General features: G+C 73.0%; 56 protein-coding genes (2 of these 56 cut by a window edge). 30 read left to right on the forward strand and 26 right to left on the reverse strand.

Annotation, left to right across the window (positions count from 1 at the left end; genetic code table 11):
* A protein-coding gene (locus ACYVKX_RS08610) for an MMPL family transporter (RefSeq protein WP_460830752.1) crosses the window boundary here: on the forward strand, positions 1 to 1590 show its 3' portion. It extends 576 nt beyond the left edge of the window; only the last 1590 of its 2166 coding nucleotides appear in the window; its start codon lies off the left edge, out of view; the stop codon is at positions 1588 to 1590.
* Here the strand turns inward: ACYVKX_RS08610 and tsaD are convergent.
* The 3 genes from tsaD to tsaB are packed head-to-tail and all read right to left on the reverse strand — an operon-like array spanning position 1564 to position 3727.
* A complete protein-coding gene (gene tsaD / locus ACYVKX_RS08615; RefSeq protein WP_460830754.1) occupies positions 1564 to 2619 on the reverse strand; it encodes a tRNA (adenosine(37)-N6)-threonylcarbamoyltransferase complex transferase subunit TsaD in 1056 nt (351 codons plus the stop codon). The two genes, ACYVKX_RS08610 and tsaD, sit on opposite strands and share 27 nt — an antisense overlap.
* A 5-nt stretch (positions 2620 to 2624) precedes the next feature.
* Positions 2625 to 3092 (reverse strand): ribosomal protein S18-alanine N-acetyltransferase, encoded by a 468-nt coding sequence (gene rimI / locus ACYVKX_RS08620; RefSeq protein WP_460830757.1) that lies wholly within the window; start codon positions 3090 to 3092, stop codon positions 2625 to 2627.
* The gene (tsaB, locus tag ACYVKX_RS08625) at positions 3089 to 3727 is read right to left on the reverse strand and encodes a tRNA (adenosine(37)-N6)-threonylcarbamoyltransferase complex dimerization subunit type 1 TsaB (protein ID WP_460830759.1); all 639 of its coding nucleotides are present in this window, start codon (positions 3725 to 3727) and stop codon (positions 3089 to 3091) included. Before tsaB ends, rimI begins: the two co-directional genes overlap by 4 nt.
* Positions 3728 to 4112: 385 nt before the next feature.
* Here tsaB and ACYVKX_RS08630 point away from each other — a divergent pair, with 385 nt between their 5' ends.
* The 3 genes from ACYVKX_RS08630 to ACYVKX_RS08640 are packed head-to-tail and all read left to right on the forward strand — an operon-like array spanning position 4113 to position 8743.
* The gene (locus ACYVKX_RS08630) at positions 4113 to 7202 is read left to right on the forward strand and encodes an SNF2-related protein (RefSeq protein WP_460830761.1); all 3090 of its coding nucleotides are present in this window, start codon (positions 4113 to 4115) and stop codon (positions 7200 to 7202) included.
* Positions 7195 to 8049, forward strand: a complete 855-nt coding sequence (locus ACYVKX_RS08635) for an SWIM zinc finger family protein (protein ID WP_460830764.1) — start codon at positions 7195 to 7197, stop codon at positions 8047 to 8049. The genes ACYVKX_RS08630 and ACYVKX_RS08635 overlap by 8 nt, the downstream gene beginning before the upstream one ends.
* 22 nt (positions 8050 to 8071) lie before the next feature.
* Positions 8072 to 8743 (forward strand): DUF2293 domain-containing protein, encoded by a 672-nt coding sequence (locus ACYVKX_RS08640; protein ID WP_460830767.1) that lies wholly within the window; start codon positions 8072 to 8074, stop codon positions 8741 to 8743.
* 4 nt (positions 8744 to 8747) lie between these two features.
* Here the strand turns inward: ACYVKX_RS08640 and ACYVKX_RS08645 are convergent, their stop codons facing one another.
* Positions 8748 to 9287, reverse strand: a complete 540-nt coding sequence (locus ACYVKX_RS08645) for a mycothiol transferase (protein ID WP_460830769.1) — start codon at positions 9285 to 9287, stop codon at positions 8748 to 8750.
* 121 nt (positions 9288 to 9408) lie between these two features.
* Here ACYVKX_RS08645 and ACYVKX_RS08650 point away from each other — a divergent pair, with 121 nt between their 5' ends.
* Together ACYVKX_RS08650 and ACYVKX_RS08655 are read left to right on the forward strand one after the other, a co-directional pair.
* Complete coding sequence (locus ACYVKX_RS08650) at positions 9409 to 9750, forward strand: DUF4160 domain-containing protein (RefSeq protein WP_460830771.1); 342 nt, start codon at positions 9409 to 9411, stop codon at positions 9748 to 9750.
* A gap of 44 nt (positions 9751 to 9794) precedes the next feature.
* On the forward strand, positions 9795 to 10037 hold the full coding sequence (locus ACYVKX_RS08655) for a DUF2442 domain-containing protein (protein WP_460830773.1): 243 nt from the start codon (positions 9795 to 9797) through the stop codon (positions 10035 to 10037).
* Between the two features lie 57 nt (positions 10038 to 10094).
* Here ACYVKX_RS08655 and ACYVKX_RS08660 read toward each other — a convergent pair whose 3' ends face one another.
* On the reverse strand, positions 10095 to 11177 hold the full coding sequence (locus ACYVKX_RS08660) for a DNA polymerase domain-containing protein (protein WP_460830776.1): 1083 nt from the start codon (positions 11175 to 11177) through the stop codon (positions 10095 to 10097).
* A gap of 22 nt (positions 11178 to 11199) precedes the next feature.
* On the opposite strand from ACYVKX_RS08660, the gene msrB reads away from it, so the two are divergent.
* A complete protein-coding gene (gene msrB / locus ACYVKX_RS08665) occupies positions 11200 to 11616 on the forward strand; it encodes a peptide-methionine (R)-S-oxide reductase MsrB (RefSeq protein ID WP_460830778.1) in 417 nt (138 codons plus the stop codon).
* Positions 11617 to 11690: 74 nt separating this feature from the next.
* On the opposite strand, the gene hemQ is transcribed toward msrB, so the two are convergent.
* Both hemQ and hemG read right to left on the reverse strand, forming a co-directional pair.
* Complete coding sequence (gene hemQ, locus ACYVKX_RS08670; protein ID WP_460830780.1) at positions 11691 to 12392, reverse strand: hydrogen peroxide-dependent heme synthase; 702 nt, start codon at positions 12390 to 12392, stop codon at positions 11691 to 11693.
* A 108-nt stretch (positions 12393 to 12500) separates the two neighbouring features.
* Positions 12501 to 13829, reverse strand: a complete 1329-nt coding sequence (gene hemG / locus ACYVKX_RS08675) for a protoporphyrinogen oxidase (protein WP_460830783.1) — start codon at positions 13827 to 13829, stop codon at positions 12501 to 12503.
* 184 nt (positions 13830 to 14013) lie between these two features.
* Here hemG and ACYVKX_RS08680 point away from each other — a divergent pair, with 184 nt between their 5' ends.
* The 3 genes from ACYVKX_RS08680 (at position 14014) to ACYVKX_RS08690 (ending at position 15848) form a co-directional block, all read left to right on the forward strand.
* Positions 14014 to 14205 carry a type II toxin-antitoxin system HicA family toxin gene (locus tag ACYVKX_RS08680; protein WP_460830785.1) on the forward strand — a complete coding sequence of 64 codons (192 nt, stop codon included), beginning with the start codon at positions 14014 to 14016 and terminating at the stop codon, positions 14203 to 14205.
* The gene (locus ACYVKX_RS08685; protein ID WP_460830787.1) at positions 14198 to 14839 is read left to right on the forward strand and encodes a hypothetical protein; all 642 of its coding nucleotides are present in this window, start codon (positions 14198 to 14200) and stop codon (positions 14837 to 14839) included. Before ACYVKX_RS08680 ends, ACYVKX_RS08685 begins: the two co-directional genes overlap by 8 nt.
* Positions 14840 to 14906: 67 nt before the next feature.
* A complete protein-coding gene (locus ACYVKX_RS08690; protein ID WP_460830789.1) occupies positions 14907 to 15848 on the forward strand; it encodes a DUF4349 domain-containing protein in 942 nt (313 codons plus the stop codon).
* On the opposite strand, the gene hemE is transcribed toward ACYVKX_RS08690, so the two are convergent.
* Positions 15802 to 16824: a uroporphyrinogen decarboxylase gene (hemE, locus tag ACYVKX_RS08695; RefSeq protein WP_460830791.1), complete on the reverse strand. Its 1023-nt coding sequence runs from the start codon at positions 16822 to 16824 to the stop codon at positions 15802 to 15804. The genes ACYVKX_RS08690 and hemE overlap by 47 nt on opposite strands.
* A 71-nt stretch (positions 16825 to 16895) precedes the next feature.
* On the opposite strand from hemE, the gene ACYVKX_RS08700 reads away from it, so the two are divergent.
* Positions 16896 to 17534 (forward strand): DUF3000 domain-containing protein, encoded by a 639-nt coding sequence (locus ACYVKX_RS08700; protein WP_460830794.1) that lies wholly within the window; start codon positions 16896 to 16898, stop codon positions 17532 to 17534.
* A gap of 1 nt (position 17535) precedes the next feature.
* Positions 17536 to 18798 carry an HRDC domain-containing protein gene (locus tag ACYVKX_RS08705; protein WP_460830796.1) on the forward strand — a complete coding sequence of 421 codons (1263 nt, stop codon included), beginning with the start codon at positions 17536 to 17538 and terminating at the stop codon, positions 18796 to 18798.
* Positions 18799 to 19039: 241 nt separating this feature from the next.
* Here ACYVKX_RS08705 and ACYVKX_RS08710 read toward each other — a convergent pair whose 3' ends face one another.
* Complete coding sequence (locus ACYVKX_RS08710) at positions 19040 to 20407, reverse strand: ABC transporter substrate-binding protein (protein WP_460830799.1); 1368 nt, start codon at positions 20405 to 20407, stop codon at positions 19040 to 19042.
* 106 nt (positions 20408 to 20513) lie between these two features.
* Here ACYVKX_RS08710 and ACYVKX_RS08715 point away from each other — a divergent pair, with 106 nt between their 5' ends.
* Positions 20514 to 21254 carry a hypothetical protein gene (locus tag ACYVKX_RS08715; protein WP_460830802.1) on the forward strand — a complete coding sequence of 247 codons (741 nt, stop codon included), beginning with the start codon at positions 20514 to 20516 and terminating at the stop codon, positions 21252 to 21254.
* A gap of 130 nt (positions 21255 to 21384) precedes the next feature.
* Here ACYVKX_RS08715 and ACYVKX_RS08720 read toward each other — a convergent pair whose 3' ends face one another.
* Both ACYVKX_RS08720 and hrpA read right to left on the reverse strand, forming a co-directional pair.
* The gene (locus ACYVKX_RS08720) at positions 21385 to 21981 is read right to left on the reverse strand and encodes a hypothetical protein (protein WP_460830804.1); all 597 of its coding nucleotides are present in this window, start codon (positions 21979 to 21981) and stop codon (positions 21385 to 21387) included.
* Between the two features lie 9 nt (positions 21982 to 21990).
* Positions 21991 to 25788: an ATP-dependent RNA helicase HrpA gene (gene hrpA, locus ACYVKX_RS08725; protein WP_460830806.1), complete on the reverse strand. Its 3798-nt coding sequence runs from the start codon at positions 25786 to 25788 to the stop codon at positions 21991 to 21993.
* Positions 25789 to 26024: 236 nt separating this feature from the next.
* On the opposite strand from hrpA, the gene ACYVKX_RS08730 reads away from it, so the two are divergent.
* Entirely contained in the window at positions 26025 to 27545 is a 1521-nt protein-coding gene (locus ACYVKX_RS08730; RefSeq protein ID WP_460830808.1) for an FAD-dependent oxidoreductase, read from the forward strand.
* Positions 27546 to 27570: 25 nt separating this feature from the next.
* Here the strand turns inward: ACYVKX_RS08730 and ACYVKX_RS08735 are convergent, their stop codons facing one another.
* Together ACYVKX_RS08735 and ACYVKX_RS08740 are read right to left on the reverse strand one after the other, a co-directional pair.
* Positions 27571 to 28254 (reverse strand): GAP family protein, encoded by a 684-nt coding sequence (locus ACYVKX_RS08735; RefSeq protein ID WP_460830810.1) that lies wholly within the window; start codon positions 28252 to 28254, stop codon positions 27571 to 27573.
* A 105-nt stretch (positions 28255 to 28359) separates the two neighbouring features.
* A complete protein-coding gene (locus ACYVKX_RS08740; protein WP_460830812.1) occupies positions 28360 to 28959 on the reverse strand; it encodes a TetR/AcrR family transcriptional regulator in 600 nt (199 codons plus the stop codon).
* 156 nt (positions 28960 to 29115) lie between these two features.
* Here ACYVKX_RS08740 and ACYVKX_RS08745 point away from each other — a divergent pair, with 156 nt between their 5' ends.
* Positions 29116 to 29967 (forward strand): SDR family NAD(P)-dependent oxidoreductase, encoded by an 852-nt coding sequence (locus ACYVKX_RS08745; RefSeq protein WP_460830814.1) that lies wholly within the window; start codon positions 29116 to 29118, stop codon positions 29965 to 29967.
* A 100-nt stretch (positions 29968 to 30067) separates the two neighbouring features.
* Here the strand turns inward: ACYVKX_RS08745 and ACYVKX_RS08750 are convergent, their stop codons facing one another.
* Positions 30068 to 31435 (reverse strand): threonine/serine exporter family protein, encoded by a 1368-nt coding sequence (locus ACYVKX_RS08750; RefSeq protein ID WP_460830818.1) that lies wholly within the window; start codon positions 31433 to 31435, stop codon positions 30068 to 30070.
* Between the two features lie 76 nt (positions 31436 to 31511).
* Here ACYVKX_RS08750 and ACYVKX_RS08755 point away from each other — a divergent pair, with 76 nt between their 5' ends.
* A complete protein-coding gene (locus ACYVKX_RS08755; protein ID WP_460830988.1) occupies positions 31512 to 32024 on the forward strand; it encodes a DUF402 domain-containing protein in 513 nt (170 codons plus the stop codon).
* On the opposite strand, the gene ACYVKX_RS08760 is transcribed toward ACYVKX_RS08755, so the two are convergent.
* The 3 genes from ACYVKX_RS08760 to ACYVKX_RS08770 are packed head-to-tail and all read right to left on the reverse strand — an operon-like array spanning position 32018 to position 34555.
* A complete protein-coding gene (locus ACYVKX_RS08760; RefSeq protein ID WP_460830822.1) occupies positions 32018 to 33118 on the reverse strand; it encodes a DNA polymerase IV in 1101 nt (366 codons plus the stop codon). The two genes, ACYVKX_RS08755 and ACYVKX_RS08760, sit on opposite strands and share 7 nt — an antisense overlap.
* Positions 33115 to 34212, reverse strand: coding sequence for an FUSC family protein (locus ACYVKX_RS08765; RefSeq protein ID WP_460830826.1), 1098 nt, complete (start codon positions 34210 to 34212; stop codon positions 33115 to 33117). The genes ACYVKX_RS08760 and ACYVKX_RS08765 overlap by 4 nt, the downstream gene beginning before the upstream one ends.
* 37 nt (positions 34213 to 34249) lie before the next feature.
* Positions 34250 to 34555 (reverse strand): hypothetical protein, encoded by a 306-nt coding sequence (locus ACYVKX_RS08770; protein WP_460830829.1) that lies wholly within the window; start codon positions 34553 to 34555, stop codon positions 34250 to 34252.
* Positions 34556 to 34706: 151 nt separating this feature from the next.
* Here ACYVKX_RS08770 and ACYVKX_RS08775 point away from each other — a divergent pair, with 151 nt between their 5' ends.
* Positions 34707 to 36110, forward strand: coding sequence for a WS/DGAT/MGAT family O-acyltransferase (locus tag ACYVKX_RS08775; RefSeq protein ID WP_460830833.1), 1404 nt, complete (start codon positions 34707 to 34709; stop codon positions 36108 to 36110).
* 215 nt (positions 36111 to 36325) lie between these two features.
* Here ACYVKX_RS08775 and ACYVKX_RS08780 read toward each other — a convergent pair whose 3' ends face one another.
* Positions 36326 to 37486: a site-specific DNA-methyltransferase gene (locus ACYVKX_RS08780; RefSeq protein WP_460830838.1), complete on the reverse strand. Its 1161-nt coding sequence runs from the start codon at positions 37484 to 37486 to the stop codon at positions 36326 to 36328.
* A 54-nt stretch (positions 37487 to 37540) separates the two neighbouring features.
* Here ACYVKX_RS08780 and ACYVKX_RS08785 point away from each other — a divergent pair, with 54 nt between their 5' ends.
* Both ACYVKX_RS08785 and ACYVKX_RS08790 read left to right on the forward strand, forming a co-directional pair.
* On the forward strand, positions 37541 to 38830 hold the full coding sequence (locus ACYVKX_RS08785; RefSeq protein WP_460830841.1) for a phosphodiester glycosidase family protein: 1290 nt from the start codon (positions 37541 to 37543) through the stop codon (positions 38828 to 38830).
* A gap of 20 nt (positions 38831 to 38850) precedes the next feature.
* Positions 38851 to 39420, forward strand: a complete 570-nt coding sequence (locus ACYVKX_RS08790) for a mismatch-specific DNA-glycosylase (RefSeq protein ID WP_460830845.1) — start codon at positions 38851 to 38853, stop codon at positions 39418 to 39420.
* On the opposite strand, the gene ACYVKX_RS08795 is transcribed toward ACYVKX_RS08790, so the two are convergent.
* Together ACYVKX_RS08795 and ACYVKX_RS08800 are read right to left on the reverse strand one after the other, a co-directional pair.
* Entirely contained in the window at positions 39344 to 40021 is a 678-nt protein-coding gene (locus ACYVKX_RS08795; protein WP_460830849.1) for a hypothetical protein, read from the reverse strand. The two genes, ACYVKX_RS08790 and ACYVKX_RS08795, sit on opposite strands and share 77 nt — an antisense overlap.
* 44 nt (positions 40022 to 40065) lie before the next feature.
* Entirely contained in the window at positions 40066 to 41325 is a 1260-nt protein-coding gene (locus ACYVKX_RS08800) for a glucose-1-phosphate adenylyltransferase (protein WP_460830854.1), read from the reverse strand.
* A 53-nt stretch (positions 41326 to 41378) separates the two neighbouring features.
* Here ACYVKX_RS08800 and glgA point away from each other — a divergent pair, with 53 nt between their 5' ends.
* The gene (glgA, locus tag ACYVKX_RS08805) at positions 41379 to 42566 is read left to right on the forward strand and encodes a glycogen synthase (RefSeq protein ID WP_460830858.1); all 1188 of its coding nucleotides are present in this window, start codon (positions 41379 to 41381) and stop codon (positions 42564 to 42566) included.
* 113 nt (positions 42567 to 42679) lie between these two features.
* Here the strand turns inward: glgA and ACYVKX_RS08810 are convergent, their stop codons facing one another.
* Positions 42680 to 43414: a maleate cis-trans isomerase family protein gene (locus ACYVKX_RS08810; protein ID WP_460830863.1), complete on the reverse strand. Its 735-nt coding sequence runs from the start codon at positions 43412 to 43414 to the stop codon at positions 42680 to 42682.
* A 222-nt stretch (positions 43415 to 43636) separates the two neighbouring features.
* Between ACYVKX_RS08810 and ACYVKX_RS08815 the strand changes: the two genes are divergently transcribed.
* The 3 genes from ACYVKX_RS08815 to ACYVKX_RS08825 all read left to right on the forward strand — a co-directional run bounded on the left by ACYVKX_RS08815 (position 43637) and on the right by ACYVKX_RS08825 (position 46640).
* Positions 43637 to 45031, forward strand: coding sequence for an amidase (locus ACYVKX_RS08815; protein ID WP_460830867.1), 1395 nt, complete (start codon positions 43637 to 43639; stop codon positions 45029 to 45031).
* A 220-nt stretch (positions 45032 to 45251) separates the two neighbouring features.
* Entirely contained in the window at positions 45252 to 45908 is a 657-nt protein-coding gene (locus ACYVKX_RS08820) for a hypothetical protein (RefSeq protein ID WP_460830871.1), read from the forward strand.
* 45 nt (positions 45909 to 45953) lie between these two features.
* Positions 45954 to 46640: a hypothetical protein gene (locus ACYVKX_RS08825; RefSeq protein ID WP_460830874.1), complete on the forward strand. Its 687-nt coding sequence runs from the start codon at positions 45954 to 45956 to the stop codon at positions 46638 to 46640.
* Here the strand turns inward: ACYVKX_RS08825 and ACYVKX_RS08830 are convergent.
* Both ACYVKX_RS08830 and ACYVKX_RS08835 read right to left on the reverse strand, forming a co-directional pair.
* The gene (locus ACYVKX_RS08830) at positions 46633 to 47988 is read right to left on the reverse strand and encodes a GntP family permease (protein WP_460830877.1); all 1356 of its coding nucleotides are present in this window, start codon (positions 47986 to 47988) and stop codon (positions 46633 to 46635) included. The genes ACYVKX_RS08825 and ACYVKX_RS08830 overlap by 8 nt on opposite strands.
* Positions 47988 to 48488: a gluconokinase gene (locus ACYVKX_RS08835; protein WP_460830881.1), complete on the reverse strand. Its 501-nt coding sequence runs from the start codon at positions 48486 to 48488 to the stop codon at positions 47988 to 47990. The genes ACYVKX_RS08830 and ACYVKX_RS08835 overlap by 1 nt, the downstream gene beginning before the upstream one ends.
* Positions 48489 to 48608: 120 nt before the next feature.
* Between ACYVKX_RS08835 and ACYVKX_RS08840 the strand changes: the two genes are divergently transcribed.
* From ACYVKX_RS08840 to ACYVKX_RS08865, 6 genes are all read left to right on the forward strand, one after another.
* Entirely contained in the window at positions 48609 to 49763 is a 1155-nt protein-coding gene (locus ACYVKX_RS08840; protein WP_460830883.1) for an acyl-CoA dehydrogenase family protein, read from the forward strand.
* 9 nt (positions 49764 to 49772) lie between these two features.
* Positions 49773 to 50909 carry an acyl-CoA dehydrogenase family protein gene (locus ACYVKX_RS08845; protein ID WP_460830886.1) on the forward strand — a complete coding sequence of 379 codons (1137 nt, stop codon included), beginning with the start codon at positions 49773 to 49775 and terminating at the stop codon, positions 50907 to 50909.
* Positions 50910 to 50970: 61 nt separating this feature from the next.
* A complete protein-coding gene (locus ACYVKX_RS08850; protein WP_460830888.1) occupies positions 50971 to 51279 on the forward strand; it encodes a WXG100 family type VII secretion target in 309 nt (102 codons plus the stop codon).
* Positions 51279 to 51569, forward strand: a complete 291-nt coding sequence (locus ACYVKX_RS08855; RefSeq protein WP_460830889.1) for a WXG100 family type VII secretion target — start codon at positions 51279 to 51281, stop codon at positions 51567 to 51569. The genes ACYVKX_RS08850 and ACYVKX_RS08855 overlap by 1 nt, the downstream gene beginning before the upstream one ends.
* Before the next feature lie 298 nt (positions 51570 to 51867).
* Entirely contained in the window at positions 51868 to 52875 is a 1008-nt protein-coding gene (locus tag ACYVKX_RS08860; protein WP_460830891.1) for an RNase A-like domain-containing protein, read from the forward strand.
* A gap of 9 nt (positions 52876 to 52884) precedes the next feature.
* Entirely contained in the window at positions 52885 to 53187 is a 303-nt protein-coding gene (locus ACYVKX_RS08865; protein ID WP_460830894.1) for a contact-dependent growth inhibition system immunity protein, read from the forward strand.
* A gap of 90 nt (positions 53188 to 53277) precedes the next feature.
* Here ACYVKX_RS08865 and ACYVKX_RS08870 read toward each other — a convergent pair whose 3' ends face one another.
* Positions 53278 to 53439, reverse strand: a complete 162-nt coding sequence (locus ACYVKX_RS08870; RefSeq protein ID WP_460830897.1) for a hypothetical protein — start codon at positions 53437 to 53439, stop codon at positions 53278 to 53280.
* Between the two features lie 25 nt (positions 53440 to 53464).
* Here ACYVKX_RS08870 and ACYVKX_RS08875 point away from each other — a divergent pair, with 25 nt between their 5' ends.
* Positions 53465 to 54076: a hypothetical protein gene (locus tag ACYVKX_RS08875; protein WP_460830899.1), complete on the forward strand. Its 612-nt coding sequence runs from the start codon at positions 53465 to 53467 to the stop codon at positions 54074 to 54076.
* A gap of 172 nt (positions 54077 to 54248) precedes the next feature.
* On the opposite strand, the gene ACYVKX_RS08880 is transcribed toward ACYVKX_RS08875, so the two are convergent.
* Together ACYVKX_RS08880 and ACYVKX_RS08885 are read right to left on the reverse strand one after the other, a co-directional pair.
* Positions 54249 to 54749, reverse strand: coding sequence for a DUF4234 domain-containing protein (locus tag ACYVKX_RS08880; protein ID WP_460830903.1), 501 nt, complete (start codon positions 54747 to 54749; stop codon positions 54249 to 54251).
* Between the two features lie 106 nt (positions 54750 to 54855).
* Positions 54856 to 55313 carry the 3' end of a GH39 family glycosyl hydrolase gene (locus tag ACYVKX_RS08885; protein WP_460830907.1) on the reverse strand. Its footprint extends 1387 nt past the window's final position, so the window shows 458 of its 1845 coding nt (coding positions 1388–1845); the start codon falls outside the window, past its right edge — the gene reads right to left on this strand; the stop codon is at positions 54856 to 54858.

The raw sequence follows: 55313 nt of genomic DNA on the forward strand, positions 1-55313 counted from the left end.
CTCGCGATCATCTTCCGCAGCGTGATCATCTGCCTGATGCCGGTGGTCGTGGTGACCATCGTGTCGCTGGTCGCCACCGGCCTGATCGGCTGGGCCAACGAGGCGTTCGACCTCAAGGCCGACTCCTCGATCGAGACCATCCTCGTCGTCGTCCTCTACGGCATCGGCACCGACTACATCCTGTTCTTCCTGTTCCGCTACCGCGAGCGGCTGCGCCAGGGCGAGGACACCCGCGCCTCGGTCGTCCACGCGCTCGAGCGCGCCGGCGAGGCGATCGCCTCTGCCGGTGGCGCGGTGATCGTCGCGTTCCTGGCCCTGCTGCTGAGCTCGCTGGGCATCTTCAAGGCGATCGGCCCCGCGCTGGCGATCGCGGTCGCCGTCACACTGCTGGCCGCGCTCACGCTGGTGCCGGCCGTGGTGACCGTGCTCGGCCGGGCGCTGTTCTGGCCGTCGAGGAAGTGGCGCGAGGAGCCCAAGGGCGCCCGCTTCGCGCGGATCGGCGACTCCCTGGGCCGGCGTCCGGGCGCCTTCGCCGCCGTCTCCGGCGGCGTACTCGCCGTGCTCGCGGTCTTCGCGTTCAGCTTCAACCCGTCCTTCGACTTCAACTCCAGCCTGCCCGACGACGTCGAGTCGACCGAGGCGCTGCAGACCTTCCAGGACCACTTCGCCGCCGGCGCCAGCGAGCCGGTGCCGGTGATCCTCCGGTCCGACGACGGCCCGATCGAGCAGGGCGACCTCGACGCCTTCGGCACCGCGCTGGAGAAGGCCGACGGCGTGGCCCAGGTCTACCCCGGGCAGCCGTCCGAGGACGGCACGGCCGCGCAGTTCAGCGTCGTGCTCGACAGCGACCCGGCCTCCGACCAGGCGCTCGAGGACGTCAAGGGGCCGATCCGCGACGCCGCGCACGCCGCCGCGCCGGACGGCACCGAGGCGCTCGTCGGCGGTACGCCGGGCGTCTTCGCCGACCTCCAGTCCGCGATGGTCCGCGACTACAAGGTGGTGTTCCCGGTCGCCGCGCTGGTGATCATGCTGATCCTCGCGCTGCTGCTGCGCAGCCTGGTCGCGCCGCTCTACCTGATGGCGGCGGTCGGCCTCAGCTTCGCGGCGACCCTCGGCGCGACCGTGATCGTCTTCCAGGGCATCGGCGGCGACTCGGGCCTGATCTTCATGCTGCCGATCTACATCTATCTCTTCGTGACGGCGCTGGGCACCGACTACAACATCTTGATGATCGCGCGACTACGGGAGGAGGCGCGCGAGGGCCGGGCGCCTCGGACCGCGGCCGCCGAGGCGGTCAAGCACGCCGGTCCGACCATCGCCGCGGCGGGCGTCATCCTGGCCGGCACCTTCGCCTCGCTGATGCTGAGCGGCAACAGCCTGATGATGTCGATGGGCTTCGCGCTGTCGTTCGGCATCGCCATCGCGGCGTTCGTGATGGCGATGTTCCTGACACCGGGCATCACCGCGCTGCTCGGCCACCTCGCCTGGTGGCCGGGCCACGAGGACGAGAAGGCACCCAAGGAGCTGTCCGAGGTGCCGTCAGACCAGCCGTCAGACCCGCCGTCAGACCAGGACGTCGGTCACCGGTAGCGAGGAGTCGGCGGGGAGGTCGAGCGCGGACGGCGTCCGCCCGCGCGCGACCAGCTCCGCGCCCAGCGCGGCGACCATCGCGCCGTTGTCGGTGCACAGGCCGGGGCGCGGGACCCGCACGCGGATCCCCCTCGACGCGGCCCGCTCCTCGGCCATCGCGCGCAGCCGGGAGTTCGCCGCGACCCCGCCGCCGATGAGGATGTCCTCGATCCCCTCGGTCAGGGCAGCGTCGATCGCCTTGCGGGTCAGCACGTCGCAGACCGCCTCCTGGAACGACGCCGCGACGTCGCTGACCGGCACCGGCTCCCCCGACCGCTCGCGCGCCTCGACCCAGCGCGCGACGGCGGTCTTGAGACCGGAGAACGAGAAGTCGAACCGGTGCCGCTCCAGATCCCTGCGGGACGTGAGGCCGCGCGGGAAGTCGACGTACACGCGGTCGCCCTCGCGCGCGGCCCGGTCGATGTGCGGGCCGCCGGGGAACGGCAGGCCGAGCAGCCGCGCGACCTTGTCGAACGCCTCCCCCGCGGCGTCGTCGATGGTCGCGCCGAGCGGCTCGACGCCGGCCGTCACGTCGGTGACGCGCAGCAGCGAGGAGTGGCCGCCGCTGACCAGCATCGCCAGGCACGGCTCCGGCAGCGGGCCGTGCTCGAGCTGGTCGACCGCGACGTGGGCGGCGAGGTGGTTGACGCCGTAGACCGGCTTGCCGAGCCCGAGCGCCAGCGCCTTGGCGGCGGCGACGCCGACCATCAGCGCGCCGGCGAGGCCGGGCCCGCTGGTGACGGCGATCGCGTCGACGTCGCGCAGCCGGACGCCGGCGGTCTCGCAGGCCCGCTCGATGGTCGGGACCATCGCCTCGAGGTGCGCCCGGCTGGCGACCTCGGGCACGACACCGCCGAAGCGCGCGTGCTCCTCGACGCTGCTCGCGACCGCGTCGGCCAGCAGCGTGGTGCCGCGGACGATCCCGACACCGGTCTCGTCGCAGGACGTCTCGATGCCGAGGACCACGGGCTCACTCTGGCGCTCGCTCATGGCGCTCATCCTCTCCCGCCGCCGCAACCGGGGCCCAGGCCGCGGCGGAGCACGACCGCGGTGGCGCCGTCGCGGTAGTAGCGGCGGCGCCGGTCGACCTCGACGAACCCGCGGGCGGCGTAGAACGCCAGCGCGCCGGCGTTGTCCTCGCGGACCTCGAGCAGCAGCCGGTCCGCGCTCGCCGCTCGGGACGCTTCGACGACCGCGTCGAGGAGCGCGGTCGCGAGGCCGGTACGCCGGTGCGGCGGGTCGACCGCGATCCGCTGGAGCTCGGCGATGTCGCCGACGATGCTGGCGACCGCGTGCCCGACCACGGTGCCGCCGGACTCGGCCACGAGGTAGTGAATGGTCGGCAGCGTGCCGCGGATCCCCTCCTCGACCAGGCCCGCCGACCAGGCGTCGGCGCCGAGGCACTCCTGCTCCAGCGCCGCGACCGCGCCGACGTCGTCGGCCGCCGCCGGCCGGATGGTCACGAGACGCGCTTCGGCGCGTGCGGCGCCTCGGCGTCCGGGCGGCGCAGGTAGAGCGGCTCCGGGTCGCGCAGCTCCGCGCGCTCCTCGGCGACCGCGCGGGCCAGCCACCCGGCGCTCGGGACGGACGGGCCGACCCGGTGCGGGAAGGCGTCGGGGTAGAGCTCGCCGCCCGGCCCGACCACCGGCGCGGCGGTGGCCAGGTCGGCCGGCCGGCCGACGACCGGGCCGTCGAGGCGCTCCCCGCCGGCGTCGTACCGCGCGAGGTAGACCTCCTTGCGGCGCGCGTCCGTCGCCACTGCGAACTCGCCGGACACGGCGCCGGTCGCGACCGCCTCGACCGCGAGGACGTCGAGCGAGCAGACGCCGTACACCGGGATCTCGAGCGCGAAGCCGAGCGTCCGCGCGGTCACCAGCCCGACCCGCAGGCCGGTGAACGGCCCGGGGCCGACGCCGACCGCGATCGCGGTGAGGTCCTGGCGCACGATGCCCGCCTCGGCCATCGCCCGCTCGATGAGCGGGGCGAGCTGCTCGGCGTGCTTCATCGCCCGCTCGGCGGTCAACTCGACGACCACGTCGTCACCGTCGTGGAGGGCAACGGTGACAAGCGGTGTTGCCGTGTCGAGGGCGAGGAGCACGCGCCGAGGCTAACCCGTTACGCAACGCTGGCCGATCTGTGGATCTTTCGTGACCCGGCCGTGGAAGTCGGCCCCCTACTGTTCTGGTTGTCGGCAGGGGGAACACTCCGACACCGGAAGTACACCGGAAGCCCGCAGGGACCTCAGGGGGGTCGGGCCGCCGGTTTGAAACTCGGAGAGGACCGCCACCACGCGGAGCATGGGGATCCGCGGGCGCGCTGGGGGGAGCGTCAACGGCAGGTCCATACGAAGGCCCGTTCCGCGCGCTCGGTTTCCCGAGAAGGCGGAGCGGGCCTTCTCCCATTTCCGGCCCGTCTCCGACCGCGGGCGCGGCCCCCGATAGCGTGGCCCGCAGTCGTCGCGTCCTGCGAATGAGGGGTCGAGAGTGCTGGTCCTGCACGCGTTCTGGTCACCGGGCGAGGGGCTGCGCCTCTGGGCGGAGGACTCCGGCCGCACGGTCAAGAGCCCGAGCCAGGCGCTGCGCGCGGACCGGCCGCACCCGTTCGCCGCGACCGCGGACGCGCTGGGCGAGATCCACGCCGGCAAGCCGGGCGAGGCCGTGCTCCGGCTGCCGTCGCTGCGGACCGCACCGATCGACTCGCCCGAGCTGGTCCGGGTCACTCCGCGCCCGGCGCCCCGCACCGAGCCGGCGCTGCTGTCCTGGCGGGTCCCGGTCGTCTGCCTGGACCCGGCCGCGGCGCTGTCCTGGCTGACCCAGGCCGGCCCCGACGGCGGCTCGACGGTCCGGTACGGCGCCTCGGTCGCTCATCTCGCGGACCTCGCGGCCTTCGCCCGCGAGCTCGCCGAGCGCGGCCGCGTGCTCCCCACGCTGGCCGACCCCGACCCCGACCCCGACCCCGACCCCGACCCCGACCCCGACCCCGACCCCGACCCCGACCCCGATGCCGGGCCGGTCGCGCGCTGGCGGCCGGTCCTGCACGGCCCCGACGTGGTCGCCCTGGGCGCGCTGGTCCAGGCGATGCCGCCGGTGTGCCGCGCCGTGCCGGGTGTCGAGGACGCGCACCACCTGGCCAACGACGCGCTGCACGCGCTGACCGACGCCGCGGTCCGGGAGCGGCTGCGCTCGGCGCCCGACCCGCTGCCGCCCCGCCGCGGACGCCGGCCCCGGCGACTGCCCGCCGGCGAGGCGTGGCTGGCGGCGCTGCGGTCGCCCGACGGGCGGTTCGACGCCGACGAGGCCGAGCTGGCCGAGCTGGAGCGGGCGCTGCGGCCGTGGGCCGAGGTCGGCGTCGGGACGGTCGGCCCGGCGCGGGCCGTGTTCCGGCTCGGCGACACCGAGCCGGGCACCGAGGCCGACGGGTGGCGGCTGGAGTTCCTGCTGCAGTCGACCCAGGATCCGAGCCTGCTGGTGCCCGCGGCCCAGGTGTGGCGCGACGACGGCGGCCTGGGCCGGTGGCTGGCCCGCCCGCAGGAGCTGCTGCTGGGCGAGCTGGGCCGGGCCTGCCGGATCTACCCCGAGCTCGAGCCGGGGCTGCGGCAGGCGACCCCCGACTCGCTCGAGCTGGACGTCGACGGGGCGCATCACTTCCTCGCGAGCGCCGCGCCCGCCCTGGACGAGGCGGGCTTCGGCGTACTCCTGCCGTCGTGGTGGGACCGTCGAGCGCGGCTGGGGCTCAAGCTGTCGGCGTCCACCCCGGTCGACGGGGTCGTGGAGAAGGGCACCGCCTTCGGGCGCGACCAGCTGATGGACTTCCGCTGGCAGCTCGCCGTCGGCGACGACACCCTGACCGACGAGGAGATCGCGGCGCTGGCCGAGGCGAAGGCCCCGCTGATCCGGCTGCGCGGCCGCTGGGTCGCCGTCGACCCCGAACAGCTGCAGCGCGGGCTGGAGTTCCTCCGGCGCACCCCCACCGGTCAGCAGACCGCGGGCGAGCTGCTCGCGATCGCGGTCAGCCACCCCGACGACGTGGACACCCCGCTGCCGGTGACCGACGTGCGCGCCGACGGCTGGCTCGGCGCACTCCTCGACGGCACCGCGGCCCAGTCGCTGGCGCCGGTGGCGCTGCCCGAGGAGTTCGCCGCGACGCTGCGCCCCTACCAGGAGCGCGGGCTGGCCTGGCTGGAGTTCCTGTCCTCGCTCGGGCTCGGCGCCTGCCTGGCCGACGACATGGGGCTGGGCAAGACCGTGCAGCTGCTCGCGCTGGAGTCCGCGCACCGGGCCGAGCAACCAGACGCCGTACCGACGCTGCTGCTGTGCCCGATGTCGCTGGTCGGCAACTGGCAGCGGGAGGCCGCGAAGTTCGCGCCGACGCTGCGCGTCTACGCCCACCACGGCCGGGAGCGGCTGCGCGGCGAGGGGCTGCGCGAGCGGCTGGCCGGGACCGACCTGATGGTCACGACCTACGCCACGGCCGCCCGGGACGTCGACGAGCTGGTCGACCTGGAGTGGCACCGGATCGTGCTGGACGAGGCGCAGGCGATCAAGAACAGCCTGTCGCAGACCGCGAAGGCCGTCCGCCGGCTGTCCGCCGCGCACCGCGTCGCGCTCACCGGTACGCCGGTGGAGAACCGGCTCGCCGAGCTCTGGTCGATCATGGACTTCCTCAACCCCGGGATGCTGGGCTCCCCCGAGCTGTTCCGAACCCGCTACGCGATCCCGATCGAGCGGCACGGCGCGACCGAGCCGGCCGAGCGGCTGCGAGCCGTCACCCGGCCCTACGTGCTGCGCCGGCTCAAGACCGACCCGGCGATCATCGACGACCTGCCCGAGAAGATCGAGCTCAAGCAGTACTGCCGGCTCACCGTGGAGCAGGCCTCGCTCTACCAGTCCGTGGTCGACGAGATGATGGAGCGGATCGAGCAGTCCGACGGCATCGAGCGGCGCGGCAACGTGCTGGCCGCGATGACCAAGCTCAAGCAGGTGTGCAACCACCCGGCCCAGATCCTGCACGACCGCTCCGAGGTCGGCCGCCGGTCCGGCAAGGTGATCCGGCTGGAGGAGATCCTCGAGGAGATCCTGGCCGAGGGCGACCGGGTGCTCTGCTTCACCCAGTTCACCGAGTTCGCGGAGCTGATGCTGCCGCACCTGTCCGCCCGGTTCGACACCGACGTGGCCTACCTGCACGGCGGTACGCCGAAGAAGCGGCGCGACGAGATGGTGACCCGCTTCCAGTCCGGCGACGGGCCGCCGATCTTCCTGCTCTCCCTCAAGGCCGGCGGCACCGGCCTCAACCTGACCGCGGCCAACCATGTGATCCACCTCGACCGGTGGTGGAACCCGGCCGTCGAGAACCAGGCCACCGACCGGGCCTTCCGGATCGGGCAGCGCCGCAACGTCGAGGTCCACAAGTTCATCTGCACCGGGACCCTCGAGGAGAGGATCGACGACATGATCGAGGAGAAGAGGGCGCTGGCCGACCTCGTCATCCGCGACGGGGAGGGCTGGCTGACCGAGCTGTCCACCGCGGACCTGCGGCAGGTGTTCGCGCTCGGCGAGGGGGCCGTCGGTGAGTAGCTCCGGGTTCTTTCCGATAGCCAAGCCCCGGGCCGTCGACGGCGGGCTCAAGGCCCGCAGCAAGCGGGGCGCGATCGCCCAGTCCTGGTGGTCGGAGCGGTTCGTCGCGGTGCTCGAGGAGATCGGCGTCGGCGGCCGGCTGCAGCGCGGCCGCAGCTACGCCCGCAAGGGCCAGGTGATCTCGCTGGAGATCGACGCCGGCTCGGTCACCGCCCTCGTCCAGGGCAGCCGCGCCCGGCCCTACCGGGTCCGGATCGGCATCACCGCCTACGGCAAGTCCGAGTGGGCGGCCGTCGAGGGCGAGCTGGCCGGCAACGCCTGGTACCTCGCCCGGCTCCTGGCGGGCGAGATGCCCGAGGACATCGAGGACGTCTTCGCCGAGCTCGGGCTGTCGCTGTTCCCGGCCACCGCGCGCGAGCTGTCGATGGACTGCTCGTGCCCGGACTGGGCGGTGCCCTGCAAGCACCTGGCCTCGGTCTTCTACCTGCTCGCGGAGTCCTTCGACGACGACCCGTTCGCGATCCTCGCCTGGCGCGGCCGCGACCGGGACGACCTGCTGGCCAACCTCCAGGCCGCGCGCACCGACGGACCGCCGGCCGCCGACGTCGCCGAGGCGGCCGGCCCGCCCCTCGCCGAGTGCCTGGACCGCTACTTCTCCCTCCAGGCCGACCTCCCCCGCCGGGGGCCGGCCCGGACCGCCAGCGACGCCCTGCTCGCCCAGCTGCCCGCGGTGGACCTCACCGTCCGGGGCACCGGGCTGCTCGACGTACTCCGGCCGCTCTATGGGTCTCTCGGGGCGTCCCTCGGGGCCTCCCTCGCGCCGTCCGTGGAGGACTCCGCGGTCTGAGCCGTCTGGGAGGATCGGGCCCATGGCCACCGAGCCGACGCCGGATCTCGTGGTGATCTGGCCCCGCCGACCGTTCACCTGCGCCGAGTGCGGCGAGACCGAGGGCGGACTGCTGGTCATGGCGGACGCCGGGCCGCTGTGCCTGGCCTGCACCGACCTCGGCCACCTGGTCTTCCTGCCGTCCGGCGACGCCGCGCTCACCCGCCGGGCGAGGAAGGGGAGCCGGCTGAGCGCGGTGGTCGTCCGGTTCAGCACCACCCGGAAGCGCTACGAGCGGCAGGGCATCCTGGTCGAGGAGCCCGCACTGGAGGCCGCCGAGCGGCAGTGCCTGGCCGACGAGGACGCCCGGGCCCGCCGCCGGGAGCGCGACCGCGAACGGCGGGCCGAGCAGGACGTCGACCTGGTCGCACGGCTCGCGGAGGAGATCCGGCTGGCCTTCCCCGGCTGCCCGGCCGAGCGGGCGGAGGCCGTCGCGCGGCACGCCACCGTGCGCGGCAGCGGGCGGATCGGCCGCTCGGCGGCGGGCCGGTCGCTGGACCCCGAGGCGGTCACGCTGGCCGTCGTCGCCTCGGTCCGGCACCACGACACGGCGTACGACGAGCTGCTCATGTCCGGGGTCGAGCGCGGCGAGGCCCGCCGGCAGGTCCGCCCCAACGTCGAGGCGGTCCTCGCCGCCTGGCGTGCCGTCGACTGATCGCTCAGGAGTCGCCCAGCTCCACGGCGATATCGAGATGACCCGCGTGCCGGGCGTACTCGGCGAGCACGTGGAAGCAGATCCACTCCAGCGTCGGCGGGTCCGCCGCGAACCGGCCACCCGGTGACGCGGTCGCGTCCAGCGGGAAGTCCCGCAGCACCGCCCGGGTGCGCTCCCCCACCGCCCACAGCCCGGCGACCAGTTCCTCGGTGCTGACCTCCTCGGCGACGTACCAGCGCCCGCCGAGCTCGACGTCCCACGGCTCGTCGACGGTCCAGTCGCCCCACGGCTCCTCGACGTGCTCGCCGAGGAATCCCCACACGAACCACCGCTGCTCCATGTGCAGCACATGGCTGAGCAGCTCGATCGGCGTCCAGCCCGACGCCAGCCGCGTCGTCCGCCGCTCCTCCTCGCTCAGCCGGAGCACCGCGTCGGCGATGTCTCGGCGCACCCAGTCGAGGTACGCCGCCCAGCGGCTCGCCCCGGCCGGCCCGTGCTTGCCCGGCTCGCCGTCGGCCCGGGCCACACGATCGTCCTCGCTCACGGGTCCATCCTCGCCTACGGTCGGCCCGTGCTGCCACGGCCCTCGCCACAGTGCGCGGCGCAGTCGGAGGTCCGATCTACGCTCGGCTCCCGAGGATGCCTTGGGGAGTCGGAGGATGCAGATGGCACCCATCTGGTACGACGGTGGTGGCTTCAAGCTGTACTTCTACAGCCGAGAGGAGCATCGGCTGCCTCAGTACGTGTTGAGAAAGGGGTCGGCCGTCGCGACCCCTTTCTCAACACGTACTCACGTCGCAGTGATGATGGGGCGCCGACGTCTCGCCACCGTGGCCGTCGAGTCCGGGGAGATCCTCGCCGGGTCCCTGACCGCACAGCAGCACCGGCGGATACGCAGGCTGCTCGCGGAGCACCGGGCCGAAGCGCTCGCCGCATTCGAGTCGGCGTTGAGACAGGAGCCCGTCGCTAGACTGGACCGCAAGCCTGAGGACGGGGAAGAGCGATGACGGCGAACCGGACGAACCCGACAGTCGATCCTGACCTGGTGTCGGTGACGGCCGTGCGTGTGCTCGGCCGCTATCTCCTCGAGCTGACCTTCGACACCGACGAGGTCAAGGTCATCGACATGGAGCCACTCATGTGGGGGCCTCTCTTCTCGCCGATGCTCGGCGACTACGCGGTCTTCCTCCAGGTCGCGGTCGACCCCGAGGCCGGGACGATCTCCTGGCCGAACGGTGCCGACTGGGCTCCGGACGAGCTCTACCTGAGGTCCAAGGCAGCCGTTCCCGCGTGATCGCCCGACCCGCTCGACGCGATGCGGCGCATGGCGTCGTCCCGGCAGGCTGACGCCTCACTCGACCCGGTTGCCCTGCTCGTCCCAGTGCTCGGCGACCTTCTTGCTGGGCTGCACGCGCGGCGGCTCGCCGGGCATCTTGGGGTAGTCGGGCGGGAAGTTCAGCTCGCCGCCGGGCAGCTCCTCCCAGAGCTGGAGCAGCGGCTCGAGCGAGTACGCCGTCTCGTCGATGCTCGCCCAGGGGTCGCCATCGGAGGCGAGCCGCTCGGGCACGGTGAACAGGTTGAAGCCACGCGGGTCGGTGAGGCCCGCGAGCTCCTCCCAGGTCACCGGCGTCGACACCGGGGCACCGGGCAGCGGGCGCAACGAGTAGGCCGAGGCGATGGTGCGGTCGCGGTTGTTCTGGTTGTAGTCCACGAAGATGCGCGCGCCGCGCTCCTCCTTCCACCAGTCCACCGTGACCCCGGAGTCGCGGCGGGCCAGCTCGCGGCCGAAGCCGATGGCCGCGTGCCGGACGTCGGTGAACTCCCACGCCGGCTCGACCCGCACGTAGACGTGGACACCGCGGTTCCCGGAGGTCTTCGGGTACCCGCGCAGGCCGAGCTCCTCGAGCAGCTCCCGGGCGACTCCGGCGACCCGGACGGCGTCGGCGAACGACGTACCGGGCTGGGGGTCGAGGTCGATGCGCAGCTCGTCGGGGCGGTCCACGTCGGCGCGGCGCACCGGCCACGGGTGGAAGACCAGCGTGCCCATCTGTGCGCACCACACCGGCACCGCGATCTCGGTCGGGCAGATCTCCTCGGCCGTGCGCCCCGAGGGGAAGGTGATCTCGACGGACTCCAGGTAGTCGGGAGCGCCCTGGGGCACCCGCTTCTGGTAGAACGCGTCGGCGTCCCTGTCCTGCGGGCCGGTCGCCAGCCTCATCCCCTCGCGTACGCCGTTCGTCCACCGCTCGAGCGCGGTCGGCCGGTCGCGCAGCGCCCGCATCAGCCCGTCCTCGACGCTCGCGAAGTACTCCGCGACCATCAGCTTGGTGACCTCGGGCGTCGTGTCCGTCGCCTCGTAGACCACCCGATCCGGGCTGGACACGCGGACGGCGCGCCCGCCCGCCTCGACCTCGGCCGCTGGGGTCTTCGCCATGCGGCCAACCTACAATCGCCGCATGGCCTACCACGTGGAGAAGACCGACGAGCAGTGGCATGAGCAGCTGACGCCCGAGGAGTACGCCGTCCTCCGCCAGGCCGGCACCGAGCGCGCCTTCACCGGCGAGTACACCGACACCGAGACCACGGGCGTCTACCGCTGCAGGGCCTGTCAGGCGAAGCTGTTCGAGTCCGACACCAAGTTCCACTCCGGCTGCGGCTGGCCGTCGTTCTACCAGCCGCTGCGCCCAGCGGACGGGGCGGAGACGGTCGAGTACCTCGAGGACACCTCCCACGGCATGAAGCGGGTCGAGGTCCGCTGCGCCAACTGCGGCTCGCACCTCGGCCACGTCTTCCCCGACGGCTACGGCACCCCGACCGGTGACCGCTACTGCATCAACTCGATCAGCCTGACCCTGGAGCCGGCCGACTCGTAGACCGTCGTACCTCCGTGAGGACCCCTGAGTACGTGTTGAGAAAGGGATCGGCCGACCCCTTTCTCAACACGTACTCAGGGCAGCCGGTCGACGAGGTCGGCGATGCCGACGCGGGCGCCGGTGTAGAACGGCACCTCCTCGCGGACGTGGCGCCGCGCCTCGGAGCCGCGCAGGTGCCGCATCAGGTCGACGATCCGGTGCAGCTCGTCCGCCTCGAAGGCGAGGATCCACTCGTAGTCGCCGAGCGAGAAGCTGGCCACGGTGTTCGCGCGGACGTCGGGGTAGTCGCGGGCCATCTTGCCGTGGTCGGCGAGCATCCGCCGGCGGTCGGCGTCCTCGAGGAGGTACCACTCGTAGGAGCGGACGAACGGGTAGACCGAGACGTGCGCCTTCGGCTCCTCGTCGCTGAGGAACGCCGGCACGTGGCTCTTGTTGAACTCCGCCGGCCGGTGCAGCGCCAGCTGCGACCACACCGGGTCGAGGCGCTGGCCGAAGGCCGTACGGCGGAACCGGTTGTACGCCGCCTGGAGCTCCTCGGAGGTGGCGGCGTGCCACCAGACCATCAGGTCGGCGTCGGCGCGCAGGCCGGAGACGTCGTACACGCCCCGCACCACCACGTCGGCCTCGGCGAGCTCGGCGAAGAGCCGCTCGACCTCGGCTCCCTCCGCGTCGCGGTCCGCGTCGTCGCCCATCGGATCGGCGAGCGCGAACACCGACCACATCGTGTAGCGGATGCCCTCGTTGATCTCCCGGGCCCGCTGCGCCTTGGTGCTCATGGTCCCATTGTGCAAGCCGGCCGTCCGGAGGGGACGGGCGGGATCGTCGTCGGTGGCGCACGCACCTGACGCAGATGTCGTCAGCGCGGCGATTTCACGACACGTGCGTCAGGTGCGCGAGACGACGCCGAGCTCGCGCGCGGCCCAGTGCGCCGAGGCGATGACGGCGGGGATGCCGACGCCGTCGTAGGCAGCACCGCAGACCGCGAGGCCGGGGACGGCGGCGACGGCGGCGCGGATGCGGGCGACCCGGTCGAGGTGGCCGACGGCGTACTGCGGGAGGCCGCCGCCCCACCGCTGCACGTGGGTGTCCACCGGGTCGGCCGCCAGGTCCACGGCCGAGCGGAGGTCGGCGAGCGACCACGCGACGAGCTCCTCGTCGGTGGCCTGGAGGGCGGCCTCCTCGCCGTACCGGCCGAGCGAGGTCCGCAGGAGCAGCAGCCCGGCGCCGGCGGCGCGGACCCAGCCCCACTTGGAGAACGAGAACGTCGCCGCCTTGATCCGGCGCCCGTCGACCGGCGGCACGAGGAACCCGGACGAGTCCGTCGTCGCGAGCTCGGGCGCCGAGGACTCCCGGAAGGCGAGGGTCACCACGGCCATCGAGGCGTACTCGATCCGCGCCAGCTCCGCCGCCGCCGCGGGCGCGACGCCGGCGAGCAGCCGGGCCGCCGGCGCGGCGGGTACGGCGAGCACCACGGCGTCCGCCTCGACCGGCTCGGGGCTCGTGGTCGGTCCGACGGTCAGCGCCCAGCCGCGCTCGGTCCGGCGCAGCTCGCGCACGGTCGCGTCGGTGCGCACGTCCAGGGGGGAGGCGAGCGTCTCGGTCAGCCGCCCCATGCCACCGGCGATGCCGGCGAACACCGACGCGTCCGAGTCCGGCTGCACCACCGAGCCGGTCTCGGCGAGCGTCGCCAGCCGGGGGACCGTCGCGCGGACGGAGAGGAGCCGCGAGTTGCCGGCGTACACCCCGCCGAGCAGCGGCTCGACGAGCCGGTCGGTGACCTCGGCGCCCCACCGCGCGTCGACCAGGTCGCCCACGGACACGTCGCCCTCGACCGGCCCCGGGACGAAGGAGCGGAACCGCGCCAGACCGTCGGCCGACAGCACCGAGGCGGCACCGGCCGCGTCGAGCGGCACCCCCATCAGCGAGCGGGGCAGCGGCCGCAGCGCACCACCGGTCCAGATCCGCGAGGAGGCCGGCGTGGGGTGCTCGATCGGCAGGCCCGTCGAGGTCGCGAGAGCGACGCCCTCCGGACGCCGGTTGAGCATCGCCTCGGCACCCACGTCGACGAGGACCCCTCCGACGAGGGCCCGGTGCAGCTTGCCGCCGACCCGCGCCGACCCCTCCAGCACGACGACCTCGTGACCGGCCGCGACGAGGTCCCGCGCCGCGGTGAGACCGCCGATCCCGGCGCCGACGACGACCACCTTGCTCACCCGTCGAGTCTCGCAGAGCCCGGACGACCGGCTTTCCACAGGCCGCACCTGACGATCGGCGAGGAGACGGCGCCGTTGCCTACGATCCAGCCATGAACCACGCCGTGCGCGACGGGGCCTGTCCATGAGTCCCGTCGCACCGGGGTTCAAGGCGATGAGAGCCCGGAGGCTGCGGACTCTCCTCATGAAGGAGCTCGGGTACACGATCACCAGACAACGTGGATCACACCGGCAGATGGACGCGCCCGGTCTCGGCAGGGTGGTGTTCGCCTTCCACGACGGCGACGAGATCGGCCCGGCGATGGTGAGGGATATTCTCGTCAAGCAGGTCGGCCTCAGCCTGGAGCGCGCCAAGGAGGTGGTGAGGGATGCCTAGCTCGACCAAGACCGTGCGGGCCGTTCACATCTTCGTCACCGAGGACCAGCCTCACGGCTACTCCCTGACGTCACCTCAGGTCCCGGCGCTGGCGTTCGGACGTCCGACGCTGACCGAGCTCAGGGCGGACCTGAGGGCCGCGCTCGACTTCGCCGGCGCTCCCTCCGATGCTCCGGTCGAGAGTCACTTCCAGCTCCGCGGCGAGGGGGCCCACGGCGAGGAGTTCGTACTGCGGTGGAGCATCGACGACCACGCCGAGCAGAGGCGCGAGGTGGTCGACCGGCTCTGGGGCCTGCTCACCTCCGATCCGTACGGAGAGCGCGTCTTCGACGGCCTCGAACCAGACGCGATGGGCGTCTACACCTTCGTCTGCTGCCTCGCGACGGACACCGTCGGCTGGGTTGTCGAGCAGATGGATGAGCGCGGAGACGTTCTGGGAGACGTTCTGGGAGACGTTCTGATCGTCTCGACGGCAGTGGCCGATCAGATGGTGTTCACCGTCCAGATCGCGGGCAACGGTCACCGCGACTGGCCGAGCGTGGCCGAGCGAGGGTGGAGCCTCGAGACGACCGTCGGTGAGCTCATGCAGAGTCTCGAGACCGGCGGCGCCGAGCCCGTCGCGGTGCGCGTCTGACGACGAGACCGGCCATCGTCGCGCACCGGCCCGGAACCGAGCCCGCGAGGGCCGCGTCCCAGACGGCATGAAGCCGCGCACCGCCGTCGTTCCCGCCGTCCTTCTCGCCGGTCTCCTCGGACTCGCCGCCTGCGGCGGTGGCGGTGGTGACGGGTCCGACAGCGGGGCGAGCAGCGAGGCCGGCGGGTCGGCCGACGTCGCCGCGGCGCAGGCAGACGGAAGGTCGACGCTGAGCTCCACCTACGACGCCTTCACCGCCCGGGGACCCGCCGACCAGGAGAAGCCGGTCCAGGTGCAGCGCTCGGTCATCCGCAAGGCCAACGTCGAGCTGCGCTCCGACGACGTCGGCAAGGCGCAGTTCGAGGTGCAGCAGCTCACGGACCGCCTGTCCGGCCAGGTGTCCCAGGAGGAGACGACCACGGACGACGACGGGAAGCCGGCGTACACCCGGATGGTGCTGCGGATCCCGACCGACAGCTTCGCGACGGCGATGGACGACCTCAAGGCCGTCGACGGCGCCGAGCTGGTGTCGGCGTCGTCGGGCGAGAACGACGTCACCGCCAAGGTGATCGACACCCAGACCCGGCTCGCGGCCCAACGCCGCAGCATCGCCCGGATCACCGTGCTCTTCGACCGGGCCCAGAGCATCCGCGACATCGTGCGGATCGAGTCCGAGCTCTCCCGGCGGCAGGCCGACCTCGAGTCGCTGGAGCGGCAGGCGGCCTACCTGCGCGGCCAGACCTCGATGTCCACGATCACCGTCAGCATCGACCAGACCCCGGCGAAGGCGAAGAAGGACACCGACGACGCCGGCTTCGTGACCGGGCTCAAGGCCGGCTGGGACGCGCTGGCCACGTCCGCGGTCGGGCTCGCCACCGCCCTCGGCGCGCTCCTGCCGTGGCTGGTCGTGCTGGGGATCGTCGGGATCCCGGCCCTGCTGATCTGGCGCTCGCGCCGCCGGGTCACTCCGACACCGGACGACCCTGGACAAACTCCGTCAGCCGCTTGAGCTGATCGGGGTCGGTCGACGGGATCACCCCGTGGCCGAGGTTGAAGATGTGGCCCGTGGCCGCCCGGCCGGCCTCGACCACCTGAGCGGCCCGGTCGAGCATCACCTCGGTCGGCGCGAACACCAGCGTCGGGTCGAGGTTGCCCTGCACGGCGCGGCCGCCCACCTGGCCGATCGCGTCGGCGAGCGGGGTGCGCCAGTCGACGCCGACCACGTCGGCGCCGGCCTCGCCCATCAGGCCGAGCAGGTTCGCCGTACCGACGCCGAAGTGGATGCGCGGCACGCCGAGCCGGCCGACCCGTGCGAGGACGTACGCCGAGTGCGGCATCACCTGCGTCCGGTAGTCGTCGGGCGCGAGCGCGCCGGCCCACGAGTCGAACAGCTGGACGGCGGCGGCGCCCGCGCCGACCTGGACCTCGAGGTAGGCCGCCGAGATGCCGGCGATCTTGCGCATCAGCGCGTCCCAGACGTCCGGGGCGCCGAACATCATCGCCTTGGTCCTCGCGTGCTCCTTCGACGGCCCGCCCTCGACGAGGTACGACGCCACCGTGAACGGCGCCCCCGCGAACCCGATCAGCGGGGTGCCGCCGAGCTCGCCGACCAGGCCACGCACGGCCTCGGCGACGTAGGGCACGTGCTCGGGGGTGAGGTCGGGGATCGCCGCGACGTCCGCGAGCGTGCGGACCGGGTCGGCGACCACGGGTCCGATGCCGGGCTCGATGTCGAGGTCGACGCCGACGGCCTTGAGGGGGAGCACGATGTCGGAGAAGAAGATCGCCGCGTCCACGCCGTACCGGCGCACCGGCTGCATGGTGATCTCCACGACGAGCTCGGGGTCCATGCAGGACTCGAGCATGCCGACGCCCTCGCGGACCTTCAGGTACTCCGGGAGCGAGCGGCCCGCCTGGCGCATGAACCACACGGGTGTGTGCGGCACCGGCTCGCCCCGGGCGGCCCTGAGGAACGCGCTCTCCACGGGTGAAGCCTCGCAGGTCGACCGGCGTGTTCGCACATCGGGATCGCGCGGATCGACCTACTGTGACCTCTATGGTCGTCGGTCAGGAGACGCACCCGGGTACGGGTGCGGGCGCCGCGCCCCAGGAGTTCCGGGACGCGGTCGCGACCATGCACGCCGCCCGGCTGCGGCCCGAGATCCTCTGCGAGGAGATGCCGGCGCCCCAGCGGATCGCGCCGTACGCCTCCGCCCTCTCCGCCGACGTGACCGTCGACGACACCGACGTGGGCACCGGCCGGATCATCCTGCTGCACGACCCCGCCGGGAACGACGCGTGGGAGGGCACCTTCCGGTGCGTGGCCTACGCCCGCGCGGAGGTCGACGTCGAGCAGGCGATCGACCCGATGCTCGCCGCGGTCGGCTGGTCGTGGCTGACCGAGGCGCTGGAGGCGCACGGGGCGTCGTACGCCGCGATCTCCGGCACCGTCACCCGGGTCTCGACCGAGAGCTTCGGCGGGATGGCCGACGAGGGCGGCACCGCGCAGATCGAGGTCCGCGCGTCGTGGACGCCGCTCCAGCCCGAGGACGCACCGGACCTGGCGCCGCTCGACCTGGCCCCGCACGTGGAGGCGTGGGGCGAGCTGCTGTGCACGGCCGTGGGGCTGCCGCCGGTCCCGGACGGTGTGGCCGTGATGCCGAGCCGCCGCGGACAGCGGGGCTCGGGACGCTGAGATGACCTCGGACCAGACTCCGGAACCGCCCCTCCTCACCCTGCGCGACGGCCTCCCCCCCGTCGTCGAGACCCGGGCCGGGCTCGCCGAGGTCTGCCGCCGGCTGGCCGCCGGCTCCGGTCCGGTCGCGATCGACGCCGAGCGGGCGTCGGGCTACCGCTACTCCTCGCGCGCCTACCTGATCCAGCTGCGCCGCGAGGGCTCGGGCACGTTCCTCGTCGACCCGATCCCGTTCGGCTCGCTGCCCGAGCTCCAGGAGACGCTCGCGGGTACCGAGTGGATCCTGCACGCCGCGACCCAGGACCTGCCCTGCCTCGCCGAGGTCGGGCTCACGCCGTCGGCGCTGTTCGACACCGAGCTCGCCGGGCGGCTGCTCGGCTACCCCCGCGTCGGTCTCGCCACCCTCGTGGAGAGCCTGCTCGGCGCGCGGCTCGCCAAGGAGCACTCCGCGGTCGACTGGTCGACCCGGCCGCTGCCGTCGCCGTGGCTGGAGTACGCCGCCCTCGACGTCGAGGTGCTGGTCGAGCTGCGCACGCTGATCGCGGCCGAGCTGGTCGCGGCCGGCAAGGACGAGTGGGCGCGGCAGGAGTTCGAGCACCTGCGCGGGTTCGAGCAGCCGACCCGGGTGGACGCCTGGCGGCGTACCTCCGGCATGCACAAGGTGCGCGGGCGCCGCGGCCTGGCCGCCGTCCGCGAGCTCTGGGAGACCCGCGACGCGATCGCCGAGCAGCGCGACGTGACCCCCGGCCGGATCCTCCCGGACTCCGCGATCGTCGCCGCCGCCCAGGCGATGCCCGCCGACAGGGCCGCGCTGCTGTCGACCAGGGGCTTCCGCGGCCGCGGCGCGGAGCGGTACGCCGCCCGCTGGGTCGCCGCCCTCGACCGGGCCGCCGGGATGGACGACGCCGAGCTGCCCGCGCGCTCGCCGCGCGGCGACGGTCCGCCGCTCCCCCGCGCCTGGGCCGAGAAGGACCCGGTCGCCGCCCGCCGGCTCGCGATCGCCCGCGACGCGATGGCCGCCCGCGCGGCCGAGCTGGACCTGCCGGTCGAGAACCTGCTCACCCCGGACCACCTGCGGCGCACCCTCTGGACGCCGCCCGCGACCCGCGACGCCGCCGATCTCGGCCCGGCCGTCGCCACCCAGCTCGCGGGGTACGGCGCCCGGCCGTGGCAGGTCGAGATCGCCGGCCCGATCCTCGCCGACGCGATCATGGCGGCCGAGGGGGAGCCTGCCCCTGAGGCCACGGAGCGCCGATCCCGGTAGCCGGTAGGTCTGCGAGGACGTGACCCTCACGCGGGCCCGGACCGACCCGGCCAGACCAGTCGCGGGCGGCACCTCAGCGAAGCGGGAGGTAGCCGACCCGGTCAACCCGGTCTTCGGCCTCACTCGCCTCGGCGATCAACGCCAGCTCGTCGATCACCGGGTTCGAGCCCGTCGACCACCAGGAGGTCGCCGAGATCCGGAGCCGCCGTACGCGTAAAGGTCTGGGTATGCTCGCGCCCGGTCACTCCGACGACTCGGTCGGGGACGGGTCGGGGGTGTACTCGGGGTCGAGGATCGGCTTGGACGTCTCGTCGATCCGGGCGGTGATGCCGTCGAGGTCGAGCACGCCGACGCCGTACACGAGCTGCTCGAGGTCGGGGCGGACCGCCTCCTCCAGCGCGGGCAGGGTGTCGACGAGCGGGCCGAGCTCCATCGCGCGGACGGCGGAGTTGAAGACCGACGCGTTCAGCGGCTGGCGGCCCGGCTGGAGGAACGCGTCGGAGAGGGCGACCTGCAGGTTGGCCGGCGCGAGGTAGCCGGTGCGGGCCACGACGTCGACCGACCGGGCGGAGAGCTCGTGGACCATGAAGTCCGCGGCCGCCGGGGTGCTGGCGGCCTTGCGGGACAGGCAGAGCGCGGAGACGTCGCCGACCGTGGCGGCGCCGTCGAGCACCGGCATCGGCAGCACGTCGAACTGCAGGCCGGGCACCAGCCGCAGCTGCGGGGTGAGGTCGCGGTAGCCGGCGATCATGCCGAGCTTGCCGCGCTTGAACCAGCTGAGCGCCGAGCCCTGATCGAGCTGCTCGGGGTCGAGGGTGACCTGCGGGTTGCGCAGCAGCTCGAGCGTCCGCTCGAGCGCGGACCTCGAGTCGTCGCTGGAGAGCGCCAGCGACTTGGGGTCGCTCCCGTCGTCGAAGACCGAGCCGCCGCCGGACTCGACGAACGGCGAGAGGCCGGGCAGCGTCGCGGCGATGTGCACGCCCTTGGTGCCGCGGCGGGGGCGGCTGGCGAACTCGGCCGCGGCCGTGAACTGCTCGAAGGTCCAGCTGGTCGCCTCCGGCTCGGGAGCGTCCAGGCCGCGGGCCCGCATCCGCTCGAAGTCCACGAGCTCGGTGTTGTAGTAGATGACCATCGGCGAGACGGCGTACGGCATGCACTGGAGCCGGTCATCGGCGCTGAACGCCTGGATCGCGTCGCGCGAGTAGCCGTCGCCGAAGGGGACGCCGCGCGCGTCGAGGAGCTCGTCGACCGGCTGGGTGTACTTGTTGTCGAGCAGCCAGCGCAGGTCGGTGCGGGAGGCGAGGAACACGTCGGGTACGTCGCCGCCGTCCTCGATCGCGGCCCGCATCTCCGCGCTGGTCGCCCAGTCCTGCAGGCGCACCCGGGGGCCGTCGGTCTGGCGGTTCCACTGGTCGACCGTGGCCTGGAAGGCGTCGACCTGGGCGGACGGCCCGTAGACGCCGAACGTGAGCGACGAGGGCGGGGGCTCGGTGGTGCTCGGCGCGGGCCGCGGCTCGTCGGCGCCGTCGCTGCAGCCCACCGCGGCCAGGATGAAGCCGAGCGCGGTGAGTGCCCCGACCGCCGTCCGGCGCACCCGGCTCCCCCTCACCCGACCTCCTCCGTCCGCCCTGTCCGCCCTCTAGTCCGCGTCGCGGGCCACCCTAACGGAGTGTCGGAACCCGGCTGGGACGCCCTGGCTCCCTACGATGGTCGCCGTGTCTCGGGTCCTCCTCGTCGCGGTGAGCCTCGCCGCCGCGCTCACACTGGCCGGCTGCGGCTCCGAGGGCGGTACGCCGGACGGCGCGCCCGCTCCCGAGGCGAAGCCGGGCCGCACCCACGCGCCGAGACCGGCGCCGAGCGCGACTCCCCCACCCCCGACTCCCACGACGACCGCCACGACGACCGCCGCGCCCACCCGCTCCGCGCAGCGCCGCAAGGTCGGCGTCCTCGCGCCGCTGGCCCGCCCCGCCACCGACACGCACCTGCTCGACGCCGCGCGGCTGCCGACGTTCGCCGGCCACACCTGGAAGGTCAGCCCCGCCGGCGGCCCGGGCGCGGTCGGCGCCTGCCAGAAGACCCCGCTGGAGACCATCGGCGCGGTCGAGGCCGCGAGCCGCCGGTTCACCGCCGACGACGGGCTCGCCGCAGTCCAGGTGGTCGCCCGGTTCGTGGACGCGAAGTCCGCCTGGCGCGCCCATCGGGTGCTGGTCGCCTGGCGCGAGGACTGCGAGGAGCGGGTGCGCGACTCGACGGTCGGCCCGCTCCGGCCGGTCACGGTCGCCACCGGCACGGCCGACAGCTACCTCGGCTCGTACCGCGCCCGCGCCGCCGGGCTGGGCATCCTGCGCAGCGGCAGGTACCTCACGCTGGTCGAGATCGCCGCCGGCCGCGAGGCCTACCCCACGACGTGGGACCCGGCCCGCGTGGCCGTGCGGCGGATCGCCCGGACCTTCTGACGACGCCTTCTGACAAGGAGGAGTACGCCGGGCCGGGAGCGCCTCACGGCGCGTGGCCGCTCGCAGCGGCTGATGTTGGGACCCGGGGCTGCCGCGGTCCGGCGTACTCCGTCGCCGAGTCTAACCCAGCTCATCCGAGCTCGTGGGCGAGTTCGGCGTGCCCGGCCGCCTCGAGCTGCTCGGAGAGCAGCAGCATCCGCTGCACCTCCGCGGTCGTCGCACTGCCGAGCACCGCCCGGCCGGTGACGACCACCCGCGCGAACGCCGCCGCGCGGAACAGCACGTCGGCGAAGTCGCTCCCGGCGATGCCACGGAGCACCTCGTCGACCATCGCCTCGAGCTGCTCCGGCCCGGGCGGGTCGGCGACGCCCGCGACCACCCGCGCGACCTGGGCGCCGTGCCGGCCGGCCTCGAACTCAGCGGCGACACCGGCCGGGTCGGCGTACACCCACGAGCGCAGCAGGTAGAGCCGCCACAGACAGCCGGCGAGCGAGTCCGCCGGAGCGCCCGACCACACCTCGGCGATCGCCTCGATGCCCTCGGTGTCGGCGAGGTGCAGCAGCCGGTCGGCGACCTCGGCGTCCCCGGACTCGCGGGCGCCGCGCACCAGCAGCGCCGCGGCCCGGTCGGCCGCCTCGCTGACCAGGGCGGGGTCGGTGCCGCCGACCAGCGCCTCGAAGAAGCCGCCGCCCGGAGTCATCGGGCGGTGGTGGTGACGCTCGCTCACCTCCCCAGGCTACGGCGTCAGGCTGCGTCGGATGCGCTGGTCGCTGACCGGTGCGGGCGTGCCGAGCTGCTGGGCCCACAGCGAGACGCGGTACTCCTCGAGCGCCCACCGCACCTGCCGCAGCCGCTCGCCGGGCGGCCGGCCATCGGGCAGCGCCGCGAGCTGGTGCAGGTAGGCGTCCTGCAGGTCGGCGATCCGGTCCATCAGCTGCCGGTCGCGGTCGACCCCGCCGTCGAGCCTCTCGCGGCGCTGCTCCAGCGCGGCGAGGTACGTCGGGTAGCGGCGCAGCTGGGCCGCACCGGCCTCGCCGACGAACCCGCGGTGCACCAGCCGCCCGAGCTGGGCGCGCATGTCGGTGAGCGCCGGGAGCAGCATCATGTCGGCGCGGCCGCCGAGCGCCCTCTCGGCCCGGCGCCACGCGTCGAGCACCCGCGCCACGTCGGCCATGACGCCCCGCAGCTGCGCCTCGAGGTCGCGGCCAGCCGCGACCCTCAGGGCTGTGTACGACGCCTCGTCGCGCACCGGCGGCCGGGCGTCGACCGCGGCGCCCACGACGGCCGCCCGGACGTCCTCGAGCAGCTCGGCCACGCTGGGGTACGGCGAGCCGGCGAGGCCGAGCTTCTCGGCGTTGGTCAGGCCGTCCAGCAGCCGCTTCACCGGGCTCTCCAGGTCGATCAGCAGCAGGCGGCGTACGCCCAGGCGGTGCCGGGCCTCCTGCTCCTCCGCGGACCCGAACACCTGCAGCCCGACCGTCGCGCCCTCGTCGACCAGAGCCGGGAAGACCTGCACCTCGTGGCCGGCGCGGCGCTGCGTGAACGAGGCGTCGATGGTGCCGAACACCCACGTGGTCTCGCCGCTGCGCGCCAGTCCGCTCTCGGTGCCGACCTCGCGCATCGCCTCGGCGAACCTCGGCCGCAGCGGCTCCTTGAGCGCGTCGAGGTCCTTGCCGCGGGCCTGCTCGCGCCCGTCGTCGCCGAGGACGCGGTACGTCGGGCGCAGGTGCTCGGGCACCTTGGCCCAGTCCCAGGCGTCGCGGGGCACGACCACGCCGGTGGTCGCGCGGCACCACCGCTCGAGCGCGTCGAGGAGCGGCTCGTCGCCGGGCGGGACGGCGGCGAGGAACTCGCGCGCCTTGTCGGGCGCGGGCACGAAGCTGACCCGCAGGCTCTTGGGCAGGCTGCGGATCAGGCTGGTGACCAGCTCCTCGCGCAGGCCGGGGACGTTCCAGGAGAAGTCGTCGGCCTCGACCCGGTTGAGGGTCGCGACCGGTACGTCGATGGTGAGGCCGTCGTCGGCGGCGCCCGGCTCGAAGTGGTAGCTGATCGGGAAGGTCAGGCCCTCGCTCTCCCAGCGCTCCGGGTAGTCCGCCGCGCTGATCTCCGCGGCGGTGTCGTGGGTGAGCATCGCCGGGTCGAAGGTGAGCAGCCGACCGTCGCGCTGCCGCTCCCGCTTCCACCAGCTGTCGAAGTGCGCGCCGCTGACGACGTCGGCCGGGATCCGGGCGTCGTAGAAGTCGAAGAGCGTGTGCTCGTCGACCACGATGTCGCGGCGGCGGGCGCGATGCTCGAGTTCCTCGGCCTCCTCGAGCAGCCGGCGGTTGGTGTCGAGGAACCTGTGGCCCCCTCGATGAGACTGCGCCCACTCGCCGTACACGAGCGCGTGCCGGATGAAGAGCTCGCGCGCCAGGGCGGGATCGACCCTGCCGAACGAGACGAGGCGGTCGGTGACCAGCGGTACGCCGTACAGCGTGACGCGCTCGTGCGCGACGACGGACGCGCGCTTCTTGCTCCAGTGCGGCTCCGAGTAGGTGCGCTTGACCAGGTGCGCGCCGATCCGCTCGGCCCACTCGGGCTGGATGGCGGCGTTCTGGCGGGCCCAGAGGCGGCTGGTCTCGACGAGCTCGCCGGCCATGAGGAACGGTGGGCTCCTCCGGTGCAGGCCGCTGCCGGGGAAGATCGCGAACCGCGCGCCGCGGGCGCCGAGGTACTCCCGCGGCCCGCGCCGGCCCTTCTCGCGGACCTCCAGCAGCCCGATGTGGCTGAGCAGTCCGGACAGCAGCGCCTGGTGGATGCCGTCCGCGTCCTGCCCGAGATCGGAGGGAGCGTCGGCCGGGTGGCCGACCGCGATGCCCATCTCCCTGCAGACCTGGCGGAGCTGGGACTCGAAGTCCTGCCACTCGCGCACCCGCAGGTAGTTGAGGAACTCACGCCGGCACATCCGGCGGAACGCCGAGGAGGACAGCTCCTGCTGCTGCTGCCTGAGGTAGCGCCAGAGGTTGAGCCAGGCGAGGAAGTCGCTGCCCTCTGTTGCCATGGGTTGGACCTTGAACCGGGCGTGCTGCTGGTCGGCCTGGGCCCGCAGCTCGGCGGGTCGCTCGCGCGGGTCCTGGAGCGAGAGCGCGGCCGCGATCACGATGACCTCGCGCACGCAGCCGAGCCGCTCGGCCTCGAGGATCATCCGGGCCAGGCGCGGGTCGATCGGCAGACGCGCCAGGCGTCGTCCGACCTCGGTGAGCCGCCCCTCCCGCAGCGCGCCGAGCTCGTCGAGGAGCTGCACGCCGGACTGCACGTTGCGCCGGTCCGGCGGCTCGACGAACGGGAACCGGCTCATGTCGCCCAGCCCGAGCGACGTCATCTGGAGGATGACGCTGGCCAGGTTGGTCCGCAGGATCTCCGGGTCGGTGAACTCCGGCCGGCCCGCGAAGTCCTCCTCGGAGTAGAGCCGGATCGCGATGCCCGCCTCGACGCGGCCGCAGCGGCCGGAGCGCTGGCTCGCCGAGGCCCGGCTGATCGGCTCGATCGGCAGCCGCTGGACCTTGGTCCGCACGGAGTAGCGGCTGATCCGGGCGACACCGGTGTCGACGACGTACCGGATGCCGGGCACGGTCAGGCTCGTCTCGGCGACGTTGGTGGCGAGGACGATGCGGCGGGTCGCGCTGCCGTGCGAGGAGAAGACGCGGTGCTGCTCGGCGGCGCTCAGCCGGGAGTAGAGCGGCAGGATCTCGACCGCCCCTCGGTGATCGAGCCTGTCGAGATCCTTCAGCGCGTCCGCGGTGTCGCGGATCTCGCGCTCGCCCGGCAAGAACACCAGGACGTCGCCCGGCCCCTCGGCCGAGAGCTCCCTGACCGCCTCGACGATCGCCTCGGTCTGGTCGCGGACGACGACCTCGCCCTCGTCGTCCTGCTCGTCGAGAGCCATCAGCGGGCGGTAGCGGATCTCGACCGGGTAGGTGCGGCCGGACACCTCGACGACGGGCGCGTCGAAGTGCTTCGCGAACCGGTCGACGTCGATGGTCGCCGAGGTGATGACCAGCTTGAGGTCGGGCCGCCTCGGCAGCAGCCGCTTGAGGTAGCCGAGCAGGAAGTCGATGTTGAGGCTCCGCTCGTGGGCCTCGTCGACGATGATCGTGTCGTAGCGCCTGAGCATCCGGTCGCGCTGGAGCTCGGCCAGCAAGATGCCGTCGGTCATCAGCTTCACCCGGCTGCGCTTCGAGGTGCGGTCGGTGAAGCGGACCTGGTAGCCGACCAGGTCGCCGAGCTCGCTCCCCAGCTCGCTCGCGATCCGCTCGGCGACCGAGCGCGCGGCGATCCGCCGCGGCTGGGTGTGGCCGATCATGCCTCCGCCGGATCCGGTACGGCGGCCGCGGCCGAGCTCGAGGCAGATCTTCGGCAGCTGGGTGGTCTTCCCCGACCCGGTCTCCCCCGCCACGATCACCACCTGGTGGTCGCGGATCGCGGCCGCGATGTCCTCACGGCGCTGGGTGACCGGCAGCTCCGGTGGGTAGGTGATGCGGAGCTCCTCGGACATGACCACCCCATTGTGCCCGCCGACTCGGCGCGTCTTGCCCGCCAGGGACCGCCGAGTCGGCGCGTCTTGCCCGCCATGGCCCGCCGAGTCGGCGCGTCTTGCCCAGGTCCTGTGGACGGCGCGGGCAAGTTGCGCCGAGTCGCGCCCCTCTCAGCGGGCAAGTTGCGCCGAGTCGCGCTCTCTCGGCGAGCAAGTTGCGCCGAGTCGCCGATAGAACGTGTTCTAGTATGCGGACTATGGCGGAGGCGGAGGCACGGGAGTACGACGTCGTCGTGGTCGGATCGGGTGGGGGCGCCATGACCGGGGCGCTCCTCGCGCAGAGGGCGGGGCTCGACACGGTGGTGGTCGAGAAGACGGCCCTGCTCGGCGGCACCTCGGCGTACTCCGGGGGTGCGTGCTGGCTGCCCGGCAGCGCGGTACAGCGGCGGGCGGGGATCGCGGACTCGACGGAGTCGGCGCGGGAGTACCTCGGCGCGATCCTGGTCGACCCGGACGAGGTGAGGGTCGCGGCGTTCCTCGCGCACGCGCCCGAGCTGGTCGCGACACTGGAGGCCGACGACGCGATCGAGTTCGAGTGGCTGCCGTTCCCCGAGTACTACGACGCGCCCGGCCGGGTGCCGTCCGGCCGGTCGATCCAACCGACCGACGTCAGGCGCGGCGACCTGCCCGAGCTGGTCGGCGCCCTGGTGCGGCCGCCGGTCGAGCGCGACCGCGCCGGCGAGGGCGGGCGCAGCACGCTCAGCGGCGGGCAGGCGCTGATCGCGCGACTGCTCGACGGGTTCCTGCGCGACGACGGCACCGTGCTCACCGAGCTGCCCGTGACCGGGCTGGTCCTCGACGGCGACCGGGTGGCCGGCGTCGCGGGCATGACGCCGGAGGGGCCGGTCGAGATCCGCGCCCGGCGCGGCGTGCTGGTCGCGGCGGGCGGGTTCGAGGGCAACTCCGCGCTGCGCGAGGAGCACGGCGTCCCCGGCGACGTCGCCTGGACGATGGCACCGGCCGGCACCAACACCGGCGAGCCGATCGAGGCCGGCGCGGCCATCGGGGCGGCGACCGACTACCGCGGCCTGGGGTGGTTCTGCCCGGGCCTGGCGCAGCCGGACGGCGGCGGGTCGTTCACGCTCGGCTTCCGGTCCGGGCTGATGGTCGACGCGACCGGCCGGCGCTACGCCAACGAGTGCCTCCCCTACGACCGGTTCGGCCGGATCATGGCCGAGGCGCCCGAGCGGATCCCGTCGTGGTTCGTCTTCGACTCGCGCGAGGGCGGCCGGCTGCCGGCGATCGCGATGCCCGAGGGCGACCCGGCCGCGCACCTGGCGGCCGGCACCCGGGTGCGGGCGGACTCGATCGCGGAGCTGGCCGGGCGGATCGGCGTACCGGCCGAGGCGCTGGCCGCGACCGTCGAGCGGTTCAACGGCTTCTGCGAGAGCGGCGTCGATGAGGACTTCGGCCGCGGGGACGACGAGTACGACACGTTCTTCTCCGGCGGGCAGGGCCCCAACAAGGCCCTGACGCCCTGCGACCAACCGCCCTTCTACGCCGCCCGCTTCGTGCTCTCCGACCTCGGCACCAAGGGCGGCCTGGTCACCGACGAGCGCGGCCGGGTGCTGCGCCAGGACGGCGGCCACATCCCGGGCCTGTACGCCGCCGGCAACTCGGCCGCGTCCGTCTTCGGCGCGGTCTACCCCGGCCCGGGCGCGCCGCTCGGCTCGGCGATGGTCTTCGCCTCGCTCGCGGTGCGCGACCTCCTGGACTGACTCGAGGGCTGACTCGGGGGCCGAGTCAGAACAACAGCCGGCCGACGGCGTCGCGGGCGACCAGGAAGCCGACGATCCCCAGCACCCAGGCGGTCGCCTCGCCGCCCACGCGCTCCAGCCACGCCGAGAGCCGGTCGAGCAGCGGCTCGACCGGCGAGCGCAGCGCCACCCGCACGCCGAGGAGCCCCAGCGCGGGCAGCACCATGACCAGGCAGTACGCCGCCAGCACGGCCGTCTGCGCCGGCAGGCCGAGGTCACCGCCCGCGAGCAGGCCCAGCGCACCGAGGTAGGGCAGCATCGTCGCGACCTCGAGCGTGGCCGCGAGCAGCGCGAGCCCGACGACGCCGGAGAGCGACGCCCCTCCCCCGGCGGCCCGGTCGCGCCAGCGCAGCACCCGGCCGGATCCGCCCGTGCCGACCCGGAAGCTGGCCGCGAACAGCGCGACGCCGAGCGCCAGCTGCACCCACAGCACCACCGGCGAGTCGGCGAGGCCCTCGCCGATGCCGTCCGCCAGCGCGCTGCCGCCGCGCAGCAGCACGAGCCCGACCAGCAGGTAGAAGGCCGCGACCATGCCCAGGAACACCAGGATCCGGCCGGGCCGAAGGCCGTGCGGTGAGGTCATCAGCCAGAGCGGGATCAGCAGCGTCCCGAAGCTGGTGGAGTCGACCAGGGCGAGCCCGGCCAGGGTGAGCAGCAGTGCGAGGTCCACGGTCTCAGCCAACCGGCCCGGCCGGCACGGCGCATCGGCCGGCGGTCGAGACTTTGGTAGGTGCTTCCCGCGGGCTGCTGCCCGCACTCCTCGCGACGGTCGACGTCAGCCGGTGACCTCGACGATCGCCGGCAGCGAGGCGGCCATGATCCCGAGCAGCTGGTCGCGGGTGATCCCGCGCGGGTCGGCGATCCAGGAGAGCACCAGCTCCTCCACCATCGCCGACCAGCCGCGCACGACCAGCCGGGTCGCCGGGGTGTCCGCGATGATGTCGCCCTGCGCGTCCTCGCGGAAGATCCGGCCGTTGAGCGCCGAGCGCGCCTCCTCGTAGATCTCGCGCAGCGTCTCGTTGCCGCCGGCGGCGGCCTTGACCAGCGACAGATAGCCCTCGTAGTTGTCGACGACGTAGTCGAGGTACGCCGCCAGCGAGGTGACCATCCGCTCCAGCGGCTCGCCCTCGGCCGGTGGCGCGGTCTGCGCGATCAGGTCGTCCGCCGCGCGCCGTACGACCGCCTCGTGGAAGGCGTGCTTGCTGCCGAAGTAGTGGTAGAGCAGCCCCCGGGAGATCCCGGCCTCCTCGGCGAGGAGGTCGATCGAGAGCTGGTCGAGGGAGCGGTGGGCGAGCAGCCGGACGCCGAGGTCGAGTAGCTGCTCGCGGCGCTGCTCCGGGGACAGGCGGGTGCGCGGCGGCGTACTCTGGCTCACGCCCGCCACTCTATTGACGTCTGTTCAATAGCGCCAGTACCGTCGCGACATGCGGGTCCAACACCTCATCGTCGGGGCGGGGTTCGCCGGGCGGTGCCCGGCGATCAGGCTGCAGGAGGACGGCCTCCTCGTGATCGAGAGGAGCCTGGAGGCCGGATGAAGAGCTTCGACGACAAGGTCGTGGTGATCACCGGAGCCGCGTCCGGCATCGGCCGGGCGCTGGCCCTGAACCTCGCCCGCAAGGACTCCCTCCTGGCGATCTCCGACGTCGACGACGCCGGGCTCGCCGAGACGGTCGAGCAGGTGCAGGCGGCCGGTGCGCGGCAGGTGCGCTCGGACCACCTCGACGTCGCGGACCGGGCGGCGTTCGCGGCGTACGCGACGTCGATCGCCGACCACTTCGGCCGCGTCAACGTGGTCGTGAACAACGCGGGCGTCGCCCTCGCCGGGAACCTCGAGGACCTCGAGTACGGCGACATGGACTGGATCATGAGCATCGACTTCTGGGGCGTGCTGCACGGCACCAAGGAGTTCCTGCCGCACCTGATCGCGTCCGGCGACGGACACGTCGTCAACATCTCCTCGCTGTTCGGGCTGATCTCGATGCCCGGCCAGAGCATGTACAACGCGGCCAAGTACGCCGTGCGCGGCATGTCCGAGGCGCTGCGCGAGGAGATGCTGGTCGCCGGCCATCCGGTCGGCGTGACGGTCGTCCACCCCGGCGGCGTCAAGACCGCGATCGCCCGCAACGCGCGGGTCTCCGCGCGCGAGGACAAGGAGCGCACCGCGAAGCTCTTCGACGAGAGGCTCGCGAGGATGACGCCCGAGCGGGCCGCCGAGATCATCGTCAGGGGCGTGCAGTCGGGCAAGGCGCGGGTGCTCGTCGGGCTCGACGCGCACGCGATCCACCAGCTCGCGAAGCTGACCGGATCGCGCTACCAGGACATCGCCGCCAGAGCCGCCGGGCGGCTCGGCGTGGGCTCGCCGCGAGGCGCCGACTCGGCGTGACTTGCCCGCCAGGAGAGCCCGAGTCGGCGCAAGTTGCCCGGGCTGTGGACAAGACGCGCCGACTCGGCGCCCTCAGATGGGCAAGACGCGCCGACTCGCGCTAGGGATGGGCTCTGCGGGAGGACGACCGTCGCCTGGAGGTTCTCACCTTCAGCGGGCCGACCAGGCGCGGGCCAGCGAGCCGGCTCTCGAGCTTGTGCGCCTCGCGGCGCAGCGGCTGGGCGACGTACTCGCCGAGGATCACGCCGGCGGCGAGCGCGGTGGCGATCGAGGCCGCGGTGATGAGCGCCAGCAGGCCCGAGGAGGTGGCGAACCCGCCCTCGGTCAGCAGGCTCAGGCCGCGGTAGATCGAGAGGCCGGGCAGCATCGGCACGACCGCGGACACGACCACGACGAGCGGCGGCACCCGCAGCCGGCCGGCGACGGTGTAGCTGACCAGGCCGACGAAGAACGCCGCCAGCGCGACCGACCAGGTCCCGCCGAAGCCGCCGAGCACGACGCCCTGCGAGATCAGCATGGCGACCGCCGCGACCAGACCGATCGGGACGAGCGTGCGACGCGGCGCGTAGGAGGCGAACGCGAACGCCGCGGCGCAGATCGTGGCGCCGAGCGCCATCACGGAGACGTCCTTGAGGCCCGTGGGCGCGCCGGGCTCGATCGCGCCGACGTCCACCCCGAGGACGTCGGCGACCGTGAGGCCGCCGCTGACGCCGGCGATGATGCCGCCGGTGGCGAGCAGCGCCTCGGTGAGCCGGGCTCCCGCGGTGATGTAGAAGCCCGAGAGGGCGTCTTGGAGGGCGCCCATGAAGCCGATGCCGGCCAACAGCATGATCAGGTTCGCGGTGACGACCAGTGACGGGTCGAGCTCGAGGCTCGTGGACTCCGTCGCGGCGCTCGCCGCCACCGCGATCAGCGTCGCCACCGCGCCGCCGGCGACCTGACGATAGAAGAACGGTAGCCGCTGCCGGGCCATCGCCAGTTGAAGCCGGTCGATCGCGATGGCCGCGACCGCCGCGATCACCGCCACCATGACGCCGCCGCCGAGCTGCACGCCGACCCCGGCGGCCATCAGGCCCCAGCCGATGGTCGCCGCCCAGCGGGGGAGCGTATGGCCGGAGGACACGATCCGCGCCAGCCGGCTCCGCGCCTCCTTGAGGTCCACGTCGCCGCGCAGCACGTCGCGGACCAGGTGGTCGACGAGGGTGAGGTCCTCGTAGTCGATCTCGCGCTGCTTGACCTGCCGGATCAGCACGACCGACGGCTCCTCCGGGTCCTGCTGAATCGACATCGAGAGCGAGGTGAACGTGACGTCGACGTCCGGGTTGCGCACGTCGTACTGCCACGCCAGCGCCTGCATGGTCGCCGTCACGTCCGCGGCGCCGGCGCCCGAGGAGAGCAGCACCTCGCCGACGCGGAGGCAGAAGTCCAGGGTCAGGTTGAGCTCGCGGGCCGCCACCATGACGGTCATGGTGGCAGGCGGCTGGTAGACAGGTCACGTGCCCCCACCGTCCGGCAGAGCAAGCGGTGACCGTGTCCGCGTCGTGATGTCGAAGTGGGGCGGCCGGCCGCACTGGGAGTTCGACGCGACGTACCTCGGCAGCGACGAGCACGGCGACTGGCTGGGCATCCCCGCCGGCACCGGGATGAGCCGCCCGGGGGCGGACTACGTCGCCCCGACGCACCAGGTCGGCCTGGTCCCACCGCCCGGCCCGGACGCGGAACGCGGCTGGCTGGCCACGATCCACGACGTGGGCGGACCGGTCCGGGTGTACGTCGACATCACCACTCCTCCGATGTGGGACGGCGCGGTCGTGCGGGCGGTCGACCTGGACCTGGACGTGGTCTGCGGGCCGACCGGGCGGGTGTGGGTCGACGACGAGGACGAGTTCGCCAGGCACCGGGTGGCGTACGGCTACCCGGACGAGGTGGTGCGGGGTGCACTGGCCTCGTGCGAGCGGGTGCTCGCCCTCGTCGCCGACGAGGCGGCGCCGTACGACGGCAGCGCCGCCGGGTGGCTCGCCCGCTTGGGGGATCTGCTGCGAGCCGGGCCTCAGTAGCCTCCGTCGGGCGGCACCATCTCCAGGCGTACGCCGAGCAGCCGCACCGGCCGGTCGCGATCACCCGCGTCGAGCCTGTCGAGCAGCGACACCGCCACCGCCTCGAGCGCCGCCGGGTCGTTGGTCGGTGCCGGCAGGGTGCGGCTGCGGCTCACCGTGGAGAACGGCCGCAGCCGGACCTTGAGGCCGACCCGCACCGCCGGGCGGCCCTCGGTGTCGATGTCGACGAGCGCCCGCCGGGTCAGTGCCCGGACCGCCGCCTCGATCTCCTCTCGCGTCTCGAGATCCTCCTGGAAGGTCTCCTCGCGGCCGTGCGCCCGCGGCACCCACGGCGTCGCGTCCACCGGACTGGTGTCCACGCCGCGGCCGAGCCGGTGGTACCACGGCCCCATCGTCGGGCCGAGCTCCGCGGCGAGCACCCGGGCGTCGGACTCGGCGAGCTGCGCGACCGTGTCGATGCCGAGCGCGGCGAGCTTCCTGCCGGTCTTCGGCCCGATCCCCCACAGCGCCGTGGTCGGCCGGTCCCCCATCACCTCGAACCAGGTCTCGCCGGTCAGCTCGCCCACGCCCCGCGGCTTGCCGAGCTCGGTCGCGATCTTGGCGCGCAGCCTGTTGTCGCCTACCCCGACCGAGCAGTGCAGCCGCGTCGTGGCGAGCACCGCCGCCCGCACCTCCTCGGCGAACGCCCGCGGGTCGCCGAGGTCGCCGTGCCCGGCGCCGGCGGCGAGGAACGCCTCGTCCCAGCCCAGCACCTCGACCACGACCGGTACGCCGCCCCAGGCCAACCCGCGCAGGGTGTCCATCACCTCGACGGACGCGGCGTCGTACGCCTCGTGGTCGACCGGCAGGAACACCGCCTCGGGGCACCTGCGCACCGCGACCCGCAGCGGCATCCCGGAGCCGACGCCGAACGCGCGGGCCTCGTACGACGCCGTCGACACGACCCCGCGCTCGGTCGGGTCGCCCCGGCCGCCCACGATCACCGGCCGTCCGGCCAGCTCGGGCCGGCGCAGCACCTCGACCGCGGCGATGAACTGGTCCATGTCGACGTGCAGCACCCACGGCTGGGCTGCCTCCTCCGTGGAGGCGCTCATCGCGGCGGCGGCAGCGCGTCGGTCGACTCGAGCTGGTCCATGCCCGTGACCATGAGCAGGTCGACGACCACCGAACGCAGCTGGGCGAGCACCGCCTCGGCTGCGAGCACATCGGTGCGGTCCACCTGGCCGGTCGCGTCGGCGACCGACAGCAGCGCCGGCTGGGCGTCCGTGGCCAACCGGTTGTCGGCGAGCTCACCGGCGACCTCGTCGGCCGCGTCGGCGAGATCCAGCGCGAGCAGGGAGTAGGCCCGCGGCACCGGCCGCCTGCGGTACGCCGCGACCGCGGTCTGCCGCACCAGCACGCGCGTGCTGCGCAAGGCGCGGTCCAGCGGGTCGACCAGCTCGGCCATCTTGCGCAGGCCCGCGCGGTGGCGCACCCGGAACGGCGAGGACTCGACGACCGAGAGGCCCTCGTCCGCGGCGTCCTGGAGCTCGCGGATGAGGTAGTCGGTCGAACGCGCGTCGGCGAGCAGTTCCATCGCGCGGTCGGACTCGCCGTCGGCCATCACCTCACCGGCTGCCCGCAGCAGCGCGGAGATCTTCCGCACCACCACCGCGGCCTGCTCGCGCGGCCGGCGCAGCGGAGCCGCGGGGACGACCGTCGCGGCGACCAGCGCCACCGCACCGCCGATCAGGGCGTCGGTCCAGCGGGTGAACGCCTGACTCGGCCCGACCGCCAGCCCGGCGATCACGATCGACTGCACCGCCGCCTGGGTGACGAACAGCGGCCCGCCGGCGAGCAGCAGCGCGGCCGACATCGCGAGCGCGACGATCAGCCCGATCTGCCAGCCGCCGGAGCCCAGCCACACCACCAGCAGGTCGGCGAGGAACACGCCGACGGCGACGCCGACGGTGACCTCGACGACCCGCCGCAGCCGCTGGCCGTAGGACGTGCCGAGCGCCACGACGGCGGCGACCGGGGCGAAGAACGGGCTCGGATGTCCGAGCACGTCCGCCGCGACGAACCAGGCCACGGCCGCGGCGACCGCACACTGACCGAGCTGCCAGGTCTTCGCCTGGAGCCGGCGGACCCGGGCCCGGATGGATGTGCGACCGCGGTCCCACATCCGGTCCAGGTGGCCCGCCTCCATGCGGGCGATCCTGCCACGGCGGCGTACCCCTCCCGGATCACTGGGCGTTGGCCCAGTCCAGCGCCTGCTTCAGGTCGCCGAGGTCGCGGTACCAGGTGCGGACCTCGACCCGGCAGCGCACCCGATCGATGCGGGCGTCGTACTCCGAGCACTCGGCGCGCGCCTCGGAGTCGGTGGGCGGGTAGCGCCCCGACCCGTCGTAGTAGGTGATCTCGAAGCCGTTCTCCTTGTCGCCGGTCACCTCCACGATCGTGTCGCCCGGCGGCGGGTCGACCGCAGCGCGAGCGGCGGCGCCTCCGAGGCAGATCCCGAGGACGAGGGCGATGCACGCAATCCATTTCATGGCGGCGACGCTAGGCGCGAGGACGGACGGTTCGCCGGGGCGCAGGACGGTGCTGTGGAGCGCCGCGCGGGAAGGCCGGGCTGTGGACGATCAGCGGGCTGGACCCCGGCCTGCTTGTGGCGGTCGCCACGACCGGCCACACTCGGCTGCCATGGTGTCCCTCATCGACCCGACGGCGACCGGGTTCCTGCTCGCGGAGAACCGCAGCATGCCGATGCACGTCGGTGGGCTCCAGCTCTTCGAGAGGCCGGAGGGCGCGGGCCGCGACTACGCGCGGCAGATGTTCGAGGCGATGCGCGACGTCGAGGAGGTCGCGCCGCTGTTCCTCAAGCGTCCGCACCGGTCGCTGTCGACCGCCGGGCAGCTCGTCTGGGTCGAGGACGAGCAGTTCGACATCGAGCACCACGTGCGGCACAACGCGCTGCCGAGGCCGGGCCGGGTCCGCGAGCTGCTCGACCTCGCCGGCCGGCTGCACAGCACCCGGCTGGCCTGGGAGCGGCCGCTGTGGGAGGCACACGTCATCGAGGGCCTGCGCGACCGCCGGGTCGCGCTCTACACGAAGACCCACCACGCGCTGGTCGACGGCGTCTCCGCGATGCGGCTGCTCCAGAGCGTGCTCAGCACCGACGCCGACCGCCGCGACATGCCGGCGCCCTGGGACGCCCGCACCCGCGAGGACCGATCGAGCCACGGCTCCGGGCTCGCCGAGCTGCCCGCCCAGGCGCTGCGCTCCGCGCTCGGCATCGCGGCCGAGGCGGCGGGGCTGCCCGGCGCGCTGGTCCGCACCCTCAACAGGAGCGTGCGGAACGAGACCTCGGCGATCTCGCTCCACGCCCCGCGCACGATCTTCAACCGCACCATCACCGGGTCGCGGCGGTTCGCCGCCCAGGACTGGCCGATCGAGCGGCTGCGCGCGATCGGCAAGGCGACGGGTACGACGATCAACGACGTCGTGCTCGCGATGTGCTCGGGCGCGGTGCGGACCTACCTCGCGGAGCTGGACGCCCTGCCCGACGCTCCCCTCGTCGCGATGGTGCCGGTCGGCCTCAAGGCCAGGCAGTCGGCGACCGCCTCGACCGAGGGCGGCAACGCGATCGGGGCGGTGATGTGTCAGCTCGGCACCCACCTCGACGACCCGGCCGACCGGCTCGCGGCGATCCACCGCTCGATGAAGGACGGCAAGGAGGCGCTGTCCGGCATGACGCCCGCGCAGATCCTCGCGATGAGCGCGCTGGGCCAGGCGCCGGCCATCGTGGCGCCGATGCTGAAGCTGCAGGGCATCGTGCGACCGCCGTACAACCTGGTCATCAGCAACGTGCCCGGCCCGCGCACCACGCACTACTGGAACGGCGCGAAGATGGTCGGCACCTATCCGCTGTCGATCCCGATCAACGGCATGGCGCTCAACATCACCTGCACGTCCTACGACGGGAGGATGGGCTTCGGCCTGATCGGCTGCCGCCGCACCGTGCCGCACCTCCAGCGGCTGCTGGTCCACCTCGACGACGAGGTCGCCGCGATGGAGCGGGCCGCCGGGGTCTCGGCACGCGATTGAACCTCGGATCGACGGGTCGGGGCGCTCGCTGGCGCCACCGTCATCGACAACCGTGAGTACGCTGCCAGGCACAGCCGATGCCGCACGGTCCACAGGTGGCAGCCGCAGCCCATGCGAGTGAGGTCCCGTTGAGCTCGATCTACTGGAAGCTACAGCCTCGCCGCATTCCTCGCGTGCCTGGGCATGTGGCTCTTCATCGAGCGGCGCCATCGGGCCTAGCGCTCCTCCAGCCCGCCGCCGACGGTGTCGGCGACGGCGCGCAGCCGGGCGCGGGTGACGTCGGCGACGGTGAGCAGCCCGGCGGTGTGGGCGTTGGAGCCGGGGCGGGTCGGCTCGGCGGAGTTCACGCTGATGCACCGGCGGGTGCCGCCGTCGGCGGCGTTCTGGAGCGCGACCGCGTGGCCCGTCGTACCGCTGCCCGCGAAGAAGTCGAGCACCACCGCGTCGGCGGGCATGGTGCCGAGGATGCGCCGCACCAGGCCGGTGGGCTTGGGCGACTCGAAGACGTGGCCGACCAGGTCCTTGAGCTCCTGGACCGCGGTGTCGGTCGAGCCGACCTCCTCGGCGAGCCAGATGGTGCGCAGCTTCTTGCGGCGCCCCCCGGGGACGGCGGGGTGGAGCCAGTCGCGCTGGAAGACGTCGACCCGCTCCCCCAGCCGGCCGTTGACCCGCCGGCAGACCAGGTCATCGGGGCGCTCGTCGATGCGCGGGCGGCTCCACCGCCACACCGCGGGCCGCCCGTCGCCGAAGACCGGCCCGACCTCGACCGCGCCCTCGAACGGCGTCGTCGACACCCGCCCGCTGTCCGGGTCGCCCCACACCGTGAAGTGCAGCGTCCGCGCGGTCGCCGGGTTGAACTTCTTGTTGGTGTTGCGCAGCGGCAGGTGCCGGTAACGCCGGCCATCCGGCGCCGTCAGCGGGAAGTCGCGCTCGTCGACGTGGTCGGGCGACGCCGCGTCGAGGACGGTACGGCGGGCGTCGCGTGCGTACACGAGCAGGTACTCGTGGCTCGTGGCGAAGCCCCGCCCGAGCTGGCGGCCCTTGGGGTTGAGGTTGACCACGATCTGCGCGAGGAAGCTCTCCTCGCCGTACACCTCGTCCAGGAGCAGCCGCAGATGCGCGACCTCGTGGTCGTCGATGCTCACGAAGATCGCGCCGGTGTCGCGCAGCACCTCGCGCGCGGCCTGCAGCCGGGGCCGCATCATCGCCACCCAGGCGGCGTGACCGGGGAAGGCGTCGCGGTAGGCGAAGTCGTTGCCGGTGTTGTAGGGCGGGTCGATGTAGATGAGGTCCACGGGCCTCCCCAGGATCTCGGGGAGCGTGGGTAGCACGTCGAGGTTGTCGCCCTCCACGAAGGTGTTCCACGCCCGCGCCACGCGCCGACCCTAACGTCCGGGATTCGCAGGGGTGGTCGGCTTAGCCTTGAACAGGTGCGCATCCGACTCAGAGGTTCCGCCGGTAGGGGGCGCGCAGCAGGCGATCACCTGCTGGCGGGACCTCTTACCCTCTCGGCCGGCCTGACCGTATGCGTCCTGCTCGCAGCGGCGCCGGCTCTCGCCGGTGGCTCCGCCGACCCCGGACCGTCCCGGGAGAGCCAGCCGCGAGTCCTGCGCCCGCAGCACTCCTCCGGCGGCGAGCAGGGCACCTACGCCCTCCCGTTCGCGGCCGGGCGCACCACCACGGCCGGCCAGGTCAGCTGGCAGGTCGCGCCGGGCGTCACGTACACGCGTTGGAGCCAGACCGACGCGCGCGGCCCGATCCGCGCGCACCTGCTGACGATCGACCCGAGCACGCCGGGGCTGACCGTCGACTACGCGAGCATGGGGGCGGTACGCCGGGTGGCGACCGTCGCCGACATCTTGGCCAGGGACAAGGCGGTCGCCGGCGTCAACGGCGACTTCTACGACATCGGCAGCACGGGCGCGCCGCTGGGCCTCGGCAGGGACCGCGAGCTCGGTCTGCTGCACGCCCGGCAGGAGGGCTGGAACAAGGCGTTCTACATCGACCGCCGCGGCCGCGCCGACATCGGCGACCTGCCGATGACCGCCAGGATCCTGTGGCGTCCCGAGCTGAGCGTCACCAACCTGAACTCGCCGTTCGTCGCACCGGGCGGCATCGGCATCTACACCCCGCGCTGGGGGCGTACGGCGGGCTACCGGGTCACCCAGGGCCAGCGCACCAAGGTCCGCGAGGTCGTCGTGCGCAAGGGGCGGGTGGTCCACAACCGCGGCCGGATCAGCGTCGGCGAGAAGATCCCCGGCCTGGTGCTCGTCGGCCGCGGGAGCAGCGCGGTCGAGCTGCGCCGCCAGCTGCCGGTCGGCAAGCGGGTCAAGGTGGAGTTCTCGCTGGCGGGCCGGCCGAGGATGGCGATCAGCGGCAACAGCTTCCTCGTGAACGACGGCATCATCCGCGCGGTCGACGACCGTCAGATGCACCCGCGTACGGCGGTCGGCGTGGACCACGACACCGGCGAGGTGCTGCTGCTCGTGATCGACGGGCGCAGCAGCCGCAGCCGCGGCTACACGATGGTCGAGCTGGCGAACCTGATGGTCGACCTGGGCGCCGACGAGGCGGTCAACCTCGACGGCGGCGGCTCCTCGACGATGGTCGGCCGCAACCGGCAGGGCACGATGGCCGTGCTCAACACCCCGTCCGATGGCTTCCAGCGCCGGGTCGCGAACGCGATCTCGATCCGCTACCGCGCGCCGGCCGATGGCTGACCTCGTGGCAGGCTGACGCCGTGGCCCGCTTCACCCGCGCCGAGCTCGAGTCCTACCGCGACGACGAGGTGCCCGACCTGCTCGGACCCGACGTCCGGCTGCTGTTCGTCGGCATCAACCCCGGCCTCTGGACCGCGGCGACGCAGACGCACTTCGCGCATCCGGCGAACCGGTTCTACCCCGCACTGCTGCTGGCCGGGATCATCGCCGAGCCGATCAGCCCGTCGGACGGCATGACCGACGCCGACCGCGACCGGCTGCGCGCCCGGGGCATCGGCATCACCAACCTGGTACGCCGGGCGACGGCTCGCGCCTCGGAGCTCAGCGGCGAGGAGCTGCGCGCCGGCGGACGGGAGCTGGCGGCGACGGTCCGGCGGGTCCGGCCCAAGGTCGTGGCGGTCGCGGGCATCACGGCGTACCGGACCGCCTTCGGGGTGCGCACGGCGGTGCCGGGCCTGCAGCCGGAGCCGCTCGAGGGAGCGCAGGTGTGGGTGGTGCCGAACCCGAGCGGGCTCAACGCCCACGAGACCGTGACGACCCTCGCGGCGGCGTACGCCGAGGCGGCGCGGGCGGCCGGAGTGGTGCCGTAGGGGCGGCACAGGCCGCGATGCCGGCCTCGAGCAGGTCCCGCAGCCGGCCGTCGGTCTCGGCGCCGGGCGCCGCGTTGATCACGACGCCCTCGACCGCGCAGCGGGCCATGGTCGGCGCGCAGCGCTCGGCGTAGGCGTGCTCGTGGATCCGGTCGCGCAGCGCGAGTCGCTCCACCCACGCGACCGCGCCCGGCACCAGCTCGAGGGCCGCGTGCGCCTGCCGCCGGACCTCCTCGTCCGGGCACAGCTGCTCGGCGCGGAGCAGCCCGGCCGCCAGCACCCGCTGGGTCGTCTCGGGCATCGCGAGCAGCTGGCGGCTCGCGACGGCGACCGAGAGCGTGAACCAGGTGAGCTCGTCGCCGCGCCGGCCGACCACGGACGGGATCAGCGGCGTCAGCCACCGGCGGCCCTCGTCGGTCGTCAGGTCGTTGACCTGGCGGGCGAGCTGGGCGAGCAGCGGATGGGTGCAGGCCGGATGGTCGCTCCACCGCTCGCCGGCCAGCACCGACGCCAGCTCCATGAAGCAGGCGCCCCGCTTCGGCGTACGGTGCCTGCCTCGGGAGAGGACCGGCATCCCGTCGGGCAGAGTCGATGTGCGCATCGCGACCTCCTCCTGTCGAGGATGCGCCTCCCCCCGGTCGGATATCAACCGCCTCGTCGATCGGGGAAGGACTGGTCCTTCCCGAGCACGGTCAGCCCGTCCTCGACGAGGAAGCCGCGCGCCCGGTCGGCCGCCGGGTCGACGCCGACCTCCGCACCCGCCGGGACGACGACGAACTTGTCCAGGATCGCGTTGCGGACCACGGCTCCGGCGCCGACGTGCACGCCGTTCATCAGCACCGCGCCGGTGACCTCCGCCCCGGCGTCCACGCGTACGGCGGGCGAGAGCACCGAGCGCCGTACGGACCCGCCGGTCACCACCACGCCGGGCGAGAGCACCGCCTCGTCGACGGTCGCCGGCTCTCCCGCGGCGCCCTGCACGAGCTTGGCCGGCGGCTGCGGGCCGTAGGAGGTGTAGATCGGCCAGTCGAAGTTGTAGAGGTTGAAGACCGGCAGCGGCGAGACCACGTCGAGGTGTGCGGCGAAGTAGGAGCCGAGCGTCCCGACGTCGCGCCAGTAGTCGCGGTCGCGCGCGGTCGAGCCGGCGACGTCGTTGTCCCTGAAGTCGTAGACGCCGGCCTGCTGGCGGCGCACGAACGCCGGCACGACGTCGCCGCCCATGTCGTGCTTGGAGCCGATCTCGGTGGCGTCGCGGGTGACCGCCTCCACCAGCGCGTCGGCGTCGAACACGTAGTTGCCCATCGACGCGAGCACCTCGCCGGGGCTGTCCGGCAGGCCCACCGGGTCGGTCGGCTTCTCGAGGAACTCCCGGATCCTCCTCGGATCCTCGGGGTGCACGTCGATCACGCCGAACTGGTCCGCGAGCTCGATCGGCTGCCGGATCGCGGCCACCGTGCAGGCCGCGCCGCTGTCGACGTGGGCCCGCACCATCTGCGAGAAGTCCATCCGGTAGACGTGGTCGGCGCCCACCACGACCACGATGTCCGGCTTCTCGTCGCGGACCAGGTTGAGCGACTGGTAGATCGCATCGGCGCTGCCGAGGTACCAGTGCTTGCCCACCCGCTGCTGCGCCGGCACCGGCGTCACGTAGTTGCCGAGCATCGTCGACATCCGCCAGGTCTGCGTCACGTGCCGGTCCAGGCTGTGCGACTTGTACTGGGTCAGCACGACCACCTGGAGGTAGCCGCTGTTGACCACGTTCGACAGCGCGAAGTCGATCAGCCGGTAGATCCCGGCGAACGGCACCGCCGGCTTCGCGCGGTCCGCGGTCAGCGGCATCAGGCGCTTGCCCTCCCCTCCCGCGAGGACGATCGCGAGGACCTTCTTCCGGGAGCTGAGCGCCATGCGCCCAACGTAGTGGGGTCTCGACGGGCTCGACCACCGGTAGGTTCGGCGGCGTGCGAGTCGACGTGCTGTCCCGCGAGTACCCACCCGAGGTGTACGGCGGCGCCGGGGTGCACGTCGCCGAGCTGGTCCGGGCACTGCGGGCCCGGCCCGACGTGGTCGCTCGGGTGCACGCCTTCGGCGCCGTGCGCGACGAGACCCTCACGTCGTCGTACCCCGACCTGGCGGAGCTGTCGGGGGCGAACGCCGCCCTGCGCACGCTCGGGGTCGACCTGACCATCGCCGCGGGGTGCGCCGGCACCGACCTGGTGCACTCGCACACCTGGTACGCGAACCTCGCCGGCCACCTCGCCGCACTGCTGTACGGCGTGCCGCACGTCGTCTCCGCCCACTCGCTCGAGCCGCTGCGGCCGTGGAAGGCCGAGCAGCTCGGCGGCGGGTACGCCATCTCGTCGTGGGTCGAGAGGACCTCCTACGAGGCGGCCGCCGCGGTCATCGCGGTCTCGGCCGCGATGCGCGACGACGTGCTGGCGTCGTACCCCGCCGTCGACCCGGCGCGCGTGCACGTCGTGCACAACGGCATCGACACCGACGACTGGGCTCCGTCGGTGGACCCGGACCGCGTGCGGTCGTGGGGGGTGGATCCGGACCGGCCCTCGGTGGTCTTCGTCGGCCGGATCACCCGGCAGAAGGGGCTGCCGCTGTTCCTGCGCGCCTGCGCCGCGCTGCCTGCGGACGTGCAGATCGTGCTCTGCGCCGGTGCCCCGGACACTCCGGAGATCATGGCCGAGGTGGAGGGTCTCGTGGCGTCCCTTCGGGCGTCCCGGTCCGGCGTCGTGTGGATCCCCTCGATGCTGCCACGGGCCGACGTGGTCGCGCTGCTGAGCGCCGCGACGGCGTTCGCCTGCCCCTCGATCTACGAGCCGCTCGGCATCGTGAACCTCGAGGCGATGGCCTGCGAGACCGCCGTCGTCGCCACCGCCACCGGCGGCATCCCCGAGGTCGTCGTCGACGGCTCGACGGGGGTGCTGGTGCCGATCGCGCAGGCGGCCGACGGCACCGGCACGCCCCTCGACCCGGACCGGTACGTCGCCGACTTCGCCGCCGCCCTCACCTCGGTCGTGTCGGATCCTTCTCTCGCTGTCGCCATGGGCCGCGCGGGACGCGAGCGCGCGATCGCGTCGTTCTCCTGGGACGCCATCGCCGAGCGCACGGTCGAGGTCTACCGCTCGGTGCTGTGACTGCGCCGGTGGTTGAGGTGCGAGCGAAGCAAGCCTCGAGCCTCCGAACCACCGTGTGCTCGGCTCCACGATCCTGCGGTGAAACGACCCGGTCGCCCGTCGCCTGCTGCCGGTCACGGCGCGGTCCAGCCACCGCGCACGCGCTCGAGCAGCACGCCGTACCCAGGCACCGCCTCGGGCACGTTGCACGCACTGAGCACCAGCCACAGGAGGGCCTGGTTGCTGGTGACTACCGGCCGACCGGTACGTCGCTCGATCACCTCGATCACATCGGCGGTCTGGGTTCCGGCACAAGAGATGAGCACCGCGTCCGCCTGCGACAGGTCGAGCCTGTCCGCGAGCTCGATCCAGGTCCCGGGCGGGACCGAGCCTTGCTCGACCGGCGTGGCGCACGACGGTCCACCGCGGTCGACGACCTGGAACCCGTGCTCACGGAGGTAGGCCGCCTCGGCGTTGGTGACCTCGGCCGGGTACGGGTCGAGGAGCCCGACCCGCACCACGTCGAGACTCGCGAGCGCGGCCAGCACCGCCTCGATCGTGGTAACGCAGGGAATCCCACCGGTGGCCCCGGCGACCCTGCGGCGGATCTCGTCGGGGCCAGCGAGCATGCTGGCGGCGGTGCAGTTGAACGCGACCAGATCCACCGCGGCGTCCGCGAGCAGGGCAGCGGCCAGCTCCACGCCATCGACCATGGCGCGGTCGTCGGCGAGGCCGGTGCGGGTAAAAGACACCCGGGTCGTGACGAACTGGACCCCCTCCGGTGCCATCAGCTGGATCTCGTGGTCGCAGATGCCGCCGGAGGGGTAGAGGTGCCCCACCCGAGCTCTTGTCCCGAAGCCGATGCTCATGCCGTGCTCGCCTCCCTGTCGCGCGGGCACGGTAGACCCCCGGTCCGGCACCCGGGCGGGTCTGGTTCCGATGAGCAGACCGCCGACTCCGGTGTGTCGCAGCTCGGGTCTCATCCCAGCAGACTGTTCCGCTGAACGGTCCAGCACGAGACGCCGACCGGCAGTTCGAGCGCCATGCTCCTCACCACTGGGCCCAGACCCGGTGGAGGGAGATGGGGTGAGGTGCAGGTCTCAGGAGAACCCCACGACGACGTCCCATCGGCGACCCACACGCTCGAGCGGCTCCGCTCTGGCGAGTGGTCTGCCGTCTCTGTCGCAGAGGACTGCCTACGCCGGCTCGCGCAGCACAACAGCCGGCTCAACGCGGTCGTAGCCCACGACCCCGAGTTGGTGCTGGCGCAGGCTCGCGAGGCGGATGTTCGGCGGGCCCGCGGAGAGGAAGCCCCCCTCCTCGGGGTGCCGGTGTCGGTCAAGGACAGCCTCGACGCCGCGGGCCTGCCCGCGGTCTGCGGCTCCTGGGCCAGGCGAGGAAACGTCCCTGCGGTCGACGCGACGGCGGTCGGGCGGCTCCGGGACGCAGGTGCAGTCATCCTCGGCAAGACGAACACCCCGGAGCTGTGCGCGGCCTACGAGACCGACAACGCGGTGTACGGGCGGACCAGCAACCCGCACGACCCCGAGCGCACCAGCGGTGGGTCGTCGGGCGGTGAGGCCGTCGCCGTGAGCACCGGCATGTCCCTGCTCGGCCTCGGCTCCGACGGCGGCGGGTCGATCCGGGTCCCTGCGCACTACTGCGGGGTCTTCGGCCTTCGCCCGACGGCCGGGCGGGTGCCCGAGACCGGACAGTGGCCTGCGTCGCGCGCCTCCGGCATGGGTGACATGTACTGCCTGGGCCCCCTCGCGCGCAGCGCCACCGACCTCGCGCTACTGCTCGAGGTGATCTCTGGGCCGGACTGGGTGGACCCCTATGCGGTGCCCGTCCCGCTCCGCGACTGGCGCTCAGTGGAGGTCGGCTCTCTGCGGGTCGGGGTCTGGTGTAGCGACGGAGTCGTTGACGCGACCACCGAGACCGTCGGCGCGGTGCGCAGCGCGGCCGACCACCTGGCCGCGGCGGGCGCCATGGTCGAGGAGGTCTCGGGGCCGGACACGACCGAGGCGACCGAGTTGTTCTTCCTGGCCACGGGAGGAGCGGGGGGTGCCGACTTCCTGGAGCTGGTGGCGGACTGCGGTGATCACCACGAGCCCACGTTCGCGGCGTTCCTCGATGCGATGACTGTCCGGGACACCACAAGCATGGAGTGGTTCGACATCCAGCGCCGATTCTTCGACTTCCGGTCCCGCCTCCGGGCCTGGATCCGGGACTTCGACGTCGTCCTCACCCCGGTCGTGAGTGGCCCGGCTCCCCGGCACGGGGAACCTCCTGCCGGCGTGCCCCACGATGAGTACCCTCTTTACCGGGCCTTCAACTTCACCCACACATGTTCGGTGGCAGGTTTGCCGGCCGGCGTCGCTCCTGTGGCCGTGGCCGACGGTCTCCCGATCGGCGTGCAGATCATCGCGAGCCCGTGGCGGGAGGACGTGGTGATCGCCGCGGCGCACCAGCTCGAGCGCGCCTGAGAAGCCCAGGACTCGGCTGTCGTGTTGCCGTCACGGACGTACCCGGAGGAGGTCGTCGGAGCGGAGCGGCTTCATCTCCAGGGCGACGGCTTCGACGTGATGGAGGTGCGCGGGATAGAGACCAGGATCCAGGTCGCCGAGAACATCGCCGAGAACGTCGAGCTCATCGACGTCCCGGTGCCTACCAGCAAACCCTGCCGTGCCGACGCGAGGAGATGCGATGCCCGACCCCAGCCAGCAGGTTCTCTGCCTCACCGAAGGTGACGAGCTCCACTCCACTGCCGCACTGGCATCGCTGGGGAATCGTCTGCAGACGGCCTGTCCGGACGTCGGCGTCACGCGCCTCTCGTCCCTCCTCCTGAGCGCGGGCCCCATGCGGGTGCTCGGCTCGATCATGCGTAAGGAGGAACCTCCCGTCGACCTCCCCGCTGCACTGCTCATCGTCTCGACCAGGCCCGGTCGCGCCGCGGAGGTCCGCGGTGCACTGGCAACGACGGGTCTGGCGACCTGGACGGTCACTACCTTCCCCCTCCTCGAGTCCACTGGCGAGATGGGGGCAGACGGCGTCTGCAAGGTGGTCCTGGCACACCGGCGCCCCGGGATGAGCCGCCAGGACTTCAGGACCCACTACCTGGACCAGCATGTGCCACTGGTGCTGCGCCTGGGGCCGCTTTTCGTGGACTACCAGGTCAGTTTCACCGACGACGGCGGCCCGTGGGACTCGGTGACCCTACAGCGGTTCATCGATGGCGACACCTGGGCAGAGCACGACCGGCAGATCCTGGAAGAGAAGCCTGCTGTGGTTGCGGACCTCGAGGAGTTTCTCGGGCCGTCGGTCGAGCTCTCGAGCTACGGGCAGATCCAGCTCGACGCGTGAGGACGGGACCACCGACGAGGACGTCGTGCCGCTACCGTCTGCCGGGTGAGCAAGAACATGTTCCTGTTGTGGGGCGACGACCTCGCGAGCCGCCTCCACGACAGCGCCCTGCACGCCGACCTCCGAGACGCCGGCGTACGCCGGCTCCAGGTCAACGCCGACGACGAGCCGGTGGCGGCCGCGCTGCGGATCCCGCACCTCGACCGGCCGGTGCGGGCGATCGTGAGCACCTGGGACGCCGACCCCGCCGCCGTGGCCAGCATCCTGAAGGCGGTCGGCACCGTGCACGGGTACGCCGTGGACGAGCGCCGCCGCCTCGACCCGCCGGAGACCTGGGACGGCACGCGCGCGGACGCGCTGAGCAACGTCGCGATCCTCCGACGCCCCACCGACCTCGACCGCGAGGAGTGGATCCGGCGCTGGATGGTCGAGCACACCCCGATCGCGATCCGGACCCAGGCGACGTTCGGCTACGTGCAGAACATCGTCGCCGGCCCCACGACCGAGGGCGCACCGCGGATCGACGCGCTGGTCGAGGAGCTGTTCCCGAGCGTGGGCATCACCGACATGCACGCGTTCTACGGCAGCGGCGGCGACGACGCCGAGCTGAACCGCCGGCTCACCGAGCTGATGGCGAGCGTCGCGCGGATCGGCGCCGACCGCGACCTCGACCTGGTCCCGACCAGCCGCTACCTCTACGACCTCGCCGGACACCAGGACACGGCTAGATGAAGATCCCGAGGAACAGCACGACGACCAGGCCGGAGACCGACAGCACGGTCTCCATGATCGACCAGGTCTTGACGGTCTGACCGACGCTCATCCCGAAGTACTCCTTGACCAGCCAGAAGCCCGCGTCGTTCACGTGCGAGAAGAACAGCGAGCCGGCGCCGACCGCGAGCACGACCAGCGACACCTCGCCGGAGGACATGCCCTCGACCAGCCCGATCATCAGCGACGAGGCGGTGATCGTCGCGACCGTGGCCGAGCCCGTCGCCAGCCGGATCAGTACGGCGATCACCCAGGCGAGCAGCAGCACGGAGACGTTCCCGTCCTTGGCCCAGTCGGCCAGCAGCGTCCCGATGCCGGTGTCGATGAGCACCTGCTTGAAGCCGCCACCCGCGGCGACGATGAGCAGGATCCCGGCGATCGGGCCAAGCGAGCCGCCGACGGTGCCGGAGATCGTGGAGCGGTCCATGCCGGTGCCGACGCCGAAGGTCCACATCGCGACCAGCACCGCGATGAGCAGCGCGACGAACGGGTTGCCGAGCACGTCCCCGACCTGCTGCACGACGTTCTCCGGGTCGTCGATCACGATGTCGACCACGGCCTTGCCGAGCATGAGCACCACCGGCAGCAGCACGGTCGCCATGGTGACGCCGAACGACGGGCGCGCGGACTCGTCGCGGTCCGGCGTGTCCCAGGTGTCCGGCGCCTCGAGCACCACCCAGCGGCCGGCGAGGGCGCCGAACAGCGGCCCCGCGACGACGATCGTCGGCACCGCGACCAGGAGCCCGAGGCCGAGCGTGAGGCCCAGGTCGGCGCCGAGGTAGTCGATCGCGGTGACCGGTCCCGGGTGCGGCGGCACGAAGCCGTGCATCGCCGAGAGTCCGGCCAGGGCCGGGATGCCGACGGTGATCAGGGAGACCTGCGCCCGCCGGGAGACCAGGTAGATCACCGGCATCAGCAGCACCAGGCCGATCTCGAAGAACATCGGCAGCCCGATGATCGCGCCGACCGCGGCCATCGCCCACGGCAGCATCCGCGCCGAGGCGCGGCCGACGATCGTGTCGACGATCTGGTCGGCGCCGCCGGAGTCGGCGAGCAGCTTGGCGAACATCGCGCCGAGCGCGATCAGCGCGCCCACCCCGGCCGCGGTGCTGCCGAAGCCGGAGGTGAACGACGCCAGCACGTCGTTGACGTTCTCGCCGGCGACGATGCCGACGGTCAGGCCGCCCAGGATGAGCGCGAGGAACGGGTGCAGCTTGAGGATCGTGATCAGTACGACGATCAGCGCGATCGCGACGAGTGCCGCGACGATCAGCTGCCAGCCGGGGGCGACCGGGTCGACGACGTCCATCAGCGGTCCTCGTTCGATGTCATGCGGTCCACGTACCCCTGCACGATCGCATCGACACTCTGGTCCACGTCGATGACGATCCCGTCCTCGTCGGGCGCGAGCGGCTCGAGCGTCGCGAACTGCGAGGTCAGCAGCGACGCCGGCATGAAGTGCCCGGGCCGGCTCGCCTGGCGGCGTTCGATCACCTCGCGGCTGCCCTCGAGCAGGAGGAACCGGACGCCGGGCGCGTGCTGGCGCAACTGGTCGCGGTACTTCCGCTTCAGCGCCGAGCAGCCCATCACGCCGCCGTCCTCGTGGACGGCCAGCCACTCCCCGACCAGTTCCAGCCACGGATACCGGTCGCTGTCGTCGAGCGGCTCGCCGCGGCTCATCTTCGCGATGTTGGCGGACGGGTGCAGGTCGTCGGCGTCCTCGAACGGCACCCGCAGCCGCTGCGCGATCGCGGCGCCGACCGTCGACTTGCCCGAGCCCGAGACACCCATGACGACGAGGGGAGGCATGCGGTCAGGGTACGACGAGGGCGCGGCCGGCCGGTCCGCGGAGCCCGCGACGGCGCACCGGCGTACCGGCCGGTAGGTTGACGGCGTACCCCACCATCCAGGGCGAACCAGGGAGGCCCGATGCAGCTGGCGCTGTCGGCGGAGGACGCGGAGTTCCGCGACGAGATGCGGGAGTTCTTCACCACGAGGATCCCCCAGGAGATCCGGGACGCGGTGCGCGACCGGCGCGAGCTCACCAAGGAGCAGCTCGTCGAGAGCATGCAGGTGATGAACGCCGCCGGACTGGCCGTCCCGAACTGGCCGGTCGAGTGGGGCGGCCGGGACTGGAGCCCGCTGCGCCGCCACATCTGGCACGAGGAGATGCAGCGCGCGTTCGTGCCGGTGCCGCTGGCCTTCAACGCCGGGATGATCGGCCCGGTGATCGCGCAGTTCGGCTCGCAGGAGATGAAGGAGAGGTTCCTGCCGGCGACCGCGAACATCGACATCTGGTGGTCGCAGGGCTTCTCCGAGCCCGACGCCGGCTCCGACCTCGCGTCGCTGAAGACCCGCGCGGTCCGCGACGGCGACGAGTACGTCGTCAACGGCCAGAAGACCTGGACCACGCTGGGGCAGTACGGCGACTGGATCTTCACCCTCGTGCGCACCGACCCCGAGGCCAAGAAGCAGGCCGGCATCTCGATGCTGCTCATCGACATGACGTCCCCCGGCGTGGAGGTCCGCCCGATCGAGCTGATCGACGGCGGCCACGAGGTCAACGAGGTCTGGTTCACCGACGTGCGCGTGCCGCTGGAGAACCTCGTCGGCGAGGAGAACCGCGCCTGGGACTACGCCAAGTTCCTCCTCGGCAACGAGCGCGTCGGCGTCGCGCCGGTCGGCGCCACCAAGCGGGTGCTCGCGCAGGCCAAGGAGTACGCCGGCTCGCAGCTGGAGGATCCGCTGCTGGCCGCCCGCTTCGTCGAGCTCGAGAACGAGCTGCTCGCCCTCGAGCTCACCGCCCTCCGCGTCGTCGCGCACTCCGCCGACGGCAAGCCGCACCCGGCCTCGTCGGTCCTCAAGCTCAAGGGCACCGAGCTCCAGCAGGCGGTCACCGAGCTGGTCGTCGACGTCGCCGGCCCGGCCTCGCTGTCCTCGGGCGCCGGCGACGATCGGTCCGACCTGCCCTGGTGGACGCGGCGCTCGACGCCGGTCTACCTGAACTTCCGCAAGGCCTCGATCTACGGCGGCTCCAACGAGGTGCAGCGCCAGATCATCGCCCGCACGATCCTGGGACTCTGAGGGGGATTCATGGACTTCACCTACGACGAGGAGCAGCAGGCGCTGCGGGAGGCCGTGCGCGGGCTCGTGGGCAAGGCGTACTCCGACTTCGAGAACCGCCGCCGCGCGGTCGCCGACGATCCGGGCTTCAGTGAGCAGGTGTGGCAGCAGCTCGCCGAGATGGGCGTGCTGGGGCTGCCGTTCGAGGAGCGGTACGGCGGCATGGGCGCCGGTGCGATCGAGGTCGGCATCGTGGCCCAGGAGCTGGGCCGGGTGCTGGCGCCCGAGCCGTTCCTGACCTCGGTGGCGCTCGCCGGCGGGCTGGTCGCCGCGGCCGGGTCGGAGGAGCAGAAGGCCGAGCTGCTCGGCGCGCTGTCCGCGGGCGAGTCGGTGCTCGCCTTCGCGCACGCCGAGCCGGGCTCGCGCTGGTCGGCGTCGGCCTCCTCGGTGACCGCCTCCTCGTCCGGTGACGGGTGGACGCTCTCCGGCGTCAAGGAGCCGGTCGTCCAGGGCGCCAGGGCCGACGTGCTGATCGTCAGCGCGGCGCTCGAGGACGGCGGCACCGGGCTGTTCGTCGTGTCCGACCCGTCCGGGGTGCGCCGCGACGGCTACGCCACCCATGACGGCGGCCGGGCGGCCCGCGTCGCGTTCGACGCGACGACCGCCGTACCTCTGGGCGAGGGAGGGGACGCCGAGGCCGTGATCGCCGGCGTGCTCGACATCGCGCGGGTGGTCGCGTGCAACGAGGCGGTCGGCCTGATGGAGGTCGCGCTCGAGCAGACCTCGGCGTACCTGAAGAGCCGCAAGCAGTTCGGCGTCACGCTCAACACCTTCCAGGCGCTGACCTTCCGGGCCGCGGACATGTACGTGTCGCTCGAGCTCGCGAGGAGCATCGCGACCTGGGCGACGATGGTGCTCGCCGCCGGCGGGTCGGACCTGCCGGCGGCGGCCGCGCGGGCGTCGCTCCAGGTGAGCCGGGCCGGGCGGCACATCGGCCAGGAGGCGATCCAGCTGCACGGCGGCATCGGCATGACGGCGGAGTACTCCATCGGGTCGTACACCAGCCGCCTCACCGCGCTCGACCACCTGCTCGGCGACGGCGGGTTCCACCTGGCCGCGCTGGCGGCCGGCGTGGCGTCGTACGACGAGGTCGACCCGCTGCCCTGACTTATCCACAGATGCGCGATGCCCGGTGTCGGACCCGTCCGGCGCCGGGCATCGTCGCGTCATGGGCACCCTGAGCGCTGACCACGCGGCCTTCCGCATCGCGGTGGCCGACCTCTCCGAGGCCGCCGAGCGGCTGCGCGCGGACCGGGACCGCGCCAGCCGCTCGGTCGACGGGCTGCTCGGCTCGTGGCGGGGCACCGCCGCCTCGGCGTACGCCGAGGGCTGGACGGAGTGGTGCCGGGGTGCCGACCGGGTGCTCGACGGGCTGTCCACCATGAGCCGGCTGCTCGCCGCGGTCGACACCGACCTGACCGACACCGACGGCACGTCCGGAGACGCGCTGGCCCGGCTCGCGGGACGGCTCGGCTGATGTTCGACGTCGACCTGGACGAGCTGCTGGCCACCGTCGACGACCTGGCCGGCTGCGGCGCCGCGCTGGACTCCCTCCTCGACGAGGTCGCCCGGCGGGTCGCGGCGCTGCACGCCACCTGGAGCGGCCGGGCCGCGGTCGCCCAGGCAGCCGCGCAGGCGGAGTGGGAGGCCGGGTTCGCCGGGATGCGCGACGGGCTCGCCGACATGCGCGCCACCGCCACCACCGCCCACGGCAACTACTCCGACGCCGCCGGCACGAACATGCGGATGTGGGGGCAGGTGCGGTGAGGCTGCTGGTCGAGGGCGCCGGCTATCGGTCGGCGGCGGAGGCGTTCGTGACGGGCAACCGGCAGGCGGCGCGGGCCGCGGCCACGCTGTCCGCCGAGCTCTCCGGGTATGCCGGGATGGCCGGTGACGACGCGTCCGCGGCCGAGTTCGCGGCGGCCTACGACCCGGCAGCAGCCGACGCGGTCGGGGCGCTGGGTGAGGCGATGGCCGGGTTCGGGGCGCTGGCCCGGCTGAGCGACGCCTCGCTGCGCAACCACGCCCGGGCCGAGCAGGCCTCCACCCTGCGCACACCACCGGATTGCCGGGCTGGGGACTGCCGGGCTGGGCCAACGCCGTCCTCGACCTGCTCGAGAGCGTCGCCTGGCCAGACGCCGACACCGACCGGCTGCGCGCCGCCGCCACCACCTGGCGCACGGCGGCGGTCGCGGTGGGGCTGCTGGCCGGCCCGTGCGAGACCGCGCTCGACGAGCTCGCCCTCGAGGTCTCCCCCGAGATCCCCCTCGCCGTCGCGACCACCCGGACCCTGCGTGACCGGCTCGCTTCCCTGGCCGACCAGCTCGGCGTCCTCGCCGAGTCCTGCGAGTCCTACGCCGTCCAGGTCGAGGCCACCCGTGCCCAGATGCTCGACGTGCTCGAGGACCTCGCCTGGGAGCTCGGCATCGGCGCCGTGATCTCCGGTGGGCTCACCTTCCTCACCGGGGGCGCCGCCGCCGGGCCGGCCGGTGCCGCGGGCGCGGCCCGCCTGGCCGCCGCCACCACCCGACTGCGTAGCCTGCTCGCCACCCTGGCGACCACCACCCGCGGCACCGCCACCACCCTCCGACCCGCCAGCACGGCACTGCGCGACACCCGGGCCTACCTGGCGATGTTGTCCGCCGCCCGCACCGAACGCGGCAGCGCGAGCCTGGGATCCTTCTTCGCGCGGAGCCCGAAGGGGTTGCTCTCCAGGTACGAGGGCGCCGCAGGCGGACACACGCTGAGCCGACATGTGGGCCGATCGCCTGAGTGGCTGCACGCGCGAGTTCTCGACCATCCGACAGCCCGGTTCGCCTCGGCCTTTCGGGACGAGGATGTCGCCGAACGCGCCGTGTACGCCGTCATGCGCACGCACCGTTTCGAGATCGAGGCCTGGCTCAACGGTCGCAACCGGCAACTCGTCCTCAACGAGCGTCACCGGGAGGTCCTGGGCATCGCCGTGGACAAGGCCGGCAACGTCCTGGAGTCGTCCGGCGCGCGCGTGGTTCTTGCGCGACGGGCGAACATGCCGGAGGGTTTTGTTGTCCGAACCGCGTATCCAACGCCGTAGGTGGTGATCATGACCCCGACACCGGCACTGCGACATCTTCTCGGCGCCTATCTCAACCAGGACTGGTTCGACTTCTACGCGGATGAGAAGTCGGCCGTGGACGACTTCGTGAAGGAGTCACCGGACTTCGTCGACGGGTTGCCGCGCGAGATCGACCGCCTCCTGTCGGAGGTCACGAACGACCCTCAACTTGAGACGTATCTGGTCTCGATCGGGTGTGAGTACCAGCCGAGTGCGAACCTCGGATATCGGGAGTGGCTCAAGCAGATCGCCGATCGTGTCAGGTCCGCGGTCACCGCGCCCGGTAGCTGAACATCTCCCACCCCGACCGTCACGACGTCATACGGACAGAGCAAGGGGAAACACCGTCCGTATGACGTCCCGCCGCAGGCGCCCAGCAGGTCAGTGGGGATCCGGTGCCGACTCGTCCAGCCGGTCGCGCAGCCGGTCGCGGACCTCCTCCGGCGTGAGCTGCGCGCGTTGGCGCTGGTCGCGCGCGATGATGGCCCCGGTGGCGGCGACACCCGCCACCCCTGCGAGCCCGACCCACTTCCACAGCTTCACGACGACTCCTTCCGGGAGGACGACGATGACCGAGAGCCAGCTGACCCTCGACGAGGCGGTCGACCTGACCCGCACCGGAGACCTGTGGCTGTTCCGCGGACGCTCGACCGCCGACCACGCTATCCGGGTTCTGACCAACGCGCCCGTCAACCACGTCGGCATGGCGGTCGTGCTCGACGACCTGCCGCCGCTGATGTGGCACGCCGAGCTCGGCAAGGGACTGCTGGACGTCTGGACCAACAGCCACCACCGCGGAGTCCAGCTGCACGACCTGCGCGCAGCCGTCGAGCAGTGGACCGGCCGCTACAAGCAGCGGGCCTGGCTGCGCCAGCTCGACGCCGAGGTCACGCCCGCGATGGAGGACGCCGTCCTGCGGACGATCGCGCGCCTCGACGGCACCCCGTTCCCGGCCACCGCGAAGCTGATCGGCCGCTGGGCGCGCGGCCGGGTCCGGCGGGCCGCCTCGGCCGAGCTGACCTACTGCGCCGAGGTGGTCGCGGCGACGTACGCCGCGATGGGCCTGCTCGCCGGCGACCGGCCGACCAACTACTACGACCCGGGCAAGTTCTGGTCCGGTGACGACCTCGACCTGCTCCGCGGCGCCCGGCTGGGCGAGGAGATCCGGGTCGCCACCTGACCTGACTTCTCGGGCAATTCCTGACGTTGTCAGGTGTTGCAACCCCTGACAACGTCAGGGATCCCCGGCTGACCGGGGAAACCGACAGCGCCGACCCCAGGAGCGCCACAACGTCATCCGACCCGGCCGCCGGAGCAATCAGGTCGGACGACGTACGGAGCCAGAAGGGCGGTCAGCCCTGGGCGCCCTTGGACCGCCAGTAGTCGTTGAGCGCGTTGTTGGTCTTCACGAACCACACGATCGCGCCGACGAAGAGCAGCCAGCCGAGCAGCACGAACCACAGGCCGGTGGCGGCGGAGACGGGGGCCTGGCGGCCGTCGCGCTGGTAGAGCTTCCCGACCTCGGAGGAGGACAGGAACGGGTTCACGAAGCCGACGAAGATCGCCAGGATCAGCGCGATCGGGCCGCCGATGCCGTCGCCGCTGTGCTGCTTCATCTCCTCGTGGGTCTTGTAGTACCAGTACCAGCTGTAGAAGCCGAGCGTCACGATCGTCAGCAGCACGCAGGTACCGGTGCTGCGGACCGTGCCGATCGGTCCGGTGCTCGGCACCGGCGCGAAGCCGGCGACCGGCGCGGCCGGGACGGCGGGGGCGGGCACCGCGCCGGCGTCGTACGGCGGCGGGGCGGACGATGTGGACTGCTCGGCGGGGACGGGCTCGTTGGTGTCGGTCATCGCAGGTCACTCCTCGGGAGCGGGATCGAGTCGACTGAGGCTATGTCCCGACGCTATCGCAGCAAGAGCGAATCGCCGGTGGACTGGACCGGAGCTCGGGCCGGAGTCAGCCGAGGGCGAGCGTCAGCAGGCTCATCGCCGGCATCGGCAGGTCGACCTCCACCAGCGCACCCCCCGCCGCGTCCGCCACCACCGGCTCGGCCGGCAGTTGCTCGAGCCGGTCGGCATCGCGCAGCGCGGCCCACTGCTCCTCGTCGGGCCAGTCCTGGCCGGGCCGGCGCAGCGCACCCCACACGGCGGCCACGTTGGAGTGGTGCTGGTCGACCCGCTCGTGCGCGAGGGAGTACGTCGCCCCCGGCTCGAGCCCGGAGAGCGACACCCGCACCGACCGGGCCAGGGCGTCCGAGCCGGCCGCCTTGGTCTGGTCGAGGGTGAGGTTCCACAGCAGCACGGAGACCGAGTCCGCGGAGGCAGCGGCCAGCGCCTCCACGAGCGAACCGCCGCCGTCGCCGGTGAGCGACACCGACAGCCGCCGGTCCCCCAGCCGCGACAGCATCGCCAGCG

This window comes from Nocardioides hungaricus (assembly GCF_054782915.1).

Coding starts and splice junctions, on each gene's coding strand:
- hemQ (WP_460830780.1), bottom strand. CDS start 12,392: ATGAGCACCAAGGCGCAGCGGGCCCGGGAGATCAACGAGGGCATCCGC.
- ACYVKX_RS08760 (WP_460830822.1), bottom strand. CDS start 33,118: ATGAGCGCCTCCACGGAGGAGGCAGCCCAGCCGTGGGTGCTGCACGTC.
- ACYVKX_RS08685 (WP_460830787.1), top strand. CDS start 14,198: ATGCCTAGCTCGACCAAGACCGTGCGGGCCGTTCACATCTTCGTCACC.
- hrpA (WP_460830806.1), bottom strand. CDS start 25,788: ATGTCCGAGGAGCTCCGCATCACCTACCCACCGGAGCTGCCGGTCACC.
- ACYVKX_RS08640 (WP_460830767.1), top strand. CDS start 8,072: ATGGCCACCGAGCCGACGCCGGATCTCGTGGTGATCTGGCCCCGCCGA.
- ACYVKX_RS08800 (WP_460830854.1), bottom strand. CDS start 41,325: ATGGCGCTCAGCTCCCGGAAGAAGGTCCTCGCGATCGTCCTCGCGGGA.
- ACYVKX_RS08845 (WP_460830886.1), top strand. CDS start 49,773: ATGGACTTCACCTACGACGAGGAGCAGCAGGCGCTGCGGGAGGCCGTG.
- ACYVKX_RS08775 (WP_460830833.1), top strand. CDS start 34,707: ATGGTGTCCCTCATCGACCCGACGGCGACCGGGTTCCTGCTCGCGGAG.
- ACYVKX_RS08690 (WP_460830789.1), top strand. CDS start 14,907: ATGAAGCCGCGCACCGCCGTCGTTCCCGCCGTCCTTCTCGCCGGTCTC.
- ACYVKX_RS08820 (WP_460830871.1), top strand. CDS start 45,252: ATGCCCGACCCCAGCCAGCAGGTTCTCTGCCTCACCGAAGGTGACGAG.
- ACYVKX_RS08830 (WP_460830877.1), bottom strand. CDS start 47,988: ATGGACGTCGTCGACCCGGTCGCCCCCGGCTGGCAGCTGATCGTCGCG.
- ACYVKX_RS08750 (WP_460830818.1), bottom strand. CDS start 31,435: ATGACCGTCATGGTGGCGGCCCGCGAGCTCAACCTGACCCTGGACTTC.
- ACYVKX_RS08700 (WP_460830794.1), top strand. CDS start 16,896: ATGGTCGTCGGTCAGGAGACGCACCCGGGTACGGGTGCGGGCGCCGCG.
- ACYVKX_RS08810 (WP_460830863.1), bottom strand. CDS start 43,414: ATGAGCATCGGCTTCGGGACAAGAGCTCGGGTGGGGCACCTCTACCCC.
- ACYVKX_RS08855 (WP_460830889.1), top strand. CDS start 51,279: ATGTTCGACGTCGACCTGGACGAGCTGCTGGCCACCGTCGACGACCTG.
- ACYVKX_RS08650 (WP_460830771.1), top strand. CDS start 9,409: ATGGCACCCATCTGGTACGACGGTGGTGGCTTCAAGCTGTACTTCTAC.
- ACYVKX_RS08660 (WP_460830776.1), bottom strand. CDS start 11,177: ATGGCGAAGACCCCAGCGGCCGAGGTCGAGGCGGGCGGGCGCGCCGTC.
- tsaD (WP_460830754.1), bottom strand. CDS start 2,619: ATGAGCGAGCGCCAGAGTGAGCCCGTGGTCCTCGGCATCGAGACGTCC.
- ACYVKX_RS08795 (WP_460830849.1), bottom strand. CDS start 40,021: ATGCGCACATCGACTCTGCCCGACGGGATGCCGGTCCTCTCCCGAGGC.
- msrB (WP_460830778.1), top strand. CDS start 11,200: ATGGCCTACCACGTGGAGAAGACCGACGAGCAGTGGCATGAGCAGCTG.
- ACYVKX_RS08875 (WP_460830899.1), top strand. CDS start 53,465: ATGACCGAGAGCCAGCTGACCCTCGACGAGGCGGTCGACCTGACCCGC.
- ACYVKX_RS08680 (WP_460830785.1), top strand. CDS start 14,014: ATGAAGGAGCTCGGGTACACGATCACCAGACAACGTGGATCACACCGG.
- ACYVKX_RS08730 (WP_460830808.1), top strand. CDS start 26,025: ATGGCGGAGGCGGAGGCACGGGAGTACGACGTCGTCGTGGTCGGATCG.
- ACYVKX_RS08850 (WP_460830888.1), top strand. CDS start 50,971: ATGGGCACCCTGAGCGCTGACCACGCGGCCTTCCGCATCGCGGTGGCC.
- ACYVKX_RS08880 (WP_460830903.1), bottom strand. CDS start 54,749: ATGACCGACACCAACGAGCCCGTCCCCGCCGAGCAGTCCACATCGTCC.
- ACYVKX_RS08755 (WP_460830988.1), top strand. CDS start 31,512: ATGTCGAAGTGGGGCGGCCGGCCGCACTGGGAGTTCGACGCGACGTAC.
- ACYVKX_RS08770 (WP_460830829.1), bottom strand. CDS start 34,555: ATGAAATGGATTGCGTGCATCGCCCTCGTCCTCGGGATCTGCCTCGGA.
- ACYVKX_RS08765 (WP_460830826.1), bottom strand. CDS start 34,212: ATGGAGGCGGGCCACCTGGACCGGATGTGGGACCGCGGTCGCACATCC.
- ACYVKX_RS08865 (WP_460830894.1), top strand. CDS start 52,885: ATGACCCCGACACCGGCACTGCGACATCTTCTCGGCGCCTATCTCAAC.
- ACYVKX_RS08835 (WP_460830881.1), bottom strand. CDS start 48,488: ATGCCTCCCCTCGTCGTCATGGGTGTCTCGGGCTCGGGCAAGTCGACG.
- ACYVKX_RS08840 (WP_460830883.1), top strand. CDS start 48,609: ATGCAGCTGGCGCTGTCGGCGGAGGACGCGGAGTTCCGCGACGAGATG.
- ACYVKX_RS08745 (WP_460830814.1), top strand. CDS start 29,116: ATGAAGAGCTTCGACGACAAGGTCGTGGTGATCACCGGAGCCGCGTCC.
- ACYVKX_RS08705 (WP_460830796.1), top strand. CDS start 17,536: ATGACCTCGGACCAGACTCCGGAACCGCCCCTCCTCACCCTGCGCGAC.